General features: G+C 42.6%; 49 protein-coding genes and 1 pseudogene (1 of these 50 running past the window's edge). 18 read left to right on the top strand and 32 right to left on the bottom strand.

Annotated features, from left to right (window positions below):
• The 4 genes from V7K36_RS24630 to V7K36_RS24615 all read right to left on the bottom strand — a co-directional run.
• A protein-coding gene (locus V7K36_RS24630) for a CO2 hydration protein (protein ID WP_335120174.1) crosses the window boundary here: on the bottom strand, positions 1 to 1,267 show its 5' portion. The gene continues 29 nt to the left of window position 1, outside the view; 1,267 of the gene's 1,296 nt are visible here — the first part of the coding sequence; the start codon lies at positions 1,265 to 1,267; its stop codon lies off the left edge, out of view.
• Between the two features lie 167 nt (positions 1,268 to 1,434).
• Positions 1,435 to 2,931, bottom strand: a complete 1,497-nt coding sequence (locus tag V7K36_RS24625) for an NADH-quinone oxidoreductase subunit M (protein WP_335120172.1) — start codon at positions 2,929 to 2,931, stop codon at positions 1,435 to 1,437.
• 294 nt (positions 2,932 to 3,225) lie between these two features.
• Positions 3,226 to 3,939: a carbonic anhydrase gene (locus V7K36_RS24620; RefSeq protein WP_335120170.1), complete on the bottom strand. Its 714-nt coding sequence runs from the start codon at positions 3,937 to 3,939 to the stop codon at positions 3,226 to 3,228.
• Positions 3,940 to 3,990: 51 nt separating this feature from the next.
• Entirely contained in the window at positions 3,991 to 5,868 is a 1,878-nt protein-coding gene (locus V7K36_RS24615; protein ID WP_335120168.1) for an NAD(P)H-quinone oxidoreductase subunit F, read from the bottom strand.
• Positions 5,869 to 6,657: 789 nt separating this feature from the next.
• On the opposite strand from V7K36_RS24615, the gene V7K36_RS24610 reads away from it, so the two are divergent.
• A complete protein-coding gene (locus V7K36_RS24610; protein WP_335120166.1) occupies positions 6,658 to 8,277 on the top strand; it encodes a cyclic peptide export ABC transporter in 1,620 nt (539 codons plus the stop codon).
• A 143-nt stretch (positions 8,278 to 8,420) separates the two neighbouring features.
• On the opposite strand, the gene V7K36_RS24605 is transcribed toward V7K36_RS24610, so the two are convergent.
• Complete coding sequence (locus V7K36_RS24605; protein ID WP_335120164.1) at positions 8,421 to 8,867, bottom strand: TOBE domain-containing protein; 447 nt, start codon at positions 8,865 to 8,867, stop codon at positions 8,421 to 8,423.
• Positions 8,868 to 8,960: 93 nt separating this feature from the next.
• Here V7K36_RS24605 and modA point away from each other — a divergent pair, with 93 nt between their 5' ends.
• Positions 8,961 to 9,755 (top strand): molybdate ABC transporter substrate-binding protein, encoded by a 795-nt coding sequence (modA, locus tag V7K36_RS24600; protein ID WP_335120162.1) that lies wholly within the window; start codon positions 8,961 to 8,963, stop codon positions 9,753 to 9,755.
• Positions 9,756 to 9,890: 135 nt separating this feature from the next.
• Here modA and V7K36_RS24595 read toward each other — a convergent pair whose 3' ends face one another.
• The 4 genes from V7K36_RS24595 to V7K36_RS24580 all read right to left on the bottom strand — a co-directional run bounded on the left by V7K36_RS24595 (position 9,891) and on the right by V7K36_RS24580 (position 11,522).
• On the bottom strand, positions 9,891 to 10,448 hold the full coding sequence (locus tag V7K36_RS24595) for a peroxiredoxin (RefSeq protein ID WP_335120160.1): 558 nt from the start codon (positions 10,446 to 10,448) through the stop codon (positions 9,891 to 9,893).
• 38 nt (positions 10,449 to 10,486) lie between these two features.
• Positions 10,487 to 10,747 (bottom strand): regulatory protein SipA, encoded by a 261-nt coding sequence (gene sipA / locus V7K36_RS24590; RefSeq protein ID WP_334822935.1) that lies wholly within the window; start codon positions 10,745 to 10,747, stop codon positions 10,487 to 10,489.
• Between the two features lie 28 nt (positions 10,748 to 10,775).
• Entirely contained in the window at positions 10,776 to 10,910 is a 135-nt protein-coding gene (locus tag V7K36_RS24585) for a hypothetical protein (RefSeq protein ID WP_335120158.1), read from the bottom strand.
• 87 nt (positions 10,911 to 10,997) lie between these two features.
• A complete protein-coding gene (locus tag V7K36_RS24580; RefSeq protein WP_335120268.1) occupies positions 10,998 to 11,522 on the bottom strand; it encodes a Spy/CpxP family protein refolding chaperone in 525 nt (174 codons plus the stop codon).
• A 367-nt stretch (positions 11,523 to 11,889) separates the two neighbouring features.
• On the opposite strand from V7K36_RS24580, the gene V7K36_RS24575 reads away from it, so the two are divergent.
• Both V7K36_RS24575 and V7K36_RS24570 read left to right on the top strand, forming a co-directional pair.
• Positions 11,890 to 13,161 (top strand): sensor histidine kinase, encoded by a 1,272-nt coding sequence (locus V7K36_RS24575; protein WP_335120156.1) that lies wholly within the window; start codon positions 11,890 to 11,892, stop codon positions 13,159 to 13,161.
• Entirely contained in the window at positions 13,161 to 13,823 is a 663-nt protein-coding gene (locus tag V7K36_RS24570; RefSeq protein ID WP_335120266.1) for a response regulator transcription factor, read from the top strand. The genes V7K36_RS24575 and V7K36_RS24570 overlap by 1 nt, the downstream gene beginning before the upstream one ends.
• Before the next feature lie 255 nt (positions 13,824 to 14,078).
• Here V7K36_RS24570 and V7K36_RS24565 read toward each other — a convergent pair whose 3' ends face one another.
• On the bottom strand, positions 14,079 to 14,504 hold the full coding sequence (locus V7K36_RS24565) for a nucleoside deaminase (protein ID WP_335120154.1): 426 nt from the start codon (positions 14,502 to 14,504) through the stop codon (positions 14,079 to 14,081).
• A gap of 95 nt (positions 14,505 to 14,599) precedes the next feature.
• On the opposite strand from V7K36_RS24565, the gene V7K36_RS24560 reads away from it, so the two are divergent.
• The 6 genes from V7K36_RS24560 to V7K36_RS24535 all read left to right on the top strand — a co-directional run bounded on the left by V7K36_RS24560 (position 14,600) and on the right by V7K36_RS24535 (position 21,391).
• Complete coding sequence (locus tag V7K36_RS24560; RefSeq protein ID WP_334822928.1) at positions 14,600 to 15,388, top strand: ion transporter; 789 nt, start codon at positions 14,600 to 14,602, stop codon at positions 15,386 to 15,388.
• An 86-nt stretch (positions 15,389 to 15,474) separates the two neighbouring features.
• Positions 15,475 to 16,320: an S-formylglutathione hydrolase gene (fghA, locus tag V7K36_RS24555; protein WP_335120152.1), complete on the top strand. Its 846-nt coding sequence runs from the start codon at positions 15,475 to 15,477 to the stop codon at positions 16,318 to 16,320.
• An 815-nt stretch (positions 16,321 to 17,135) separates the two neighbouring features.
• On the top strand, positions 17,136 to 19,340 hold the full coding sequence (locus V7K36_RS24550; protein WP_335120150.1) for a glycoside hydrolase family 3 C-terminal domain-containing protein: 2,205 nt from the start codon (positions 17,136 to 17,138) through the stop codon (positions 19,338 to 19,340).
• 304 nt (positions 19,341 to 19,644) lie between these two features.
• Positions 19,645 to 20,760, top strand: coding sequence for a transposase (locus V7K36_RS24545; RefSeq protein WP_335120147.1), 1,116 nt, complete (start codon positions 19,645 to 19,647; stop codon positions 20,758 to 20,760).
• Between the two features lie 131 nt (positions 20,761 to 20,891).
• Positions 20,892 to 21,146, top strand: a complete 255-nt coding sequence (locus tag V7K36_RS24540) for a hypothetical protein (protein WP_334873726.1) — start codon at positions 20,892 to 20,894, stop codon at positions 21,144 to 21,146.
• Complete coding sequence (locus tag V7K36_RS24535; protein ID WP_335120145.1) at positions 21,143 to 21,391, top strand: type II toxin-antitoxin system RelE/ParE family toxin; 249 nt, start codon at positions 21,143 to 21,145, stop codon at positions 21,389 to 21,391. The genes V7K36_RS24540 and V7K36_RS24535 overlap by 4 nt, the downstream gene beginning before the upstream one ends.
• On the opposite strand, the gene V7K36_RS24530 is transcribed toward V7K36_RS24535, so the two are convergent.
• Together V7K36_RS24530 and V7K36_RS24525 are read right to left on the bottom strand one after the other, a co-directional pair.
• Positions 21,380 to 23,596 (bottom strand): FUSC family protein, encoded by a 2,217-nt coding sequence (locus V7K36_RS24530; RefSeq protein WP_335120143.1) that lies wholly within the window; start codon positions 23,594 to 23,596, stop codon positions 21,380 to 21,382. The two genes, V7K36_RS24535 and V7K36_RS24530, sit on opposite strands and share 12 nt — an antisense overlap.
• 93 nt (positions 23,597 to 23,689) lie before the next feature.
• Positions 23,690 to 25,417 (bottom strand): Rqc2 family fibronectin-binding protein, encoded by a 1,728-nt coding sequence (locus tag V7K36_RS24525; RefSeq protein WP_335120141.1) that lies wholly within the window; start codon positions 25,415 to 25,417, stop codon positions 23,690 to 23,692.
• 1,237 nt (positions 25,418 to 26,654) lie between these two features.
• On the opposite strand from V7K36_RS24525, the gene V7K36_RS24520 reads away from it, so the two are divergent.
• Complete coding sequence (locus V7K36_RS24520) at positions 26,655 to 26,984, top strand: hypothetical protein (protein WP_335120139.1); 330 nt, start codon at positions 26,655 to 26,657, stop codon at positions 26,982 to 26,984.
• Between the two features lie 27 nt (positions 26,985 to 27,011).
• On the opposite strand, the gene V7K36_RS24515 is transcribed toward V7K36_RS24520, so the two are convergent.
• Positions 27,012 to 27,140 (bottom strand): hypothetical protein, encoded by a 129-nt coding sequence (locus tag V7K36_RS24515; protein ID WP_335120137.1) that lies wholly within the window; start codon positions 27,138 to 27,140, stop codon positions 27,012 to 27,014.
• 90 nt (positions 27,141 to 27,230) lie between these two features.
• On the opposite strand from V7K36_RS24515, the gene V7K36_RS24510 reads away from it, so the two are divergent.
• Entirely contained in the window at positions 27,231 to 27,416 is a 186-nt protein-coding gene (locus tag V7K36_RS24510; protein WP_335120135.1) for a DUF6887 family protein, read from the top strand.
• A 172-nt stretch (positions 27,417 to 27,588) separates the two neighbouring features.
• On the opposite strand, the gene V7K36_RS24505 is transcribed toward V7K36_RS24510, so the two are convergent.
• Positions 27,589 to 29,007, bottom strand: a complete 1,419-nt coding sequence (locus V7K36_RS24505; protein ID WP_335120133.1) for a glycosyltransferase family 4 protein — start codon at positions 29,005 to 29,007, stop codon at positions 27,589 to 27,591.
• Positions 29,008 to 29,632: 625 nt separating this feature from the next.
• Between V7K36_RS24505 and psaK the strand changes: the two genes are divergently transcribed.
• Positions 29,633 to 29,893, top strand: coding sequence for a photosystem I reaction center subunit PsaK (gene psaK / locus V7K36_RS24500; RefSeq protein WP_335120132.1), 261 nt, complete (start codon positions 29,633 to 29,635; stop codon positions 29,891 to 29,893).
• 80 nt (positions 29,894 to 29,973) lie between these two features.
• Here psaK and V7K36_RS24495 read toward each other — a convergent pair whose 3' ends face one another.
• From V7K36_RS24495 to V7K36_RS24475, 5 genes are all read right to left on the bottom strand, one after another.
• Complete coding sequence (locus V7K36_RS24495; RefSeq protein WP_335120130.1) at positions 29,974 to 30,252, bottom strand: hypothetical protein; 279 nt, start codon at positions 30,250 to 30,252, stop codon at positions 29,974 to 29,976.
• A 649-nt stretch (positions 30,253 to 30,901) separates the two neighbouring features.
• Positions 30,902 to 31,594, bottom strand: a complete 693-nt coding sequence (locus tag V7K36_RS24490; RefSeq protein WP_334827947.1) for a manganese catalase family protein — start codon at positions 31,592 to 31,594, stop codon at positions 30,902 to 30,904.
• A 194-nt stretch (positions 31,595 to 31,788) separates the two neighbouring features.
• On the bottom strand, positions 31,789 to 32,019 hold the full coding sequence (locus V7K36_RS24485; RefSeq protein ID WP_442948515.1) for a GlsB/YeaQ/YmgE family stress response membrane protein: 231 nt from the start codon (positions 32,017 to 32,019) through the stop codon (positions 31,789 to 31,791).
• Positions 32,020 to 32,734: 715 nt separating this feature from the next.
• Positions 32,735 to 34,117 (bottom strand): oxygen-independent coproporphyrinogen III oxidase, encoded by a 1,383-nt coding sequence (hemN, locus tag V7K36_RS24480; protein WP_335120128.1) that lies wholly within the window; start codon positions 34,115 to 34,117, stop codon positions 32,735 to 32,737.
• Between the two features lie 111 nt (positions 34,118 to 34,228).
• Complete coding sequence (locus tag V7K36_RS24475; protein WP_335120127.1) at positions 34,229 to 34,945, bottom strand: biliverdin-producing heme oxygenase; 717 nt, start codon at positions 34,943 to 34,945, stop codon at positions 34,229 to 34,231.
• A gap of 868 nt (positions 34,946 to 35,813) precedes the next feature.
• Between V7K36_RS24475 and acsF the strand changes: the two genes are divergently transcribed.
• A complete protein-coding gene (gene acsF / locus V7K36_RS24470; protein WP_335120125.1) occupies positions 35,814 to 36,908 on the top strand; it encodes a magnesium-protoporphyrin IX monomethyl ester (oxidative) cyclase in 1,095 nt (364 codons plus the stop codon).
• 396 nt (positions 36,909 to 37,304) lie between these two features.
• Here the strand turns inward: acsF and V7K36_RS24465 are convergent, their stop codons facing one another.
• Entirely contained in the window at positions 37,305 to 37,493 is a 189-nt protein-coding gene (locus V7K36_RS24465; RefSeq protein ID WP_335120124.1) for a hypothetical protein, read from the bottom strand.
• Between the two features lie 102 nt (positions 37,494 to 37,595).
• Between V7K36_RS24465 and V7K36_RS24460 the strand changes: the two genes are divergently transcribed.
• On the top strand, positions 37,596 to 38,261 hold the full coding sequence (locus V7K36_RS24460) for an AAA-like domain-containing protein (RefSeq protein WP_335120122.1): 666 nt from the start codon (positions 37,596 to 37,598) through the stop codon (positions 38,259 to 38,261).
• On the opposite strand, the gene V7K36_RS34290 is transcribed toward V7K36_RS24460, so the two are convergent.
• From V7K36_RS34290 to V7K36_RS24420, 9 genes and pseudogenes are all read right to left on the bottom strand, one after another.
• Positions 38,250 to 38,387, bottom strand: a complete 138-nt coding sequence (locus V7K36_RS34290) for a transposase (RefSeq protein WP_442948514.1) — start codon at positions 38,385 to 38,387, stop codon at positions 38,250 to 38,252. The two genes, V7K36_RS24460 and V7K36_RS34290, sit on opposite strands and share 12 nt — an antisense overlap.
• 29 nt (positions 38,388 to 38,416) lie before the next feature.
• Positions 38,417 to 39,046 (bottom strand): annotated as a pseudogene (locus V7K36_RS24455) (transposase); the annotation flags it as partial.
• Between the two features lie 142 nt (positions 39,047 to 39,188).
• Positions 39,189 to 39,485, bottom strand: a complete 297-nt coding sequence (locus tag V7K36_RS24450) for a WGxxGxxG family protein (RefSeq protein ID WP_335120120.1) — start codon at positions 39,483 to 39,485, stop codon at positions 39,189 to 39,191.
• A gap of 163 nt (positions 39,486 to 39,648) precedes the next feature.
• Positions 39,649 to 41,685, bottom strand: a complete 2,037-nt coding sequence (locus V7K36_RS24445; protein WP_335120118.1) for a serine/threonine-protein kinase — start codon at positions 41,683 to 41,685, stop codon at positions 39,649 to 39,651.
• 447 nt (positions 41,686 to 42,132) lie between these two features.
• Positions 42,133 to 43,209, bottom strand: coding sequence for a serine/threonine-protein kinase (locus V7K36_RS24440; protein ID WP_335120116.1), 1,077 nt, complete (start codon positions 43,207 to 43,209; stop codon positions 42,133 to 42,135).
• Between the two features lie 441 nt (positions 43,210 to 43,650).
• A complete protein-coding gene (locus V7K36_RS24435) occupies positions 43,651 to 45,885 on the bottom strand; it encodes a glycoside hydrolase (protein WP_335120115.1) in 2,235 nt (744 codons plus the stop codon).
• Between the two features lie 78 nt (positions 45,886 to 45,963).
• Positions 45,964 to 46,194: a NifU family protein gene (locus V7K36_RS24430; RefSeq protein WP_012408256.1), complete on the bottom strand. Its 231-nt coding sequence runs from the start codon at positions 46,192 to 46,194 to the stop codon at positions 45,964 to 45,966.
• A 739-nt stretch (positions 46,195 to 46,933) separates the two neighbouring features.
• Positions 46,934 to 48,697, bottom strand: coding sequence for a sensor histidine kinase (locus V7K36_RS24425; protein ID WP_335120113.1), 1,764 nt, complete (start codon positions 48,695 to 48,697; stop codon positions 46,934 to 46,936).
• Between the two features lie 172 nt (positions 48,698 to 48,869).
• On the bottom strand, positions 48,870 to 49,106 hold the full coding sequence (locus V7K36_RS24420; protein WP_334831150.1) for a hypothetical protein: 237 nt from the start codon (positions 49,104 to 49,106) through the stop codon (positions 48,870 to 48,872).
• 570 nt (positions 49,107 to 49,676) lie between these two features.
• Between V7K36_RS24420 and lepA the strand changes: the two genes are divergently transcribed.
• The 3 genes from lepA (at position 49,677) to V7K36_RS24405 (ending at position 54,822) form a co-directional block, all read left to right on the top strand.
• Entirely contained in the window at positions 49,677 to 51,485 is a 1,809-nt protein-coding gene (gene lepA, locus V7K36_RS24415) for a translation elongation factor 4 (RefSeq protein WP_335120112.1), read from the top strand.
• Positions 51,486 to 52,201: 716 nt separating this feature from the next.
• Entirely contained in the window at positions 52,202 to 53,524 is a 1,323-nt protein-coding gene (locus V7K36_RS24410; protein WP_335120110.1) for a D-alanyl-D-alanine carboxypeptidase, read from the top strand.
• Between the two features lie 80 nt (positions 53,525 to 53,604).
• A complete protein-coding gene (locus V7K36_RS24405; RefSeq protein ID WP_335120264.1) occupies positions 53,605 to 54,822 on the top strand; it encodes an HhoA/HhoB/HtrA family serine endopeptidase in 1,218 nt (405 codons plus the stop codon).
• Positions 54,823 to 55,178: 356 nt separating this feature from the next.
• Here V7K36_RS24405 and V7K36_RS24400 read toward each other — a convergent pair whose 3' ends face one another.
• From V7K36_RS24400 to V7K36_RS24390, 3 genes are all read right to left on the bottom strand, one after another.
• The gene (locus tag V7K36_RS24400; protein ID WP_335120108.1) at positions 55,179 to 56,081 is read right to left on the bottom strand and encodes an MBL fold metallo-hydrolase; all 903 of its coding nucleotides are present in this window, start codon (positions 56,079 to 56,081) and stop codon (positions 55,179 to 55,181) included.
• Positions 56,082 to 56,092: 11 nt separating this feature from the next.
• Entirely contained in the window at positions 56,093 to 56,476 is a 384-nt protein-coding gene (gene panD / locus V7K36_RS24395) for an aspartate 1-decarboxylase (RefSeq protein ID WP_335120106.1), read from the bottom strand.
• 160 nt (positions 56,477 to 56,636) lie between these two features.
• The gene (locus tag V7K36_RS24390) at positions 56,637 to 57,149 is read right to left on the bottom strand and encodes an inorganic diphosphatase (RefSeq protein WP_334831161.1); all 513 of its coding nucleotides are present in this window, start codon (positions 57,147 to 57,149) and stop codon (positions 56,637 to 56,639) included.
• Positions 57,150 to 57,671 lie beyond the last annotated feature (522 nt).

Raw genomic sequence — 57,671 nt, 5'->3', positions numbered from 1 at the left:
CCAAACGAGCAGCATCACGAATGTTATATTCAGAACGAGTAAAGCGATTTAGCTGCATCTCAAAAAAATCTCGATTAGCTTGTAAATGCTGAAGATTTGGGTCATCTAAAGGATATAAAAGTGCAGTTCGCAAGGCTTGAATTACCGCAGAAGTAACACAGTACATTGACCGTTGAAAACTAACTCCCAACTGAATCAACATATCTTCTTCACCTCGGCAATGTTGGCTGTAGTAATCAACAAGATATGGTGGCAAAAAATGTAGCATATCTTGCATTAATAATGTGGGAGGAATGCCAGCAGTGCCCACTGGAAATACATCAGCGTAAAGAATGCCATAGTGAAAATCTTTTTGGTCTTCTGGTACTTGACGCGCTTGAGCATTATAAGATTTTGTGCCTCGGAAGGGTGCAGTGCGGTAGAAAACTGCTTCTACGTAGGGTAACGCGGCTTCATATAGCCACATAAAACCCTTAGATTTAGGCACAATTTCGTAGCATTCGCCACGAATATAAACGTGATGGTAAATGGGACGACCTGCGATCGCAAATATACCATTAACTAAGAAGCTCATGGCCTCTGGGACGCTGCTAATGGTCCCTTGGTCATAGCGGTCGGACATTTCAAAGAATACTGGGGCCATGACTTCCCAGAATAAGCCCAAGTTAGCGTAGTATGACATCTGGCGGCACTGTTCCAAAAACATATCGGGGAACAGCTTGTAAAGTCCCAGCATTACGGGGTTCCCTTGGAAGTAAGCTTTAATTGCCTTGTGGGCGTTGGCTTTGTATTCTTCTGAATCTAGGTAAGGGTCAAATTGCCCACCCATCCCTCTGTGCCACAACATTGCCCGCATACAAGCTTCAGCAAATTCCATATTAATGCGATCGTGGAACAAGTGGTGCAACAACTTCGGCATTTTGAAAGTTTCACCCTTCTCAATAAATGCCAAAAGTTCTGGATGTGCAGTAGCTTCGCCGCGCCAAATTCGTAAATCGGCATCATCGCCAGCATAATGATTATGCCGTTCTAAATACTCTTTCGGCAAGAAGTATTTAAAGAAAGGCAACGGGTTTAAAAATTCGCGTTCGGCAATATAAAGTAGGTCACGCCAGTAAAAATCCATCGGTACAGCATAAGCTTTGTATAAACCGATGATTTGCATCAAATTTTCTGGGGTATCGGGTAACATTGCACCGCCTGCTTCTAAGCGATGAATTACTTCCGCAAATTCGTGATTAGAAGGAGGTAATTTAATTGCTGTCATGGTAATGGTATTTGCTAAATTGCATAACTTTATCGCGAATCGAATTCCCAAACTCTGCGTTTACAGCTATTTTCAGGTAAATAGACCACGCGGTAGGGGCACAACATTGCTGTGCCCTGACAACAGATGTGATTCAAATACTTGAATTCTGCTGTAAATTCCAAGTTTCAATTATTTATCACTTCAGAGATTACGGTTTTTTCTAAGGGGGGAATTGCAGCCACCATTGTTGTAGTTGTGGATTCACTCCAACGCACTAACCAAGTGGGTTGTACTCCCAAAAAGATGATAAAAGCTGCCAAAATTAAAGCTGGTATTTTCTCAGACCATAAAACTTTGGGATAGTAGGCGAAGTTATCAAGTCTGCCAAAACAGGTACGGTTGAGGAGAATGACAAAATAAACTGCGGTTAATCCACTAGTTACTACACACAAAATTGTCGGGATGGGAAAGATAGAGAAACTACCTTGAAAGACGATAAATTCCGCAATGAATCCTGTTAAACCGGGAATACCTGCACTAGCCATACCACTTAAAACCAGTAGGGCGCTAATTAGGGGTAAACCGCGTATGGGACTCATTAAACCATTGAGTTTATCTAACTCGCGGGTGCCAACTTTAGCTTCCACAACTCCCACCAAATGAAAGAGAATCGCCAGGATAATACCGTGGCTAAACATTTGGGCGACTGCACCCACAAGTGCTAAAGAAGTACTAGCAGCAGCAGCTAGCAATACATAGCCCATGTGACCGATGGAACTGTATGCTACCATGCGCTTGATATCTTTTTGAGCGATCGCAATTACTGCCCCATAGATAGCGCTGACTGCTCCCCAAATTGCCAAAGTCGGTGCAATAATACTCCAAGCATGGGGAAACATACCCAACCCAAATCGCAGCAATCCATAGGTTCCCAGCTTTGCCAAAACGCCACCAAGAAGAATCGCAATTGGTGCTGAAGCCTCAACATAAGCATCGGGTAGCCAAGTATGGAAGGGAACTAAGGGAATTTTAATCCCAAAACCTAATACTATTCCTGCTAGTAAAAGGATTTGTTTGGCTATTGACAAGTTTTCTGTAGAGACTGCATCAAAAGCAAAATTGGTAGAACCACTCAACCAAACCATACCCAAGAATGTCGCCAGAATTAAGGCTCCTGAAACAGCAGTATAAATCAGGAATTTAATCCCAGCATAACCCCGTTTTTCCCCTCCCCAAATGGAAATTAGTAAGTAGAAGGGGATTAGTTCTAGTTCGTAGAACAGGAAGAATAGCAGCAAATTCTCCGCGAGGAAAGCACCTGCGACTCCTCCACTAACTAATAAAATCATCGAGTAGAACAGCCGAGGACGTTCAGTTTCTTTACTACTACTGTAAATAGCAATCCAGGTGAGCAGGCTATTTAACACCAACATCAAGATAGAAAGCCCATCAACACCTAATTGATAGCTCAAACCAAGGGTTTCATTCCAGGGCAAATACTCTTTAAATTGCATTCCTGGATCGCTGATATCAAATTTTAGCAGGATAAAAAGGTTCCAAAATAGAACTATCCCAGAAAAAACTAATGCTGTTAAACGAATGCGATTTTTAGGGATATTTAGAGGTAGTACCGCGATGAAAATAGCAGCGAAAATTGGGAGCCAAATCAAAACACTTAACATGATAATTTAGGGTTTTACAAAATGGGTAATTTTCCTCGTTCCCAGTCTCAGACTGGGAATGCAAATTCAGAGGCTCCGCCTCTATAAATCAATATGGTTCAGTTATCGCCAAAAACCTTAATTTGTGTAGGTTGAGTTGAGGAACGAAACCCAACATTTTCTACACTTTGTTGGGTTTCACTACGTTCAACCCAACCTACAATTATCCTTAACCCAAGCGTATTGCTCTCTAATTGGCGGCAGAGCCGCAATGAGGTGCATTCCCAGTCGGAGACTGGGAACGAAATTTAAAAGCTAACCGACTATACTGATTATGCCAGTATCTAAATCGTAATAAGCTCCGACTATTTTCAGCTTTTCTGCCTTGATTAAGTCAGATAAAACTGTGGATGAGTTCAACTTTTTAATTTGCGCCAAAATATTTGCCTTACAAGCGTTTTTTACCTTATCTCCTGACTGGTCTTTTGAGCTTTCTACACTCGGTTTAATTGCCTCAATTAAACTCCCAATTTGTCCTGGTACTTCACCACCTTTAATTGCAGCACTTACCGCGCCACATCTTTCATGTCCCACTAGCATGATCACTTTAGAACCTAATATTAAGCTACCAAATTCCAGGCTACCAATTTCTTCTCGTGTGGCAATATTGCCAGCTACACGACAGACAAATAAATCTCCAAGTCCTTGATCAAAAATAATCTCTGAAGGCACTCGTGAATCTGCACAACTGAGAATAGAAGCAAAGGGATTTTGACCTTTGGCAACTTCGACTAAACGTGAATGAGTTTGATGAGGATTTTTACGTTTACTTTTGACAAATCTTTGATTGCCATCTAATAATTCTTGCAATGCCTTATCGGGGGTAATATCATCTTCTGCCAAGGCTTTTTGTGGCGCAAGTAAGTTTGAACCTATTCCTGCTGTCAATACACCTGTACCGATCGCACCTGCACCAAACTTGAATAAACTTCTTCTAGAAAGATTGATTTGGGGATGTTGTCTGCTCATGGAATTCTTCTCAAAATATTAAACTGTTAACTTTTAGTAGGATAGTTACTGCTACCCAACTGTCGAAATTTGGAAAATCAAATTTAAAAACTGTACTCCCCAAAATGGCCAAGTTATCCACATTCCTAAAACACCTACTCCGAGAAGAACAGTTAAGGCATAAAACTGTGTTTGTCCAGAGGTGCTGTATTTGAGACCTTCGGCACCTAATAGCGAAAATAAACCAACTAAATTAACGATGCCATCGACTACAAAGCGGTCAATCATATCGGCCAGTTGGGAAATTTTGGCAACACTGAAAATTATGGTAATCCGATAGAGTTTTGGGGTGTAAAAGTCGTATGCCAGCAAGTCTTGTAAACCTTGCCAAGGGAGACGAATCGGTTTAGGAATATTGCCTAAATAAATCACGCCAGTGATGCTGCAACCGAAAATACTCGACGAAATTAAAAGTAGTGCGACATCTTTATTTAAAGTTGCCCAATCGGGTAAAAGTGATAAGCTTTGCAACACTAAAGGAAGATGTAGACTGACACCAAGTAAAATCATCATTGGCAGAATCATCGGCCAATGTGCTTCAGGCGATCGCTCACTCATTTGTCTAGCTTTACCACCAAAAATTAAACCGAATTCTCTGGTTAAACTCACGGCTGTTAAAGCATTTACCACTATCACTACTCCCACTAACCAAGGTTGCGTTTCCCACAACCCATCTGCTAATTCCATTAACGCCCAAAAGCTACCCAAGGGTGGAAAACCAATTAATCCCAAAGTTCCGACAATAAAGGCTATTGCTGAAATCGGGCGACGTGTCCACAATCCGCCTAATTGGGTGACATCTTGGGTGATGCTATTCCAGATAATTCCCCCAGTACTCATCACCAAAAGGGCTGCGGATATGGCATGGGTGAGTACTAACAACAGCGCCGTTTCGTATTGTTGCACTCCCACGGCGATGAATACTAAACCCATGTATGCGCTGACAGAATAGGATTGGCAGCGTTTCAGATCAATTTGAGCGATCGCAATTAAAGAAGCACCCAAGGCTGTCACGACCCCAATAGCCACCATTGCCGAGGAAACTATGGGCGAGAGGGTTAACACAGGTTGCAATTTAATCAGCACCCATGCACCACTAGCGACTACTACCGAGTTCCGCAAAATCGTACTGGGAACAGGGCCTTCCATTGCTTCATCCAACCACAAATGTAGGGGGAACTGGGCGCATTTGCCCATTGGCCCGGCAATTAAGGCTAAACCTACGAGTGCCATTGTTGTCGGGTTAACATTTGCAGTAGTCGCCCACTGCCCTAGTTCTGTATAATTCCAAGTTCCGGCGAGAGGCCATAATGCCAACACGCCCATCAGCAAGAATAAGTCTCCCACCCGCTTGGTTAAAAAAGCGTCTCTCGCACCTGAGACTACCAACGGCTGGCTAAACCATAAGCCCACTAATAGGTAGGTTCCCAGCGTCAGGACTTCCAAAATTACATAGCTGAAGAACAAGTTATTACACAGAACGAGGGCGCATAGTCCCGCTTCAAATAATCCTAATAAGGAATAGAAGCGTCCCCAACCCCAATCCATTTCCATGTAACCGATGGCATAAATTTGCGCCAGCAAATTCAAGCCAGTAATCACAATTAAAGCCCCCACACTCACTGAAGAAATTTCTAAAGCAATGGTTAAGTCTAAACCAGCTGTAGATAACCAAGGAATAAATACATTTTGGGGTGGCTGATTCCAAGTTGCTTGTAAGGCGATCGCACTATGTACAAATGCCAAAAATGTCATCACCAAATTTACATAACCTGCCGGTCTTGGCCCCGTTTTCCGAATGATCCCCGGCGACCAAGGCACCGCTAATAAGCCACCTATTAAGGCATAGCAAGGAACTAGCCAAACAGTCTCAACTAGAAACTGAGCCATCAACTTACCTCTAGATTTACATCAAAAGTTCAGGGTTTTTGAATCAACTGGCGTTGATCCCAGTTAACCCAGCGATGTCTACGACGGGCTATTTGGCGTCGCAGATAATCCAAATTTATCTTTGTTTAATTTTGTAAGAAACAGCTTACCGTTATATTTGTCAAAATGGAATTAATTAACTAAACAAATTTGAGATAGTTACTCTAATTAATTCTTATATCCCACATTCCGCACTTCAAAATGTCATACCTCAACACTTCAATAAATTTTACAAAAAATTTTTCATACTATTAAGTATTAACACTGATGTTTTTTAGGCTTTTGGCGATCGCTATGCAACTAGCATTAGACCAAAAATTGTAATATAACAATATTACAAAACGAAGTGCGGAATCTGGGTTATATAATCAACTATTTGATCAATCAATAATAGCTATTGTTTTTTATCTATGAATTGAGCGTGATATTAATCAATGGTGATCATTAGTTTTATCAACTGATATATAGCGGTTCTCGACAAGCGTGAGATACAATTTTGACCTTTCTCCAAACCTCTCTCCTTTTGGGAGAGAGCCTTTGAATTTTTCCCCCTTCCCGCTTCGGGAAGGGGGTTAGGTCTGTTTGCATGTACCTCACCGGATTAAAAATCACTACAAGTAGCGGCGCACAGCTAGCTGTACATTAGTGTCAACTTAACGTGAAAGCTCAGTCTGATAGTAGAATAGAGAAATTGCATAAAACTTTTTGAGCATCGTATTATAAGCATTTGAGAGAGAATAAAGGCTGAAGGTGTTGATTTTACGATGGTTAGTGCGTTCTTCGTGGGGGATGGTAGCGATCGCGATCGCGACTGGATTCTTGAGTGGCGGTAGTAGTGCTGGCTTGATTGCCTTAATCAGTCATGCTGCTAGTAACAGTGCCGCTTCCCGGCTCACATCGATAATTTGGGGTTTTGTGGGGCTAGCAATAGTTGCACTGATTACCAGTATCATTTCCCAAGTGATGCTGATTCGCCTTTCTCAGAATGCAGTTTTGAAATTACAGATGGGTTTGAGTCGCCAAATTCTCGCTTCAAACTTGAGTCATCTGGAACGCTTAGGGAATCCTCGATTATTGGCAACTCTCACAGAAGATATTCAGGCGGTTGCTAATGCTGTGTATCAGATGCCTTTCATCTTTATTAATTTAGCGATCGTTTTGGGTTGCGTAGCGTATATAACCTGGCTCTCTTGGTTAGTATTGTTGATGGTTTGTGGTATTTCAGTAGTAGCGATCGCTAGTTGTCAGTGGCTACTCAACAAAGGAGGGAAATTGCTGGCTCTAGCTCGTGAAGATGAAGATCATCTATTTAAACATTTTCGCACCATTACCGAAGGAGTCAAGGAACTCAAGCTAAATTACAGGCGGCGTCAAGACTTTTTAGAAGAAAAACTGCAATCAACTGCTAGCGAGTTCCGTCATCACAACGTTAACGGTCTAACCCTTTTTGCCATAACTACAAGCTGGGGTCAACTCGTATTCTTTTTTGCCCTCGGTTTTGTACTGTTTGTGCTACCTAATCTGCTTGCCATCAATAGCGAAACTCTCTCTGGCTACATTTTGACCTTTACTTACTTGGTGTTACCAATGGATAACATCATCAGCAAACTTCCCCTATTAAGCAAAGCTAGCATTGCCTTGCAAAAAATCGAGTCATTGGGTTTATCTCTAGCTAGTCGAACTGAAATATCGACTGTTCCACCTGCGATTAAATCTGACTGGCACAGCTTGAAATGTCAAAGTGTTACCCATACTTACGACACAGTTAAAGAAGACAATAGCTTTATTTTTGGGCCAATTGACTTGACACTTTATCCTCAAGAATTAGTCTTCATTGTTGGTGGTAATGGTAGCGGTAAATCTACATTAGCGAAACTAATTACTGGACTTTATATTCCTGATAACGGCGAAATGTGGTTTGATGATGAGTTAATTAGCGAACAGAACCGAGAATGGTATCGCCAGCATTTTTCCGTGGTATTTTCTGACTTTTATTTATTTGAAGAACTTTTAGGATTAAAAAATTATCACTTGGATGCTCAAGCCAAAAAATATTTAAAGCAACTGCAACTAGACCATAAAGTTAAAGTTGAAAATGGGCAACTTTCCACCACAGCACTTTCTCAAGGACAACGTAAACGGTTAGCTTTACTCACTGCCTACTTGGAAGATCGACCAATTTATCTATTTGATGAATGGGCAGCCGATCAAGATCCAGTATTCAAAGAAATATTCTACACTCAACTTCTACCAGAACTGCGATCGCGGGGCAAAACAGTGCTGGTAATTAGCCACGACGATCACTATTTTCATTTAGCAGACCGAATTATCAAACTTGACTATGGACAAATAGAGTATGACAAAACTTAACCCAAGCGTATTGGGTTAAAGCAAGGCTGTTTCATTTTTCATTTAATTGAACCACATATGTTGTAGGGGCACAGCAATGTTGTGCCCTTACCGCGTGGTCTATTTAAGACGAAAATTGTTGTAAGAATAGCGATCGCCACAGCCTATTCGCTGGCAATAACTATATCGTTGGACTTAATAACCGCATAAGCCTCTTTCCCTTCAAACAAACCTAACTCTTCTACCGATACTCTGGTGATAATCGAAGTTAACACAACTTTGTGAACAATCTCCAGCGTCACCTCACTATTAACGGCTCCAGTCACAACTCGTTTAATAACACCCTTGAGAATATTACGGGAGCTAACTTTGAGTGGTTTCTTTTCAATACTAATTTCTATCTCCGACTTTTGAGGGGATACGATATTTTCCTCTTCTGTGTTTATAGTTCGTAGCGAGTTGGATCGTGAAGAGTGTTGATTAAGACCACGTACCAATTCCCGAAGAATCTCGGTTTTAGTTCGCTGAGACTGGTCACAAAACTCTTCCAATATCTTTCGCTCCTCTTCTGAGGTTTGAAATGTGACCCACCCTTGTTCTTTTCTAGGCATAATTTTACCGATATAGTTGGGCAAATCTTGGTATTATTGTTACGATTCTACGTAGCATCAATTTTAGAAAAAAACCTCTCAAACACTTTTACTATGAAAAGAAGACAAATCTTTGGCTTCCTGGGTATAACGATTGCTGGCTTAATGCTAGCAATTGGTTTACCGTTGGTTACTCCTTCTCCTGTAATAGCACAGTCAAACACCAGCATACTCGTGTCCGCAGCCGCCAGTTTAAAAGAGGCGATGGAAGAAATTAAGCCTCTTTACCAACAAAGTAAATCAGATGTCAACATTAGTTATAACTTTGGGGCTTCTGGTGCTTTACAGCAACAGATTGAGCAAGGTGCGCCAGCAGATATCTTTATTTCTGCTGGCAAAAAGCAAATGGATGCCTTGGAAGAAAAAGGACTGTTGCTACCAGGTAGCCGTACTAACTTGGCAAATAACCGTCTAGTCTTGATTGTGGCTCAGGATGTTGTTGGCATCAGTAGCTTCTACGATTTAAGAGATAGTAAGATTAAAAAAATTGCGATCGGTGAACCCAGAAGTGTACCGGCCGGTCAATATGGAGAGCAAGTATTAAAGAAATTGAAACTTTATGATCAGGTCAAGTCAAAATTGGTTTTTGCTAACAATGTGCGTCAAGTTTTGGCAGCAGTAGAAAGTGGTAACGCCGAAGCGGGTTTAGTTTATGCCACTGATGCCAAAATTTCTAACAAGGTAAAAGTCGTAGTCGCTGCTGATGATAAGTTTCACTCACCAATTGTCTATCCCGTAGCAATAATTAAAAGCAGTAAAAATACTTCTGCTGCCAAAGAGTTTGTCGAGTTTCTATCTGGCAGTCAAGTTAAAACTCTACTTAAAAAAGATGGTTTTATTGTGCGTTAAACAAGAATGCAGATATAGCAGTTCCCAGGTGCATCATAGTCCCCTCCTCGCTTGCGGGGAGGGGGTTGGGTGTGGGGTTCTTACCGAGAAACGCTATAACTTGGTGCTTAAGCCCCAAATCTTGTTAATTGAGGTTTAAGAAGTTGCGGACTGTAATTTTTCTAGTCGTGCCAGCACTTGTGAACTGTGAATAGTTGGGTTGACTTTGACAAAAGTCTCGCGCAAGACGCCCTGAGGATCGATGATAAAACTGTGACGCATAGATAAAAAGCCGAGCCACGAACCGTAAGCTTTACTCACTGAACCATCAGTATCAGCCAACAGGGGAAATTTTAGTCCCTCTGAATCACAAAATTTGGCGTGAGAATCAATATCATCAGCACTTACGCCAATAATCTGGGCGTTTTTTTCGAGGTATTGGGGTAAGTCTTGCTGAAAACGACGAGCCTCTATAGTACAACCAGAGGTGAAGTCTTTAGGATAAAAGTAGAGGACTAGCCACTTACCGCGCAAGGCAGAGAGGGAAATTTTGCCATCACCTGTGTTGGTTGGCAAAGTAAACTCTGGTGCGGGTTGATTAATTGCAGGAAGTTTACCACCAAGGGCATCAGCAGCAGGGGTAAAATTCAGCCAGCTGATCACAGAAATACAGCTGGCAAATAATATGCTTAAAAAAGTGCGGCGAGAAATCATGGTGCAAACCAGAATCACAACTTTACACAAGTTTACAATTATTGGTTGCCAGAAATCTCCTCTAAGTGAGATTCAGGAGGGGTATCTGTGCTTTCGATGTATTGACTATCTAGGAGAAAGGCTCCCCTAGTAAAGCGAATACCCCAATATCCACCGGGTCTGCGGTCAATGACTATACCCTCTTCGCCAATGTGAATTACATTGGGTGGGCGTAGCATGGGCATAGGTTCAGCAGTTTTGACGTAGGCTGGTAGTGCGACGACACGGACTTTACTACCAATTGCGAATTCTTTAGACATCTTGAAAGAGCTAGGAGTTTTGATTAACTCATAACTCATAACTAGCTTGAAAGTCTACTAAATTGGGAATTGGGCATTGGGCATTGGGCATTGGGCATTGGGCATTGGGCGTGGGTATAAATAGGGAAAGGGAAAGGGGATGAAGTTTTTCCCCTTTCCGCATCTTCTGCAAGAAGTCTATTAATTTTTTAGTATGAAAAACAATGCCTGGACATCAGTCAAGGGTAAGTGCCAATTTTTTGGAAGTCCCTTATTGGGGATTGCCTTGTTGACGACGTGAAGGAGCATTTTGACGGAATTGCTCTAGTTTTTGGCGCTGTTCGGGGGTTAAGACTGCTTGAATCTGTTGTTTTTCAGACTCCCGAATTTGTCGCATTTCGGTTTTCTGGGCTTCACTCAGATTTAAGTCAGCAAAACCACCTTTTCGGCCACCACGATGCTGGCCTGGTTGCCGTTGACCTTGACCTGCTTGTCCCTGAGCCTTACGCGCTTCCCACTCAGCCCGATGCGCTTTTTTCGCCGTCTCTAATTTTGCCTTTTGTTCTGGGGTCAAAACTGCTTCCGTTTTGGTGCGGCTATCGCGGTGAATTGCCTCAATTTGGGTTTTTTGGGCATCTGTTAGACCCAATTCTTTCCAAGGGCCTCTTTCTTTGTGTGGAGTTTGTGCAAGTAGCACGGGTGAAGGAGAGGCTGTTTGGGCGTTAACAGCAAAGGAGGTTGTAGTTAAAGTTAGAGCGATAGCTCCAGCAACTAGCGATAATGCTTTGAGTTTCATTACTTGTCTCGTGGTTTTTTCTTGGTTCGATGCCACTATCATAAGAACTTATCTTCAGTAGTCACATGAGGATAAAGTCATGGTTTTACCCATGACTAAAGTCATGATTGAATTTTGACAAAGATGATTGACAATAAGTAGATAGGAGTTAGAAGTTTAGAATGATCAAGATTTTTATTATGATTAATTTATAAATCCTGTTTAGCTTATTACATAAGGTTTTTCTAGCCTACATTTACTGTTAATTACTCAGCGAAAAGTTTAAACGCCAGAAGCTACCGCTCAAATATTCGGAACTCCTAACCCCTGTACAGACGCGATTAATCGCGTCTCTCCTAACTCATTCATAACTGGAGCGAAGCAACTGATGAGTCGTCCAATTCAAATTAATAAACATCCTTTCCAATCTCTGCTTTATCTGGAGTGGACACTACTAGCGATTACTGCATTGACGGCAGTTATACCACCTCCGTTACGGCAATTTCATCCTAAGCATCCACCTCCAGAACTATCAATTTGTGGTGTATTTCCAGATTTGTCAGTTTGTAGCATATTGCCAGAACTGTCAATTTATAGTCTGATTATTTTTGCGTTAATGGGCTTAATATTACCCAGTAGTAACCAGTTAACTAAGGTAATCTACACAGCCATTGAAATTTTATTGATTTTAACAACTGGACTTTTTGGTGAGAGATTTGCTCGCCTTTTCCCCGTTCTCTACATAATTTTAGTTACTCGCAGTTGTCTAATTTTTCAGTTACCTGGGCGTTTATTCATTACAACTTTATCATTTTCCTTATTTTTAGTTACTACACAGCTAAAATACCAGCTATTTAATTTTCAAGCATCACCACAAGCACAAGAGCGATCTCGTTTTTTTAGCTTTAATTGGTCGCTGACATTTGGCTTAAGTTTAGTTTTTGTATTATTGATGATGAATGCAGTATTATCGGAACGGCACAGTCGAGAAAAGCTAGCGATCGCTAACGAAAAACTCCGTCAATATGCCATGCGAATTGAAAATCAAGCTACTTTGGAAGAACGTAACCGCATTGCTCGTGAAATTCATGATTCATTAGGACACTCTCTAACTGCTTTAAATCTGCAATTAGAAACGGCTTTAAAACTATGGCAATCTAACCCAATTAGGGCTGAAACATTTCTAGCAACAGCAAAAGAATTAGGTTCAAAAGCGCTAAAAGATGTGCGTCAATCTGTTTCTACTATGCGTTCTAATCCCTTACAAGAGCAATCTTTAGAAGGGGCGATCGCTAGTCTTTCAGAAAATTTTCATCGCTCTAATGGCATTTTACCAATTTATCAAATCAATCTGGAATATTCTCTACCACCTGAAATCAATATTGCTATTTACCGGATTACTCAAGAATCATTGACAAATATATCTAAATATGCACAAGCAACAGAGGTTAAATTAGAACTTACTGAGATGAGAGGAAATTTACGATTGATAATTCAGGATAATGGTAGAGGTTTTGATTTAAGGCAAAATACTACTGGTTTTGGACTTCATAGTATGCGCGATCGCACTTTAGCAATTGGAGGTGAGTTTAATATTAATAGTGCTCCTGGTTCTGGTTGCAAAATTACAGTTAATATTCCCTTAACGAGGTTGATATGATGATTAAAGTCTTGCTGGTAGATGACCAAAGTTTAATTCGTCAAGGGTTAAAAGCTTTATTGGAACTAGAACCAGATATAGAGATAGTGGGAGAAGCAGAAAACGGTGAACAGGCGATTAATTTAGTTGCAAAATTACAGCCAGATGTAATATTGTTGGATATCAGAATGCCGATTATGGATGGAGTTGCAGCCACGCGGGAGATTCAAAAACGTTTTGCCAAAACTAAGATTTTAGTACTGACGACTTTTGATGATGATGAATATGTGTCAGCCGCGATGCAAAATGGAGCAATGGGTTATTTATTGAAAGATACACCATCAGAAGAATTAGCTGTTGCTATTCGTGCTGTTCATAAAGGATATACTCAACTAGGTCCAGGTATAGTTAAAAAACTGTTGACTCAGTTTTCTCATCCGACAGCAACTCAGTCACTGCCTGTACCATCTAGTTTAGCTGAACTTACTCCTAGAGAAAAAGAGGTTTTGCAGTTAATTGCTACAGGCGCTAGTAACCGAGAAATTGCTCACCAACTCTACATTTCTGAGGGGACGGTAAAAAATCATGTTACAAATATTTTAAACCGGTTGAATTTGCGCGATCGCACTCAAGCTGCAATTTGGGCAAATACATATTTATCCTATTTGAATGAGCCAAGTTAATTAATTCCTAATTCCTAATTCCTAATTCGTAATTTTAACCTCTAGATTAGCTGTAGGGTGTTTTATGGCGTTTCCTAAGCAACTGAGGTACACATTAAAATTTATCTCCCCTCTCCTTACTAAGGAGAGGGGTTGGGGGTGAGGTTTTGAGATGTACTTCACTCTAATGCGGTAACACACTATTTTGGTTTTTCGATGCGTTACGGCTTCCGTAACACACCCTACATCTGGAAAACTTCAATTTTTTGTTAGAGCTTATTTAAATAACTCCAAACACTCATTTTTTAAAACGCCTTTTGTGACTTTGATGTTTCTAAATGACTTAGCGATCACTTCTTCGCAAGATATATTAATTTGTGATTGATTTACCGAGATTAAATCTTGAATTGAAGCACCATATACAATTTCTGATAAACCACTCCAAACACAAGCAGTTGCACACATCGGACAAGGTTCGCCAGTTGTATATATACTATAACCTTCTAAAGAAGGGTTTTGAAGTTTAGCTGTTAAACTACGAATGACGTTAATTTCCGCATGGGCTGATGGATCATTGTCTCTCGTAACAGTATTATGAGCTACGGCCATGATTTCCTTATCTTTAACAATCACTGCACCGTAAGGCGAATCGCCTTCTTTTGCTTCTGCTAATGCTAAATTCATAAAATATTCTGGATTCATATAAGCTTAAGCTGAGGTTAACATAAGGATCATGGTTAATAATATCCTATTTCTAATGCTATAACTGGAAATTAAGAGTTAGTTAATGGTCGAATATGTTACTGAGCAGACAAGACACAGAATTTTACTTAAAAGACCTCGAAACTCCAATAGGTAAAGCGATTAATTTAACACTTGCCTCTTTGGTGCTAATATCATCAGGAATTTTTGTGGCAGAAACATATAATATTCCTGATTATACGCGATTTCAGTTGAATGTCGCTGATACTGCGATCGTTCTCATCTTCGCGGTGGAATATTCACTCCGCCTGTGGAGTGCGGAAAACAAAATTAAGTATATTTTTAGCTTTTATTCGATTATTGACTTAATAGCGATTTTGCCATTCTTTCTAGGAATGATGGATATTAGCTTTATCCGCCTACTACGATGGTTTCGGATTTTACGATTAATCAGATTTATAGATAGGAAATTTTTATTTGCCACCATCAGCACCGAAGATGGAATGATTTTTACGCGAATATTATTTACATTATTTGCAATTGTTTTTATTTACTCTGGCTTAATTTATCAAGTCGAGCATCCGGTTAATCCTCAAAATTACGGTACATTTTTGGATGCATTTTATTTCTCTGTTGTCACAATGACAACTGTCGGATTTGGCGATGTTATTCCAATTTCGGAATTAGGGCGTTTGCTAACAGTATTGATGATTTTTACAGGAATTGCGCTGATTCCTTGGCAGGTGGGGGATTTAATTAAGCGAGTGGTAAAAACTGCTAATCAGGTAGAAACAGTTTGTTTAGGTTGTGGTTTGGCTTTCCATGATGTCGATGCTGGGTTCTGTAAAAGGTGCGGGACTAAGTTACCGGCTTTGCAGGATTGATTGAGACGCGATCGCTACCTGCATAATATTAATCTAGGTTAAAATAATCTGTCTTTGCCAGCCGCTCAGGAAAGAGAATATAAGCAATGCCTAATCTCAACCTAATTTCAGAATATAAAAGCTTTGGTGGGAAACTCGGCTTTTACAGTCATCACTCTTCCATCTGTAACGGTGAAATGCGCTTTGCTGTCTATCAACCACCACAAGCAACTCAAAAACCGGTGCCGATTCTCTATTTCCTCTCTGGATTAGCTTGCACCGAAGAGAATTTTATGGTAAAAGCGGGGGGAGTGCAGCGCTTTGCGGCTGAGTACGGTTTGATATTGGTTGTATCAGATACTAGCCCGCGTAATACTGGTATTGCAGGTGAGGATGATGATTGGGACTTTGGCACAGGTGCGGGCTTTTATGTTGATGCGACAGAGGAACCGTGGTGTCAACACTACCAAATGTATAGTTATGTCGTCCAGGAACTACCTGCTTTAATTACCGCAAACTTTCCCACCCAACCTGAGAAACAAGGCATTTTCGGTCATTCGATGGGAGGACATGGGGCGCTTGTCTGCGCGATGAGAAACCCAAAACTCTATAAATCAGTATCAGCCTTTGCACCTATTACTGCACCTATGCGTTGTCCTTGGGGTGAAAAGGCTTTCAGTAGTTATCTTGGCAACAATCAAGAAAGTTGGCGTGCTTATGATGCTAGTGAATTAGTCAAGCAAGTAGGATATCACAGTCCAATTCTTATTGACCAAGGGACTGCTGATAAATTTTTAGCTGAACAATTACTGCCAGAGGTGTTTGAGCAAGCTTGTGCAGATGTTAACCAGCCGCTAAACTTGCGTTACCAAGAAGGCTATGACCACAGTTATTATTTCATCGCCAGTTTTATTGAAGATCATATCCGCCACCATGCGATCGCTCTTGCTTAATTTTACAGGTATCTAGAATTAGCTCATATCTTGCACCTAACCGAATAAACCCGCAAAAAGTAAATAAAGAGCGCAAAATATAACAGTAGCTCAGGAATTTTACTTAAACACAGTGGAGTCAACAATAAAACTAATTAAACTTGTAATAATACATAGAAAACTTTCCAAACTATCAAGATGCCGGGATGACGCAGAATGCTTCATCTAAGAGTGCGATGGCATATTCGCCCACCGGAGGCGCTCGCAAATGTTAGATTTGCTTAGTCGGCTAAAAACATGAGAAAAAGGGCGTGTAATTCCTAAATTCAGCAAGAACAATGCTTGCCCACGCCCAAGAGTTAGTTTACACCTTGAAAGAGTTGATGCCCACTCACAATCTTTAACTGAACGCTTTCAAGTCATCATTTTAGCTGACACTGCTTTTGGTAGCAAAGAATTTCTTCACGGGATACGTCAGCTTCTACGCATAAGCGAAGAATGTCATAGTAGACTTGGTATATGTCCGTTGCCCACTCACGAGGTGTGTTCTCAAAGTTACTGAGTTAATTCATATTTCTCCATTAACTTGGATAAGCTGTATTAATCCCTTTGCCAGGATCTACAACAACATGAATCTTTTGGCTATATTTGGTATCGTCAACAAGAATGTTGGTATAAGTTATGCCATCACTAAATGTTTTTGTTTACTTAGTCCAGTTAAGCTGGTGTCAGTTACCACACAGAAAGCTGGGATTTTAAAACGTTGAAACTAGCCTGATGCCGACTTTTGTACATATGACATTTCACATTGCGTAAATCTTGTTTAAAGATTTTTCATGAAACGCTCATGCATCATACTGGCTGCCACTTTCCTGCTGCTGACGGCCTACGCCCGGCTTGAAACGCCGTCACTTTATACCCGCGCTATGGTCCCGGAAGATCGCCCTTGGATGAAGGTAGGTCTGTCCCCAAGCGCCCGCGCCCGTCTGTTGCTGGTGCAGATGACCCAACAAGAAAAGCTAACCCTGGTGACAGGATTTTTGGGATCGCCTTTGCCTGATTATACGCCGTCGGCCCTGGCGCGGCATGGGTCCGCCGGATTTGTTCCGGGCATCGAACGCTTAGGCATTCCGCCGCAATGGCAGACGGATGCCGGGATCGGCGTAGCGCAACAAGGATCTGTCCAAGAGAAGATCACGCGCACTGCGTTGCCGTCCGGCCTCGCCGTAGCGGCCACTTGGGATCCGGAGACCGCTTTTCAGGGAGGCGTGATGATTGGCGCCGAGGCACGTGCCTCCGGCTTCAATGTGCAGTTAGCGGGGGGCGTTAACCTTATGCGCGAGCCGCGCAATGGGCGCAATTTTGAGTATGGCGGCGAAGACCCGCTTCTGGCCGGCGTCATGGTAGGAGCAGCCGTCCGTGGCATTCAGTCCAATCATATCCTTTCTACGATCAAGCATTTCGCCTTCAACGACCAGGAGACGAAGCGCTCCTCTTACAACGCTGTTATTGATGAAACATCGGCGCGCATGTCAGATCTGCTGGCCTTTCAACTGGCATTGGAGCAGTCTCATGCCGGTGCTGTAATGTGCAGCTATAACCGTGTCAATGGCGACTTCTCTTGTTCTAGTGACAAACTACTGAACCAGATTCTCAAGAAAGACTGGGGATTTGCTGGATATGTGATGTCAGATTGGGGAGCTACCCATGGCCCCGAGGATGCGGTCCGCGGCCTCGACCAAAATACCGGCGTGCACAGCAACGTTCTGAACCATTTCGGCCCTCGCCTCGTTGCCGCTATGGAATCAGGGACAGTTCCGCCGGCGCGGCTGAACGGCATGACCTGGCGCATTCTCCGCTCTATGTTCGCCGTCGGACTGTTTGAACATCCCGTCACCACCGGCCACGGCGACATTGATTTTGAGAAGCATGCTCTCGTCTCTCAGCGCACTGCTGAGCAGGGAATGGTATTGTTGAAAAACGATCAGCGTCTCTTGCCGTTGGCGGCACACATCCGCAGTATCGCGGTCATTGGCGGCCATGCAAATACTGGCGTCTTATCGGGGGGCGGGTCAAGTCAGGTCTATCCCCGTGGCGGCAATGCTGTCCCTGGCCTCAAACCCGCCTCCTGGCCTGGCCCGGTGGTATACAACCCCTCTTCACCATTAGCCGCTATCTGCGTCCATGCGCCGGATGCCCAGGTGCGTTACGATGCGGGAACAGACATTAAACAGGCAGCCCATTTGGCGCGCAGGGCTCAGGTGGCGGTGGTATTCCTTACACAGTGGGCGACAGAATCAAAGGATGTCTCCCTTGATCTTTCTCCGCATCAAAATGCCCTCATCCGCGCTGTGGCAGCCGTTAATCCGCGCACTGTTGTTGTTCTGGAAACAGGGGGGCCAATCTTCCTACCTTGGGCTACCCATGTGGGCGCGATTGTCGAAGCTTGGTATCCCGGAACTAACGGCGGTCAAGCCATCGCTAATATTCTATTTGGCAATGTCAATCCTTCAGGCCGCCTGCCGGCGACCTTCCCAACGTCGCTCTCACAATTGCCGCATCCGCAGCTCCAAGGAGGAACGGTACGATATTTTGAAGGGGCTGCCGTGGGATACAAATGGTTCGATGCGCGCCAGTATCTGCCAGCGTTTCCCTTTGGCTTTGGACTTTCTTACACGACTTTCACCCATTCTGATCTCGCGGTTAGGATGAAGGACGGTAACTTGCATGTCACGTTCCGTGCGCACAATATCGGCAAACACGCTGGTATGGATGTGGCGCAAGTGTATGCCGCACCGATTAAAGGAGGTTGGGAAGCACCAAAACGGCTGGCGGGGTGGCGCAAGCTCGATCTTCAACCTGGCGCCAGTACGCAGGCTGAAATCATCATTGATCCTCGTTTGCTGGCAACGTATGACCCCGCTGCTCATGCTTGGCGTATCTCGGCCGGTGCATACCGCATCTTGCTAGGAACATCCTCGCAAGATTTGCCGCAAAGTATCACAGTTGCATTGCCGGAACGTCTAATGAACATGCCTTGAAGGGTTATACTTCGTTGCGTAATTAGGGCGTGTCATCAGTTAACTCATATTGCACCTCACCATATAAACCCGTAAAAGGCAAATAAAGAGTACAAAAATGTGGTGGAGATCAAGGAAATGTTTTCAGTAGATAAAAACTACAAAACACCGTAATATTACATAGATTAATTCTGAAAAGTATAAGATGCAGGGATGACGAAAAGCGTCATCTCGTAGTGCGATCGCCAATTTCCAAATGTGAATTTGCTTAGTCGGCTAAAAACATGAGAAAAAGGGCGTGTAATTCCTAAATTCAGCAAGAACAATGCTTGCCCACGCCCAAGAGTTAGTTTACACCTTGAAAGAGTTGATGCCCACACAGTACCAAAAAGATAACCTCGAAGTAATGTTGGGGTTATTCTTAGAAGCGCAAGGACATCCGCTACCTGAACACAGTCAAACAAAATCTCCGAGTGCATTAAGTCGATTTTTAAATATTAATCCTTGGTCAACAAGGGATATGATTCGTACCGTTCGTAACCATATACTCCAAACAGTTTTAAAGAATTTATCCCAATGTGGCACAGGGCGCAGACCATTTTTACAGGTAATTATTGACCTGACAACTCTAGAAAAACGAGGTAAATTTCAAGACTTTAAAGATTTAATAAGAGTTTATAACTCTAAGCGTGGTCTACATCTGGTAGTAGTTTATTTAGTTGTTGGAAAGTGGCGTATACCTTGGAGTTTCCGAGTATGGAAAGGTAAGGGTACTCCATCGCCAGCACAGTTGGGGTTAAAGCTAGTCAAGCGTTTGCCTAAATGCTTAACTCAAAAGTTTCAAGTGATGATTTTAGCCGATACTGCCTTTGGCAGCGTTGAATTTCTTCATGGTGTACGCAAGCTTAAATATCATGCTGTCACGGGGATACCTATTAATCGTAAATTAGTTGATGGGAGAATTTTAAGACATTTACATAAGCAGGGACAACAAGTTCGTTTAGTTGGTTTAAAGTTTCCTGTCACCGTATCTTGGTATTACTTAAAACGTGATAATGGAAAGCTAGAAAAGCGCTTTGTTCTATCTACTCGACCCATTAAAGCTTCTACTCTTAAGTGGTGGGGTAAGCGTCGTTGGCAGATAGAAGGTTGGTTTAAAACTGCCAAACATCGCTTTGGCTTACATCGTTTTGGGCAAGGTACTCTGCTTGGTATGTATCGCTGGCTTATCCTTTCTCTGACTACCTACCTCATTGCTCATTGGACTTATCTCGAAATTCAGTTCCCATCACCACCTGATTGGGGTCAGGCCGCACAAACTGCCTTAGAATCTATTTTCCCTCGAATAGTCGTGTCTCTTCTTTTACTTGAAATTGAGCGATTAATTCCTTTTACACTTAGTTGTGGTTTTGACATCAATATTTCCAGGTGCAAGATATGAATTAGGGCGATCGCGAACTATCTCCATCCCATACTTTAGCAGTCCGCTTTACCCAATCTATGAGGTGCGTAGGCGTAGCCCGTCGTAGACATCGCTATAATAAAACCAGTCTCACTGAGGTAAAAATCACAATGTCCATTACGCTTGATCTGCCACCAAAAGTTGAGGCGCTGCTGCGACAGCGTGCTGAAAGTACTGGACAAGATATTTCGCAAATGGCGCTGGCGGTTCTGACTTTAGGGCTGAGTTTGGACGATCAAGATTTTTTTGAGGCTTTAAAGGGAATCCAACGTGGGCTTGATGATTTTGAGCAAGGAAAATTTTCGAGTTTAGAGGACTTCATTGCTGAACAAAATCAGAAATATGGATTGTCTCTTGAAGCATGACGTACCGCATTGATTTCTCCAGCATTGCGAAAGCCGAAGCAGATGCCTCATTTTTAAGTTTCTCTCAGTTTACCACAGATGAACGCGCCCAACTCTGGTATCAAGGGCTGATTAAAGCAATCGTCTCTCTGCAAGAAATGCCTCGGCGCTGTCCAATCGCTCGCGAGGATGCCTTCTTTAGTCAAGAAATTCGTCAGCTTTTTTACGCGCAAGGAAAGCAAACATATCGTATTCTATTTACCTGATACTAACCGTACCATTGCTGAGTGCATAGCAATTAACCGCCGAACAATCTGGTCAATCTCCAAATCTAATATGCTGTAATCAATGACTGCTTGACGAATCGGTGTATGTCCTTGATTGACAGCTAGCTCTTGGATACGGGCTGTACGGAGTGCTTGTAGGTGCGGTTGGATTTTTTGCAGCGTTTCTTCCAAGTCAGGCAAGGGCGGTGGGGCAACTTCCTGCTGTACTGAATCAGCTAACTGCTCTAACAGGAGCAAAATTTGGCGGACAAAGGTTTCTAATTCCGGCAGTGGCACTGTTCCTCGAAAATGTTCGAGATGTACTGCCAAGACTGTCACGGCATTAGTAAAACGTCCCATATACATCAGCAGCGTCATCACTGGTTCTACTAATTCTTTGTGCATTTGGGGTTCGCGCAGCAATCCTTGAAATGAGGCTTGGGCATTGCCAATTGCCAGTCCAGTTTGTCGCCGTTGACTGATAATGGTAGAGTCACGCTCCTTTGTCCCCTGGTAAACAGCCATCACATCCCGAAAGTATTTCTGACATTCTCGCAAGGCAGTGGCGAGTTGACTGGGTAAACGATCGCGTTCCCAATTTGGCCAGATAAAGTAATGACTCGCAAAAGCTAGTCCCGCCCCAATTAATGTATTCAACACCCGAAAACCAGCAAATTGCCAACCAATCGGATGACCAATATCGATAATCAGTAACACAAATATTGATAAGAAAACCACCGAATACCCATAGTTGAAACGGATCAGGGAAATGCCAAAAAAGACTGTCAGCAGAATGATTGTGTCTAATACAGGCTGACTGGTGATGGTTGCAAGTAGGACAGCAGCTAACACAGCTCCCAAGATAGTCCCGCCAACTCGCTGGAAAAACCTCTGGAAAGTTGCACCCAAGTTCGGTTTGAGGACTAGGATGATTGTCAGTGTCACCCAATACCCCATTGGTAAATTGGTAATGCTGTATAATATTACGCCTATAGCTAGACTCACACCAATGCGGAGAGCATGGCGAAAGATTGCTGAGTCTAAGGTGAGGTTTTCTTTGAGTAAACTTAAGAGCGATCGCTGTTCCTCTTTAACTAAAAGAAGTCTATCTACATCGCGTTGACTCATTTTGCTGTGATCTGCCAGAGATTTAGCTGTCTGAGCCGTGTATTGCAATTGCTTGATCAGCTTTTCTACGATCAGCACCAAGTTACTGAGAGCAACGAGAGTTGTATAATCGGTCTCACTCCCAGCAATTGCTTTTCTTTGGAGACTTTCTTGTTCTTTCAGTGCCTCATAGATGCGGTTAAGATTTCCCAGATCGATGCTAGCAGGCTTGCGAGATATGACTTTCGCTATGGCTTGAAGAATGAGTGATATTTGTGCGAGTGCATCGTCTACTAATTGCTGGACTGCGTGATATTGCTGTTGTTTTAAATGAGTTTGTAGTAATTCTGTTAAGGCAATAACTGAGCCAAGCAAGCGATCGGCATCTTGAATTAGCACCAATAACTGCTCATTCATCCAACACCGAGCCGACTGTCCAATCCGTAATGTACCTAAAATAGTGCGTGCTGTCTCTAATGCCTGTCTAATTTCGAGAATATTTTCAGTTGTTGCTACTTTACCTACAAATGCCTGAATGTAGTTGGCGATTGCACTGAAGCAAGAAGCCAAAGCTATCCGTAGTGGATCATAAGGTCTAAAAGGCCACATTACTAAGGAAAGTAGCATCGCCCATCCACCGGCAATTAGACATAGCAGCGATCGCATGAGTGCGGATTCTAAGTCTCCTGGCTGTGCGATCGCGGAAATAAATGATGTCCCTACCACCAAACCGACATTTGCACCAGCATTACCGTACAGCGACGCCAAACCGGAAGCAAGTCCCCAGAGAAATGTCAGTACCACCGTTAGCGCTAGTACTTTAGCGACTAAAGTACCCACAAATACTGAAACAGCTATTCCCAAAGTAGCAGCAGCCATCGTCCTAGCTTTGATCCGGTAAGGGCCACCAACATTCGCTAAATTGACAAAGTAAGCCGTTAAACCAAGCAATAATCCGCTTTCCCTTTGGTTGATCAGTTGCCCAATTAGCATGGGAACGCCCAACGCTAACGCGGCTCGCAAGCCGTTAGATATTGCTGGTTTTCCTGGCTCTGACTGGATCACAAATCTGAGGAAATTACTTCGATTTAACTGCATGGTTTTTGTTAACAAAACAAAATTTTTATCAGAGAATTGGGTTTAAAACCCAATGCCCAATGCCCAATGCCCAATGCCCAATGCCCAATCCTCTTAATTTTGAATTGTTAATTGTGGTTTTCCCCAGAGGATGCTCTCCTGCTTGTAAATGGCAATTCCCGGTTTTGCTCCTTTGGGTTTGTAGACGTGTTTTAGCTGAGTGTAAACTACTGGCACTTGATCGCTCTGACGGGCGCGACTGTAGTAGGCGGTAAGATTAGCTACAAATTGCAAATCAGCTTCTTCTGCAACAGCACCTGGTTCTAGACGTAGTAGCACATGGCTCCCTGGAATTTCTTGAGCGTGGAACCATAGGTCATAATCCCCAGCTACACGAAAGGTCAATTGGTCATTTTGGCGATTATTGCGACCAATTAATACTTCAAAGCCGCCGGGGCTAAGGTAACGATGAAAGTTGGTGCTGGGGACTTCATTGGCGCTGCGGCTGCGGTATTCTGGATCTTCTAGATACTTTTGCCCAATCAACTCTTCACGGATTTCTTCTAAAGCTCGCAAATCTTCTGCTGTTTGGTAGGTATCTATCTGAGATATCGCAGCTTCTACTTGTTCTAAATACTCAATTTCTGTCTGCACTTCTAATAGTAGCGGTTCGACAGCAGAACGAGCGCGTTTAAGCTTTTGGTGCTGTTTGTAAAGACTTTGGGCATTTTGGACAGCATTTTTATCTGGTTGGAGAGCGATCGCTACTGGCAAATTTGTCTCAAAATCAGCAAGGATAATTTCTTTCATCCCCGGTTGCCAATTTTGCAGGTGAGCCATCAATAAATCAGCTTTTTGGCGATACTCATCAGCTTGATCTGATTGCTGTAAGCGCGTCTTAAAGGTTTGAGCTTTATTCCGTAATTTCGCCAGAATATTATTTAATTTCTGACTCAACTGATGGCGCAATTGGGAAAATAACTGTTGGTCAATTTGGTCACTGTAGTAGCGGTTGAGTAACTCCTGGATATCTTTGACGTTTTCAACTACACCCCAACCCATCACGGTGTAACCATCTTTTGTCCAAGCGGGTTGAAATTTACTGGAATCCAAGGCTTGCAGCCATTCTTGCCAGCGCTCAAATAGCCGTTGCCAATCGTTAGGGTTAAGGCTATCGGTGGATGTTTCTGGTGCGATATTTGCTTCTAGGAGCATTAACTCCAGTAGTGCGGCACTCAAGCCACTATAACTTTTCAGCAATTGCCGCTTGATTGCTCCCGGTACTAAACTTACCCGTTCTTGCCAACGTTCTTGGGATTCGTTCAAACTGGGGACAGTCCCAGTTAGTTTCGGTGGTGTTTCATAAGGTTGTCCGGTTTGGATGGGACGGACACTAGATTGTTGCTGACTGACTTGATGGGCGGCGGTGATAATTATATTGTTGGCGTCGGTGAGAATGACGTTGCTATACTTGCCCATGATTTCTGCATAGACATGATATAGGGCGCTTTCTCCGGGACGACGGGCAAATTGCAAATCAATAACACGCTCCCAAGGGGCGATCGCTTCAATAGCCACCAGTGCCAAACCACTCAATTGGTGTATCAGTTGTTGGCTAAAGGTGAAGGTATCTGGCGATCGCGGTGGTGGATCGCCGATACAAATATGTGCAGCTTGGGGATGCCAAGAAATCTGTAGCCAATCCCGTTGTTTCAGCGTGCGTAATGCTATGGCAATAGTATAGCGATCGCGTTGGTAAACCTGTTCTAAGCGTGATGGTAGCCAGTTAGCGCGGATTTCGCTACAAGCAGCTGTGAGAGTGGTAAAGTCAACTGGTTGCAAAGCGATTAGTTGTTAACATTCAAATGGTAGCGATCGCTATGCTTTTATTTTCGTTTAGTCAAAGCATAGCTGACCTCAACTATCATAGCGGTTACTTGGTTTGGTGATAGCTGCGAATAAAAAAAAGCACAAATCTATGATTAAGATAGACTTTTGCACTTAGGTTACAAGTTAATTTTTTATACAATAAATACGAGATGACCTAAATTATTTGATTTTTGAACAAAATTAGGTATGTAGGGTGTGTTAGAACGAAGTTCGTAACGCACCATTATCAACGGTTTGGTGGGTTACGCTGTCGCTAACACAACGCCAGTTGCTACAACGGATAGCGCAGCGTAAAGCCTTCGGCACGGCTTCGTTTAGAGCGAGTCATCGAGCTTCGGGAACCTCCGTAACACACTGGCTCCCCTACGTATCTTTTCAGAAATCAAACCGGATTCCTATAGCAGTAAACCAAAAAGTTTTTTTCCAAAAAGCGATCACTAAAACACTTATATGTTTTGGTACTTCTCGATACATTATTCTCTAACCAGCAGTCTGCCACTAATTAAGCGAGTCTGGAGCGTGTCAATTTATTAACAGCATAAGACTCCAATCCAGACCCCTTAAGACACACGAATTGTCTATGTTGTTCGTGTATCTAGTATAAGTGGCACATCGTTTCTGGTGTGACGATATAAAAAAGTTAGATAATAACCGAAAGTTGGCTAATAACCCTAAACTTGGATAACTGATATGACGAGTTACCAGAGCTTCTACAAACAACCCCAAAATGAGCGAAAGACTTATCCAACCAAATGTCGGCATTGTGGAGAAGAAGTTTTTTACCATACAAATGGTTATGGTGATTCTGTTATGTTTAATTCTTTGGGACTTCCTTGAGATAAACACAGTTGCTGGGCTAATCACTCGATAGATGGGAAGGACAGGCTACATAGAGAAGATGGAGATACAGGAATAGACACTTATGAAGAGAGGAGAAAAAATTCTAGAGAAAATAATAAACATATAAAGAAGTGGATTAAAGATAAAGCTAAAAAGTTAGGACGTAGCGCTAGACGTAACGCTAGTAGACGCAAGAGACGAGCATTAGAAAATCAATCATAAGTAATAAATATCTATAAGTCTTAGCCGTGGAGATAAGACTTATTTTTAAACATTACAAAATAGGTGAGGTTTTACTATAAATAACATTTCAACCAAATAGGGCTAAATATAGCAAGGATTAGTCATTATGTCTATGTCGTGGGAAGAGCTAAGAGATGCATTAGCAAAACAGACAGGCTGGAAGATAGCTGCTTATGAAAATGATTTCGGCGTTCCTCGTGAACTTAAAATAACTTGGGAATGTTCTATTTTTTATTACGTTGGATTTGAAGTTAATGAAGAAGCCAAAAGAATTCACACAATAATTATTACAAGACAAGATGGTAATCTATCCACTCAGACAGTTCGTAAAATTAAACTAATACCAGAAACAAACGATAATGATATAGTAATTGCAACAATAAAAAAAGAAATTCCTTTCAAAAAAGCTGATCCTATTCCAGTACTCATTACATAACTCGTAAAAGTGAGTTTTTCCCTTTAATCAAAACTTGCTAACCAACTCTGTCGCTTCAGCCCATCTCACAGCACCATTCTCAATATCATCCTCCCAGATAATCAGTCCTCGTTCATCCAACTCATCCAGAATCACAGCGTGGGGCATTGATATCATCAGTTCTGATCTGGGAAAAGCGATCGCCCTTTTGGGAAAACTTTTTGGTTTACTGATAGAGATATATCCTAACGGTGAGGTGACATTTCCATGACTAAACTTAATTATCAAGTCATGTCAGATAACGAATTAAGAGATTGGGTCAGATATCACCCACAGGACACAGAAGCATTCCATATTTTAATGGACAGGTTAGACCAGCGACCAAAGGTTATCACTCGGACTGATGAGGAATTTGAAACCGAATTACAACGGCGTATTAGCCAAGCTAGTTGAAGTAAATTAAAATTACCGAAAAACCACCAGTATAAAAGCTGGTGGTTTTTTTTAATAGAGATTTGAACTCTTAGAATTTTGCGTGTTTTTCTTTTTCTTTCTTTCTGAGAACTTTTGCCACATCCATCCTAATATAGGAATCGTAATCACGATTCTCTGTTACGCAACACAATTATTTAGTAACCAAAACTGGCTTTTTTGCTGTTGACTGGACTAATTCGGCTGTTGACTCTACTAGTTCTTTTGCTGTTGACTGGACTAATTCGGCTGTTGACTCCACTAGTTCTTTTGCTGTTGACTGGACTAATTCGGCTGTTGACTCCACTAGTTCTTTTGCTGTTGACGCTACTGGTTGTGGCTGCAACAGTTGGGTATAAAGTTCACTCAACTGAGTTGCTACGCCATCCCAACTAAACTTGCTTTCGACGCGCTTTCTACCAGCTTTACCCAATCCATCTCGCCACTCTGGATTTAAAAGAATTCGGTCAATGGCAGACGCAAAGGCATCTACATCTTGTGGTGCTGCTAATAAACCAGTTTCTTCATGAACCACAGTAAACTGAAGTCCGCCAACATCACTAACTACAACTGGTGTACCGCTTGCCATCGCTTCGATTGCCACGAGTCCAAAGGGTTCGTAGTGACTGGGAACAACGCAAACATCGGCAGCTGCGTAATAAGTTGGCAAAATATCTTGACTGAGACGACCAGCAAAAGTGGTAAAGTCGCTCATCCCCAATTCGTTGACGATTTGCTCAATGCGATCGCGTTCTATGCCGTCGCTGTTACCTGGAGTACTACCACCACCAATAATTAGCTGAAGATTGTTGGACTCGCGTAGCCCAGACTCGTTTACTGCACGCACCAAGGTTTCTATACCTTTGCGTGGGTCAAAACGTCCTACATATAATACAACTTTGGTTTCTTTCTCAATTCCCAATTCAGCCCTGGCTGCTTCTCGTGGAATGGAACCAAAGCGCTGAATATCTGTACCGCAGGGAATGATGTCGATATTGCCTTGAGTGGAAACTAGCGATCGCATATGTTGCTTTTCTTGCGGACTTGTCGCCACAATTCGCTCTGCTATTTCCAACACCTCTTTTTCCACTGCTAATCGCACACTTGCAATCAGAGGAATGTTTTCTATCGTGTTATACTTAACCGCTCCTAAGGAGTGGTAGGTGTGAACCTGTTTACTATCTTGGATTTTATTTAACTCCATCCCCACCCAACTAGAGAGCCAATAGTTAGTGTGAACTAACTGGTATTTAATGTCATTTTTTACTTGAAATTTGAGGAAATTTTCCACAAATTCTGGCAAATATTCAAAAATTTCATCTCGCGGCACAAACTCAAGGGGGCCAGCTTTTAAACGAATAGTTCGACAATTCTCGCTGTGTTGAACAATCAAGTCTTGCTCCAGACTCACTTTGCGGGTAAACATATCAACTTGCCATCCTAGCCGCGCTAGTGCTTCACCCACCTGGCGCACATAAACATTTTGTCCCCCAGCTTCTTCTTTCCCTATTTCAATCGCCGGGTCTCCGTGGACGGAAATCAAGGCAATACGTTTTTCGGTGATAGAGTTCATAGTTTGTGTGTTGCTGATTTTAACAAAGTTTTAGGCTGTTTCAAGTTCGTGTCTAGCACACTTACTTGAATTGTTTAAGAACTTTGATTAATATTTATTTTAATTTAATATGTCTAATATTTTTATATCTTCTGCCTGAAGTATGCTTTTAAGTCAAGTATTTGGATTTAATGTCTTTAGATATAAAAAATTATTCTATTTAGAATATCTCATACTTTTGATAGATGAAAATTATATTTTTATCTAATTGATACAAAGTAATTTCATAGATGTAGCAATCCTATTTGATTTGCTCTCCACCGAGAGCTTCAGATCCGCGACTTATTGAAGAAGTCGCGGATCTTTTTGTTCGTAACTCCTACACGGATTGCTGTAGATGCATTGACGTGAATTCGACGAAGTTACAGTTGGAGTTAAGGTATAATTTAAAACTAAAAAACCGCTTGGTTTGTAGATTTAAGTTCAAAGCAGTTACCACAGTCAACTCACCGCGTTGAACTCACGTTGTATTAAGTAGTAAGAATAAGTGTTAAATATTGATGCAAAATTGGGTACTTTCTGGAATTTGCTTCGGAAAGTTTCAGATTATATTTTCAATCATTAATAAATTTCAGGAGCAAATCAGGTGTTTACTTCAACCTTACTCGCTGCTGCAACTACACCTCTGCAATGGAGTCCGACAGTTGGACTGATTATCATTATTGCTAATATCGTTGCCATTGCAATTGGCAAATCTACCATCAAGTATCCTAATGCAGAACCAAAACTACCCTTAGGCAATTTCTTAGGTGATTTTGGTTTACCAGCCTTTTTAGCAAGTACCGCCTTTGGTCATATCTTAGGAGTGGGCACTGTTTTAGGCCTGCATAACCTGGGAAGATTTTAGGCTCTTACCCAAGTTAGCCTTTATTTGATGATTCTTTTGTCTCCAGCTTTGAGCCAGAAAGTTAGTTCTCTGGCTCTTTTTTATCGCCTCTCTAGAGAATCAAAATAACTTAGAGCTTCTCTAGTAGATGTGAAATGTATAGTTGAGTATGAGTCACTTTCTGTACTTCCTTGATGATTTGACCAAATTTTCAAGTAGTAATCCTTGTTATCATCAGTAGACCATAATTCATAACGGTGTTCACCTCCTACCCCCTGACTTGTTAAGTAGTCAGCTAGTGCTGTATTTGATGTAGACAGAAAGCTAAATACAGTCAAAACAGGAATTATAGCTACTTTTAGGATCTGGATTAATTTCATAAATGCACAAAAAACTGATTTTTGAGATTTTGTTAAACATCTCATTTATAGCGACAGCACTTAGAAAAAACGTCTGTAATTATACTTAAATTAAGTACGTATATAGCGGTTGGGAGAGGGCAACTATAGCGGTTCTCGCTTGGGTGCAACACAGTCGTAACCTCACCCCGTATTTGAAGACAGCAAACACGTATACATAGCTGCCTCCTGCCCTCTGCCTTTCTTGATAAACAATTAACGGAAAATCAAGGATTTTAAAAATAATTTTGACTTTTGCTCTGCCTTTTTCTTGCGGAAAACTGGCTGAATGGTGGAGAAACTTTTCCAAAACCAAAAGCCCCCATCTGGGGGCTTTAATTACTGACTATGGCGGCGACAACTTAGAGGTTGTTTGAAAAGTCTAAATTGTTACTTGCCTGGGCGATTAGAAGTCGCGGCTATACAGACAAAACCCACCGACCTGGGTTAAAAACCCTTGATTTTTAGCCGAAATTCCCGACTTATTCAATAAGTCGGGAATCTTTTTCTTCACGAAATATAGCTAAATAGCCCAATAATTGCTAAACAAAGTGAGCTATTTCCCCACCGGATGATTGGGAGTTTTCAAGAATCTGCCAAAAATCTCTTTGCTTCAAATCAACCTATGGAATTAAGAGTGACTTTCTAGCGGATTAGCAATATATTTGAATGTTGGCTCAGAATTCCAAGGGCCACGCTCATCTTTACCATCTCCGTTTGTAGATAGGTTGTAGTAGAGAGCAACAGTTTCATCTGGCTTAATATTACCAAAGAATGGATCTGTCAACTTACCCAGTGAATCTAGAGCTTTCATAAACATCTGGGTATGAGAAATTTCTCGTGTTAACAGATGCACTAAAGTCTCTTGAGTTCCTTTGTCAGTTGCCAACTTAATCAATGCTTCGTAAGTCTGACGAGCGCCAGCTTCTGCTGCAACGTTAGCTCTTAAATCACGCACTACATCTCCACCCTCATTCAAGTAAGTTGCAGTCCAAGCACTACCCTGGCTATCTAGAAAATGAGGACCAGCCCCTCGAACTGCAAAGAGAGTACTCTTATAAGCCTCTGTTTGATCCACATTTTTGGTATGAGCTTCAATCAGTTTACCAACCATTTCTAAATGGCCGAATTCCTCTATCGCAATATCTTGGAGCATATCTTTAATTCCAGCATTTTCGACATGGAATGATTGAACCCAATATTGCAAAGCTGCACTAAGTTCTCCAGTAGCTCCGCCAAACTGCTCTAGAAGTAACTGAGCAAAACGAGGATTTGCTTCATTAACGTTAACTGCATGAATCGGCTCTTTCTTGTGAAAAAACATAGATTTACACTTCCAAAAATTTTGTGTTACAGAAAGGATCGGCTTGTCTGCTAGTATTTTTCCAGATAGAGCTAATTTGATGTTTTATAGCTTCTTAAACTAGTCAACTAGAAGACTGATAAAATAGACTAATGATCTTAGTGTTGATAACTGCCAATCAACGATTAGACGTTGCTGCTTCTTCTGATTAATCCTCATAGATAAATAGCAACAATTGCGTTAAGCACAGCCACTAAAATAACAGGAAGAGTTAAACCAGCGCCAGCCGCAGCAATTTGCACAGTTCCTGTTCGTAGTAAGGTAAACAGAGTTCCACCAACGAAAGCACCAATGATACCCAAAATTATTGTGGAGAGAATTCCACCACCTTGATAGCCAGGATAAATAGCTTTAGCGTAGGCGTAAACCCGCCGTAGGCATCGCACCTGCCAAAATTCCTAAAACTATCTAAGCAATAATACTCATAACTCCCTCAATAATCTCACTTGTATCTAAGTTATCAACTCTGATTTAAAATTCTTTCTACCATATGGGATAAATGCTAAATCCAAAAGTTAGACAAAAAAGTTTATATAAATATTTGGATGAGAATTGGCATTTCTAGTATAAAAATGGTAAATGAAAGTTTTGCCAGATAAATCAGGAATTATTGATACATAAGTTGAGAATAACTAGATATTAATAAATTCATCAATCTATCAGGGCAAATGCATCTTGTCAAGAAGAATCTCTTAATCTCAATAAAGCCCAAAATAATCGCATTAACGCTTGCTTATTGACAAGATTTTAGGCGTTGGCGTAGCCCAACCCAGGCATCGCTTTGACCCTTGAAAAATAAATTAAATGATAAATCTGATTCTTTGGTTGATACATTAGCAAAGGTTTTTGTCAAGACTAATTTAGATGCGTTTGCCCTGATCAATGTATGGGATGTTTTTTTATATCTATATTAAGATGGAAAATATTATCTAACTTTTTGGAGACGCGTTAAAGTAATTTGTAATTCGGCTGCACGTAGTTTGCTTCTTTGCAGGAGTACGAATACTCGCTAACGTAATTCGTAATTATTTAAATCCCCTCAACCGTATTTTCAAGGTAGATTGAGGGGATAATATCTAGTAACTATTTGCAAAAGTGGTATCAAATGGTTCGGGAGAATTTTGTCTCTCGCGTTCTTGTGTGAGTATCAAATATGACGGCAATATTTCTGACTAGTAATCTACCGATGTCTGTAATCTCGATCTGATTTTTTGATAAACTAACCAAACCATCAGCTTCTAGCGGTTTTAACGCCTCTAGTTCCTCAGAGAAATATTCATCAAAACTTAGATGATATTTGTTTTCAATGTCTTGCTTATGAAGCTGAAAGTGAGACATAATGCCCATAATCACATCCCGTCTGATGGCATCATTCTGAGTCAGCTTAATACCTTTACTAACAGGTAAAGCACCTGCTGCAAGGGTCTGATAATAATCTTTTAATTCCTTGTGGTTTTGAGCATAAGCATCTTCTAGCATACTGATAGATGTAGCACCAAAACCAAATAGTTCTGTCTGGGCGTGGGTAGTGTAGCCCTGGAAATTGCGTTTGAGAGTGCCATTGCGTTGAGCGATCGCTAATTCATCATTAGTTTTAGCAAAATGATCCATCCCAATAAATAGATATTGGTTATTCGTCAATTCTTCAATGGTCATTTTCAGAATCTCTAACTTTTCCTCTGCTGGGGGTAGTGCCTCTTGAGGAATATTTTTTTGCGTCGGTTTGAGCCACGGCACATAGGCAAAGTTAAAGACAACAATTCGTTCAGGATCTAATTCAATCGTCTTTTTCACCGTTTCCTGAAATGTCTCGCGGGTTTGATAGGGTAAACCATAAATTAGGTCTACATTCACACTTTCAAACTTAGCTTCTCTGATCCAACTCATGACATCAAATAGCATTTCTTCAGGCTGCACACGATTTACAGCTACTTGAACTTGGCGATTAAAATCCTGAATACCAAAACTAATGCGGTTAAACCCAATCTGTCTCAGAAAGAAAATGTAGTTTTTATCGATATAGCGGGGATTAATCTCAATTGAGATTTCTGCTTCTGGAGCGATGTTGAAATAGCGATTGATGTTTTTCCATAAAAATTCTACTTGGTCAAGATCCAAGTAATTAGGAGTACCACCTCCCCAGTGGATTTGCAGCACTTTTCTATCTGGATCGATTAAGGCTGCGGTGTTTTTGATGTCTTGAACCAAAGACTCCAGGTAAGGTTTAGCAATATTCTTATTGTTAGAAATTACGGTGTTACAACCGCAGAAGTAGCAAGCACTTTGGCAAAAAGGGATGTGAAAATATAAAGAAAGAGGAGTTTGGCGTTGATTCGATGCTGCGATCGCGGCCTTAAAATCAGTTTCAGTGAATGTTTCGCTTAACTCTGTAGCGGGTGGATAACTGGTGTATCTGGGTGCGCGAGTGTCGTACTTTTGGATCAGATCCAGATCAAACTTGACAGCAGGTAATAGAAAAACCATTGAGTTGCTTTCCAATAAATGTATGAGGGGATGAGGGGAGAGCAAGGGAGTAAGAGGGAAATAACCAATGCTTAACACCTAATGTTCAATGCTCAATCACTAATGACTAAATTAATTAGCCGCAGCTACTTCAGTACTACCTGAATTCTGGGAACGAGTCAGGCTATTAAACAGAACTTGACCGAGTGCTTTTATTAAACTTCCCTCTAACTCCTGAGCCATCTGTAAATTGAACCCAAAGGCATTATTAGCTTCGGCAACAATCCGTTCTGCTGTTATATCATCAATGGATAATGCATTTAATGCCTGACGATACTTATCCTTAAATGCCTTTTTATCAGGAATTTGCTCAAAATTGTAAAAGGATGTGCCTTCATAGCCAGAAAGCTTTAGGGCTGACTGAGCAACTTTTTGTAGCATTTGACCCCCTGAAAGATCGCCCATGTAGCGAGTGTAGGCATGACCTAGCAATAAGGCTGGTTCACTAGCAGAAATTTCCCGAATCCGGTCAATGTACTTTTGGGTAGCGAATGAAGGTGTAACTTGCTCTCGCCAATTATCCCCATAATAGAACACCATGTCTTTTTCGAGCGAGGATTGACGATTAAGTTCGGGGAAGTAAACCGCACTAATCATAGGATGGTCTACATAGTTCTTTAATGCTGCTTCTAGTTCGCTGTAGACGTAATACAAGTTGCTTAAGAACTTGGCGAAGCAGTCTCTATCCACAACCCCTTTCAGAAAACATTTCATGAATCCCACATTTTCTGCTGATGTGTGGGCTTGTTGAGTTCCAGAGCGTAGTTTGATGGCTAGATTGCTACTCATTGTTGCTTCCTTCATGTTCAAGCGCAAGGTTTCTGGGCAGTCACCGACTCAGGATGCCTGCCAGTGCCAGCTAAAAAATTATTATTCTAGGTTTAGAGGGGATCTGCATCACTCTATCCAGCAAGTACCACTGCCGATGCAAATCCCAGCTATTTTTATTTCTCCTAAAGTTATTTAACTATTAATTTATATATAACTATAAAGATACTAATATTTATTTAACAGAGTATGACTCCCTCAGCGCATGGCTTACAACTTCGTTGTCACCCTGTGAGAGCGGGGGTAGAAAGTTGAGATTTTCCCCGCTCGAAGTCCTACACCAATGAGTAACCCGACATCGACTTCCAAAGACTTCTTCCTCCATGCAAGTTCTTTGCAAACCTAAAGCCTGATGTTGATGATCCTGAATTGCATAGTATAGGTGCTCACTTTGATACAGTTGCTTCTTACGGAACTCTTGTTGTCGGTAGTGGTCAACTTGCATTTTCTTTCTTCTCAATAGCTCCTTCTCCATCTTGGTTTCAAAGTAAGAAGTTTACTAAGCACATAGTTATCGGTTTGATGGATTACGAAAAGTGGATGACTATGCCGCATTTTTGTATACGAGATTACAACTTTATTTTAAAGGGCATTTAGTATTAGCACGAAATAGATAAAATGGTGCATTAGAGAAAAGATTAAAAGCCTTATATTCGCTTAGTTTAACCTGCTCGCAATTAACACCATTTTAGTCTTGGCACTCCACTACTCTAAACAGCAAACAGTAAGCTTATTTCTCACAATTAACTTTCAATAATTTAACTGATGTCCTTATACACCTATTTATGGTTATATAACTTTTGAAGCATAAAATAATCAAAGGATTCTCATGGTTAAGTCTCTGGAAACTCCCGAATCTGAGTTGCTAAAAGCAGGTGTAAAAGCGCCTGTTCAGGAAACATTATTAACACCCCGGTTTTACACCACTGACTTTGAAGCTGCGGCGCAGTTGGATATTTCGGCGCAGGAAGCAGAGTTACTGGCAATTGTAGAAGAGTTACGAACTGACTATAACCGTCATCATTTTGTCCGTGATGACGAATTTAAGCAGTGTTGGGATCACATTGATGGGGAAACACGCGTCGCTTTTATTGACTTTTTGGAACGTTCTTGTACGTCAGAGTTTTCGGGATTTCTGCTGTTCAAAGAATTATCGCGTCGTCTGAAAAACCGCAGTCCGATTTTGGCAGAAGCCTTTAATTTTATGGCACGGGATGAAGCACGCCATGCGGGATTTTTGAATAAGTCAATGGCAGATTTTAATCTTTCCCTCGACTTAAGTTATTTAACCAAAAATCGCACTTATACCTTCTTTCCGCCAGAGTGGATTATTTACACAGTTTACCTGTCTGAGAAAATTGGCTACTGGCGCTACATCTTGGTGCATCGCCACATGGAAAAACATCCAGAACACCAAATTTATCCACTATTTCGCAAGTTTGAGAGTTGGTGTCAGGATGAAAATCGACATGGAGATTTTTTCAAAGCGCTGCTGCGATCGCAACCTCAATTATGGAACAATTGGAGAGCTAGATTGTGGGTGCGTTTCTTTTTGCTGAGTGTTTTTGCTACTCACACCTTGACAGTATTTGAACGCGCAACGTTTTATCAATCCATTGGGATAGACCCGCGCGAATATAATACCAGAGTGATTGAAGAGACGAATAACACTGCTGCACGGGCATTTCCGTTGATTTTGAATACAAATCACCCAGAGTTTTTCCGACGGTTAGAGCAGTGTTCTGACCTTAATCTGAAACTAGCAGAGATTAACAACAGCGATGCCTACGGCGGCAAGCTACGCTCACCAATTGTAAAATTCTGCCAAAAATTACCCTTGATAGCCTCCATTGTTGGGCATCTTTTGCAGACTTACCTAATCAAACCCGTTGATGCTGAATCATTGAGAGGGACAGTTCATTAACTGGTAACTGCATACATCAACTGCATCTACAAGTCTAGTTTGGGAATCTCTTCACTCGAATTCTATTAGAACTTACGCACTGTACAAATTAAGCATAATGTGTATTATGAGATTTGGTCGTTTCAGGCGCTTCTCATAAGCCTGATGCAAATTGATAATTAGATAGTGTGTTAACGAAGTGTAAAGTACCCTACAAGAGCGGCGATCGCACTTGAGAATTCAGCGATCGCCACTTTAGATAGTGATTTCGATATCTACCGACGTTATCGCCAAGAACAGTTTGAGCGTATATTTATTCCGCAATCAGGATGATGACAAAAAGATAGTGTAACGGCAGGAGAAGAATCGGGTGGCGTTCTCCGACGCAGAGCCGTGCCTCTTGTAGCAAGGCTTCGTTTATGTTGAGCGCGGTAGAGGATTGAGTTGATAGATAGTTTTGACAGCTTCAATCGCATCACTTGCCTGAGTTTTAAAGTTCAGTGCCGTTAGTCGCAGTACCGCCCTCCTCTCTGGACTGCAACTGCTTAGAGCGATACTCACTATCAAGAAAAGCAGGAAACTTTTTAATTGAACTGGATTTTTCATCGAGTAGCCTTAGAGAGTATTATTACCAAAATCTCCATCCAGGTTTAACGGGTTACATTTGCATCCATTTAACACATTTTTATACTTTATTTATAGGTAAAAATGCAATTGCAATCAAAAAATCATCTACGGCGGCGGGGTGCGACTCTGACGGATCAAGGTTCAAGAAAACTCAATCATGCAAAAGCTGAGATAGAAATTGAGCAAAAGTTTAAGCGATACACTCTCGAAGACCTCAGTGAGCAAACAGGTTTAACCCCCAATACCCTTAGCAAGGTCTTTAATGGCTCAGTAGGAGTCGATAAGCGAACTTTGAAGTGCTGCTTCGATGCCTTTAATCTGACCTTGTTAAAGGATGATTATCTCTACCTGGAGCCTGATGAAGACAATTTTGCTGAGATTGGCTCAATCTCCCCGGCTGAAACCTGCTGTCCTATCGAACCAACCTACGATTCTCGTAGCAATGTAGGGCAAACCCACAAAATGGATCGATCGCAAGACAATCTCTACCCTCTTCCCGCAACCCCACCAGGAGGACAGATGCCCCTGGATTCAGCCTTTTACATTGACCGTCCCATGCTCGAATCGTTCTGTTACGAAGCCATCCAGCAACCCGGTGCGTCGATCAACATCCGCGCCCCCAAGCAAATGGGCAAAACCTCCCTAATGACCCGCATCCTGCCTTACTCTGAAACTCTTGGCGATCGCACTGATCGCACTGTTTCCGTGAACTTGCAACTTGCCAACGACGAGATTTTACATCACTAAAAAAGTAATAGCAATTGCAGTTTGAGAAGTATGAGATAGTTTAGCCATGACTCTACCCAGGCTAAATCTTCTTTTACCTTGCCCAAATTTTCCCTCAATACAATTACGAATCCGAGAGGATTCCAAATCTTGTTTCTTTTTTTCTTTACTAACATTGTTCTTGGTTTTTTATCTACTTGAAGCTTCACCTGTTCATAAAGTAAGTCGATGATTTTTTCTGTCTGCTTTCTCGCGTGATTTAACAACTCTAAATCTGTCGGATAGCTGATATCACCTGGCGCACAGGTCGCATCTAATATCAATTTTCCCCGATTTTTGAGCGTACTATCTTCTTTTCCTGGTTCTTCTGTTTTTTTTTCGGTGCTAATCGAAGATGCTGTTTCTAGCATCTTCTTTACCGTTCCTTGATTCACTTTGTTGACTAGAACGACACTGATTCTTTCACGAAAATGGACTAACATTGATGCATCAAATGGAGCTTCATTGCTATAAGATGACATCCCTATAAACTACTGTAGATAAGGATTTTCCTTTATTTGTTCTACAGTTTATCTATCACTTATCCGTAGTTTCTCTTTAATTATTAATGCGCCTAACGCCATTCTAAATGTCTTTGCGGGCGCTCCCATTTTTGTAGAGAATCCAGAAGAATATTCCTCTTCAAATTCTGCCCAGGGTATTAAAGAAGCTAGAACTACCCAACGATTATCTGATCATAACTTCAGAGAAAACGCAAGTTCAAAGTTTTCTGGTGAGATTGCCGCCTGACCCTTTTTTCGGTACATGGTTACTAATGACATACTCCTGAGTGTTAGTCACTTAAATGCAAGGATTGTGAGCTATTTTACTTTCTTGTCTTGCACCTGAATATACTTCTTTGGTCTGATAATCGCAGTATGTCAGCTTTTCTTTCTTTTTCAGCAAACCCTAGTTAGAACGGGAGCCAGAGGAGCCTGCCACATTAGAATCACCATAAGCTACAGTATCATTGGCTCTGCGACTCTTGCGACCAAACAGACCAAATAAACCCAGCAAGCCGAGTAAACCCCAATCACCATCGCGATAATTTCTGTCGGTAGCAGTGCGGTCTGTAGTCGTATCCCTAACAGTAGCATCCGGAGTGGTTGTTGTCTGAGCAGAAGCAGGTAGAAGAGTGGGCAAGGTAGCTAAACTTAGAGCTAGAACACTACTTCCCAAAATTTTGGAGAGATTAAAGCGTTTCACGATCACATTCCTCAATTCAATTGCTGTCAGTAATTGTTAAAGCTTATTAAATTCTGACCGCGCCAGCATCAATCTTTAGCTGCAAATAGAAATCTGCTTAAAGTTGCATTTGTAATCGAATGAATAAGCTTTTTTTTCAGGTAAATGTTTCTAACCGCCGATTTCACTGAGACAACCGCCAAATCTTAATAGTATTGTCCTCACTACCACTGAGAAGGGTCTTGCCATCAGGACTGAAGGTGACGGATGTCACGGTGTTGGTGTGCCCCGTTAATGTCAGAATTTCTTCTCCTGTGGCTGGATTCCAGAGTTTGATTGTGCGATCGCGGCTACCACTAGCAATAATTTTACCATCGGCACTGAAGGCTACGGATGTGACAGTGTTGCCATGTCCTGCTAGTGTGCGAATTTCTTTTCCGGTAACTAGATTCCAAAGTTTGATGGTGCGATCGCGGCTAGCACTGGCTAAAGTTTTACCATCTGGGCTAATAGCTACGGCTGTTACTGTTTGAGAATTTCCCTCCAGCGTACGGATTGAGTATCCCTTTGTCAGATTCCAGATTTTGATCGTCTTGTCAAAACTGCCACTGGCAAGAATCACGCCATCGGGGCTGATAGCTACAGATCGCACCCAGAATGTATGCCCTAGCAGTGTCCGAATTTGCTCTCCTGTTGCTAAATCCCAGATTTTGATGGTGTTGTCATCACTTCCAGTAACCAGAGTCTCGCTATCAGCACTGATGGCTAGGGCATGAACTGAGTCAGAATGCCCCTGCAAGGTGCGAATTTGCTTTCGCGTTGCCAGATTCCAGATTTTGATGGTGTTGTCATCACTAGCACTAACCAGAGTTTTCCCATCTGGGCTGATTGCCACAACATTCACCTGCTGAGAATGCCCGTTGAGTGAAGAGATTTGTTTTCCGGTTGCGAGATTCCAAAGTTTGATTGTGCGGTCGCCGCCACTGCTGGCAATGGTTTTCCCATCAGGGCTGATGGCGACAGATAAAACTGAGCTTTCGTGTCCTTGGAGGGTGTTAACTAAGGAAACCTCGCCCAAAGTAATCTTTGGCGGTTCACCTAAAAGCGCCTCATCTTTGCCAAGCTTATTATGCTGACTCAGCCTAGAGAACAAACTCGTCTGAATCTGGCGAAAATGTTTATACCAAGATTCTCCAAAGCCGAACAACAGAATGAAAGCACTTATTAAGATTAAAATTCTCAGTAAAGGATAACTTTTTGGTAAATCTGGAGCTTTAGTTGGTGGTATTTTCCCAGATGACTTACCAGCTGGTGGCAGTGCCAGAAGTTGTTTTGGAGTCAAGTCTCTGAGAACTTCATCGGCTGACTGGTAACGTTGTTGGATGTCTTTTTTCAAAAGCTTGTCGATCACAAAATCCAACTCAGGATTTAATGGACTCCGCAAATATTCCCGCCAATTACTCACCCAGGCGTACCCAGATTCCATCCACAACTGAAAGGGGGAATTTCCCGTTAGCAGATGAAAGCAGGTAGCCCCCAAACCAAATAAGTCACTGGCGGGGAAAGCTTTACCATCTCTAATTTGTTCTAAGGGGGAATAACCATGTGAACCAATGGATGTGCCAGATTTCTGCTGAACTTTGGCGGTGAATTGCTTTGAGGAGCCAAAATCAATCAGGCTTAATCGCCCATCACTTTTATGACGGATAATATTTTCTGGCTTGATATCCCGATGAATGACTTTGCGATCGTGGATAAATTTCAGGATGGGTAGTAAATCTAGCAAAATAGATTGAATTTCTCTAGCGTTATACGCCTTGCGCTGTTGCAACTCCTTTAACAAATTTTCTCCATTGATAAACTGCTGCACTAAATACAAGCAGCCCTCTTGCTCAAAGTAAGCTAGCAAAGTCGGAATTTGGGGATGTTCCCCAAGGTCTTGTAGTCGCTGCGCTTCTTCAGCAAACAACTCCATCGCCTTTTTTTGCGACCAAGTTCCTTGGAATTTTGGAGCCAATTGCTTGATAACACAGCGTTCATTGAGTTTATCTACATCTTCTGATAGATAGGTTCTGCCAAATCCCCCCTCATCTGAAAGGACTCGGATGACACGGAAGCGATTTCTTAAAAGTGACACCAATGGGGTGTTACAACTTTGGCAAAACTTCTTTCCATTAGGATTCAGGGGATTTGAGCAATCGGGATTTAAGCAGCAGATCATGATCTGACAGGCGCGACTGCATGACAACTTTGGCTAAGTTTGCCCCGAACTTTCCCTGAAAAAAATTAGCTCTCGCTTACTTGTGGTAGAAAACCCTGTTCTGGGGATTGGGGAATTACTTAATATAGTTAGCGTTTGTAAATAGTAGTCAGTCTTCCTCATCTGTGGAAAACTACGAGAGCCATAGGATTAATTATTCTATCGATTATATAATAATCTGAATAGAAATTTTTTTTGATCTGCCAGCCCTAGTAATTTTGCTTGTATATTGGCCAGCGACAAGTAACTAAGTATTAAAGAAAAACCCTTTTAAATCAACCATTACTGACTAGAAAATGTAGTCAAAATGCTTACTAAATTTATTTTTTATATTTTAAATCGCCCATGATTAATTGTTAATTTGATACTTTAGATCAATCAGGCTTCAACTTAACTTTACGACCTCGTTTATTTTAGCCTTCCTCTCCATTTCCGAATAGCACTAGCAGTTCTGGCGGCAGGTGACACGTATACGTCAGGATTTTCGTGAGAATTTTCCTGAGAATTTTCGTGTTGTGTAATACTTTTATTATTTAATTTTTGGGTAGATTTTTGGGTAGTTAGACAGTCAGCCAAAGTAGGCAGATAGCTTAGATTACCTAATGCTTTCATCACTTCATCGGCAGTCTTAAACCGATCATTTAACGCAACTTTCACCATTTTTCCTAAAATCTGGGCGAAACTGTAGCTAATATTTACCTCTTTTTGCCAGCAGATCTCACCAGTATTCGCGTCATACTCAAATTCTAAAGGACTTTTCGCAGTCAACATATAAATACAAGTTACACCCAGTGCATAAATATCAGTGGCATAAACTGGACGTAGAGAAAACTGTTCTGGTGGTGCAAATCCCCTAGTTCCAATAAAATTGGTGTTTGCAGCTTGATTGATTGAGTTTTCACAAACATCAATTAATTGCTCTTTCACCGCCCCAAAATCAATCAGCACTACCCGCCCGTCATACTGACACCGCAATAAATTCTGGGGCTTAATATCCCGATGAATTACTTGATGTTTATGAATATACTGTAATACAGGTAATAATTCTTGTAAAAATTGTTTAACTGAGGCTTCACTTTTGATCCCAGTTTGCCTCACTTCTCGTGCCAAAGTCAAACCCGGCACGTATTCTTGAATTAAAAAAAACTCCCCATTCGATTGAAAGTAGTCTAATAGCATGGGGATTTGCGAATGACTACCGAGTTTACCCAAGGTTCTTGCTTCTTTTTCAAAGCGCATACACGCCCTTTGCCAACTTTGAGGATTAGTCACTTTCGGGCAAAGCTGTTTAATCACACACAGGGGATTCCCAGGTAATATGGCATTTTTCGCTAAAAACGTGATCCCAAAACCACCCCGACCCAAAATTTGTAATATTTCATAGCGATCGCGAAACAGTTGCTTGGAACCAGACATCTGGCCAAGTTGAGTTTGCTGTGAAATGCTCTCTTGAGAATTTGTAATTTTTTGAGAAAAGCGATGCATTAGTATCGGATATATGCTCTGCAATGCCTCTAAATTCTACGACAAATATTCATTGGCAATAGTAAGATTACTGAATCTTTGCCAAATCATTAAGGTCTTTCAAAAAGTAAAAATAAATTTATGTAGAATTTACGCATTGACAAGAAATATTAAATATGATATCAAAAATCTTTACAACAGATGAATCTGCTATAGGGGCGTACAAATTTTATTGGCATCAACTTAAGCCCAAACCCCTTTAAAACCTCGTTTTCAGCCAGAGGCTGGAAATGCACCTCAATTGCGGCTCTGCCGCCAGTAAGGGAGGCGGAGCCTCAACGACGCGCATTCCCAGTCTGAGACTGGGAACGAGATCAGAGATAATCTCTAAAACCTTGTTCTAGCAGGCTTTTTTTTGAAGTTGACACCAATGGACAGATGTACGCCCCTACTAGCTATTTTCTAAGGCACCTCAATAGGAATCAAAGCATTTTCTGGCAAGTAGTTGCAAAAATGCCCTTCATCTGCAAGCACCAAAATCAAACGCAGGGGATAATCTGGCGGAACTTGCAAGTCTGCCCACGGTACTGCTAACTCTAAACAATTATTTAAAGCTACTTGAGCGCGACTGAAACGGGGATGCCATTGATGATTGTCTCCAGCTTCCCGAAACTGAATCGATTGCGTCAGTAAGTTAACTTCTAGAAGATGGTGGAAAAGGTAATTAAGTGGGGCTGCATCTGGTACATCTGCCAAGGGAACTGGACTGTTGACCATTGTTTTTTCTGGATAGAACCACAGCAAATTCAACTCTGCTGGCAAATCCTGCCCTGGTGTAGCGCCACTTTTAAAATCTAGCCGCAAATAGAAATTCAGGTGATCCACCCCATACCAAAGTCGCTGGATGACACTGCTATTGTGCATCGTCCCCCGCGCCCCGCCGATTTCTATGCGTCCAGCTTTGTTCCAATCTTGTTCATCACCCTTACCATCAATGACGGGATGAATAAACCCTTGTGGGGCGTGGTTTGTCTGTGCTTGGTGGATTTCCACTGGTTGCTTGAGATATGGCGGTACAGGTTCATTTAATGCCTTGTAAATGCCAAACAAGTGTTCTCGAAACAACCGATCAAAGATGGCATCCTGATTTGAAGAGTGTCCTGCACCAAACCACCAGAACCAGTCCGAACCCTCTGCGGCATACAATGCTTCCCAGGCTTCTGGGTTGTTTTCTTCCGTCGCTTCGGGATGACTTGCGAGCATTTCCCTGGCTGCTGTCAAGTAATCCCAAGCACGATTTTTGGCGCGATCGCCGATCCAAGTGGTGAAGTTGCCATCCACCCAAGAACCACTATGTAGTTGCTCTCCGGGAATGGTGGCTGTGGCGGGAAATTCTTCCAGAAATTCGGAGACAGTGACCAGTTTGAGGCGGGGTTCGTCGCTCAAACTTTGATACAAAGCTTCTAGGAAGGGTTTGCCGTCTTCGGGATAAAATTCCCAGCAATTCTCTCCATCCAAAGCGATAGTAACTAGCCAAGGTTGTTCACTTTGACTGTCTCTTTGCATTTTAGCGATCGCTTGCAAATGTCCCACTAAATCTGCTGCTGCCTGTTTTGCTGGCATGGCGCTGTAGGTAAAGCCAATCAAATCTGATAATCTGTGGTCACGAAACACAATTGACAAATCACCCTCTGCGGTTTGCAGGCGATACGGTTGGTACAACAGTTCTGGTTGCTGCACATTCCCCGCTCCATCCCGATGAAAAAAGTGTTTCAGTGTCCATCCCAAGACGGCTTCATCTGAGCATATCCACTTAAATCCTTGGTTAATAATATATGGTAGTACCTCTGGACTTACTGACTGTTCGGAAGGCCACAAACCACGAGGTATCTGTCCAAAGCGGTCTTTATAAAAGTTCCAAGCTTTCCGCAAGTGGCGGGGGATATCTTCTGCCCACTGAAATCGCTGCTGAGGTAGTGTCATATTGGGCACAGCTACCCGACCTGAGTTAGTATCAGCTAGCAAGGGCAAAATCGGGTGAGTGTAAGGAGTGGTAGTAACTTCCAGCTGCCCCGCCTCCTGCATTTTCCGATGTTGGGGGATAATGCGGCTGAGGATTTCTCGCTGTTTGGAATAAATGCGCTGGCGATCGCTTAAAGTAAAATTCCGACCCTGTTTTAACCAAGCAGCAATTTGTGGGTCATCCCAAAACAGAGGATCGATCCAAGCCAGATTATGCCAAGCTAGCAAATCACCATAATCTGGCAATTCCCAATTTGCCAAACACCAAGCTTGCCCTTTTTCCTGCCTTTGCTGGTACAACTCGGCATAGCGGGGATGAGGGTCAATCAGAGTGTGGTGATTGGCATCGAAAAAGTGTTGGATAATGAATTCGCGCTGTTGCTGGGTGAGTTGTTCATCTGGTGTCAAGCTGGCTGTCAGATAAGGGTCCAAAGCAGTCCCAGCAATATAATCTTCGAGTTGCAATATCAGCGATGGGACTAAATTTACAGTTTGGTGTAACTTAGGATACCGCTCTAAGAGCAATACCAAATCCAAATAATCTTTAGTCCCATGCAAACGTACCCAAGGCAGACGGTAGTGCTGACTAGGAGATAGCGAAACGTCGCTACCAGGAGATTTGTACAGTGGCTGATGTTGATGCCAGATAAAAGCAATGTAGAGAGGATGGGACATAGGAATAGTTAGGAGTTAAGAATGAGGAGTTAGGAGTTGAGTGAGAACTTCTAACTCCTAACTTCTAACTCCTCACTTTTACACCACTTGCTCAATTTCCGCAATTTCAGGAATCATTTCCTTTAGGCGGCGTTCAATACCCATTCTCAGGGTCATTGCAGAACTGGGGCATGAACCACAAGCACCTTGCAACCGCAGTTTCACAACAGGACCATCGAGTTCTACGAGTTCCACATTGCCGCCATCAGACATGAGATAAGGGCGCATTTCATCTAAGACTGTTTCAACGTTGTCAATTGTGAGTTCCATAGTTTAGACCAGGTAAGTTAATGATGGGCATTGGGCAAAACAGTTCCGAGCTCTTCTTTTCCGTTAGCGGTAGCGGGGCGTTTAGCCCGTTCCGAGTAAAGAAGTGAGATTCCCCACTCAGCACTTAGCACTCAAAACTCAGCACTAATGAGGGGCATTGGGAATGGGGCATGGGGCATGGGGCATAGGGCATTGGGCATTGAATAATAATGATCCCTGTGCCAGATGCGCCGTTACTCATTAACCATTATCCAAAATTTTATTTTCTAGCTTTGTTAAATCGATCCTAGACGCAATTGCAGCTAGTTTGTCAGTTGTTTAATTAACATTTGGCATTTGTGTTCACACGCGCAGCGCTTTTACTACACACTTATCTAGAAGCTAGATATTAGAGTAACTGAACTCAGTAGTGCTGCGATCGCCATCTTGATAGTCATGCACAACCTGTTTGGTGATTAAATAAGACGCTTGCTGTTGTTTGATCTCTCATCGTAATTACTTTGACTTCACTGATATTTATTTAGTTTAGTCCAATTTTCCTTAAGGGCATACCTCACAGCTTGGTTGGGAACAAGCTATGTTTTGGGTATTACTGGTTTATTTGCGATCGCATAGCAACTTTTACGGCAACTTTATCATTATTTAATAATAAAAAGCTATAAACACAGGCATAACTAATTAACCTGTCTGATTTCATTATCTGTAAAAGGATTTACGAAACCTGGTTATTAAAGAGCCTTTAACCGATAGAATCTGAGTCGCTATCAATAGATGAAACCATAACAGGTTGTTGATATAGTGGCACTGTAAATGTGACTGTTGAGCCGAGTCCTTCGCCCAGACTATAAAAATGTACCTCACCGCCCATTGCCTCCACTAGCTTCTGGGATATTGCCAGTCCTAAACCTGTACCGCCATAGTGGCGAGTGCGGGAGCCATCCACCTGAGAGAATAATTGAAACAGTTTATCTTGTTTGTCCAAAGAAACACCGATGCCAGTGTCTGCCACCCGGACTCTCACCATGCCAGGAAATTGCTGACATTGAAAGTTCGGCTTCGCTTTTTTGAGTACTAAATCAGCGCTGACGGTGATACCACCTTCATGGGTAAATTTGATGGCATTACCTACCAAATTGAGCATAACTTGTAGCAACCGTTGGTAGTTGCTTTGGACAATAATTTCATCGGAGATAGCAGGCATTTGCATTCGGAAGCTGAGGTTTCTCATTTCTGCTTGGGGACGCATGAAATTTTCTACAGCACTGAATAGCTCATCTAGCTTGACTGGAGCGTAAACTAGCTCCATTTTACCAGCTTCGATTTTGGCAATGTCCAAAATATCGTTGATGATATTCAGCAGATGTATCGATAAGTGGTGAGCTTCTGCCAAAAATTGGTTTTGTTCTTCTGGGTCATCTGCCATCCCTTCTAAAATCAGCTTCAAGAAGCCAATCATGCCGTTGAGGGGGGTACGAATTTCATGGGATACATTAGCCAGAAACTCGCTTTTGAGGCGGGAAGCTTCTTCGGCTTTTTGACGCGCTGCTTCTAATTCTTTATATAAAGTAGCATGTGCGATCGCAGTTCCCAATTGATCTGCTGCTTCTTTTGCCAGTTCTAATTCCGATTCTGTTAATATATAGCATTCATCCTGCCAATTCAAGGCAACCAATCCATTGGCCTGGTCTTGATAGCAAGTCGCAACCACCAAAGTTTTCTGCCGCCCAGACTCCGTGTATCCAGGCACTTCCATCACAACTGGTTCTAGGGTTGCCAAGACTTGAGCAAAGGCAGGATCAGAAGCTATGTCTATTTCTAAGCCAAGCATTGATTTGAGTTCTGGCTGGCGATATTCAGCCTTCACCTCCACTTTTGAGCTTGAAGGCTGATAAGGACAAATAACGCAGCGCTCTAGTCGCAGTGCTTTACCCAAACTGTCAACTGTTTGCTGCCAAATAATATCTAAATCCAATGTCCGCCGAATATTTCTGGTAATCCGATTTATCAGTTTTTGGTGTTGCTGTGAACGTAAAGCCAACTCTATTTGTGTGGGCGTTTTTGATGCCACACGCACTTGTTTTTTGTTGAGTGTCGCTTGCACTAACCGTCCCATCACTAAAACTGTAGTGGCAGACATTCCCAAACTCGGCATAATCGGAGTAATCACTAAGTCCAACTCAAATAATTCCTGGTGGTAGCTAAACCAACACTGAAACCTTTCAGGCACCAAACTGATCAAAATTCGGTGCAATCGTTCCAAATAAGTAACCTTATCCACTGGGGCAAAGGTTTGGATTTGGTTCAGATCGTCAACTATTTTTTCGGTATTTAACCCCAGGAGTTCGCTGTGCTGCCAACAAAAGGTCAGATAGCGCCCTGCCCCATCTTGCGTATACACCAATTCGGCTCCTAGAGTTGGTAATGAGCCATCAGTTTTACTGGTAATAGATTCCAGATTTTGGGAAAATACATTCGGCAATTGGGAATTGGCAGTAATAATCATTAATTGAGTTGGATAAACAAAGGGTATCCGACCGTAATTTTACTAAAGCTGCTAAAATTTTCGCATAAATTTTTACAGCTTTTTTGTTTTTTATTGTGTATTTCTTGGTGTTTTGAAATCTGAATTGGCAAACTTCACTTTTTTAAGTTGTATTGACAAATGACTGATGGCGTTAATCGTTCCATTCACCGCGAGGAGGAACAGGGGTACGCACAGGGGTGCGCGTCAATTCATCATCCCTGAGGATTTCACCTCGCAACCACTGGCGAATCGCCACCTCAATCACTTTACTTGGGTCATTAGTGAGATGCTGAATTTGCTCTAGTAACTTGGAGTCTAGGCGGACAGCAATTTCTACCTTTTCGGCTCCTGTGTTTTCCGCTTCGGTAGTTTTCTCTTGCATATTCATAGGTTTATATACTCTGAATTGGTTTTGTCTAAAGCTTTGTGAAGTAGTTGTATTGATCATTTGGGCTAATTCACTGAAAAACCTTCAAGGGCACAATTACATGGTTCCCCAAAATAGCACTAAAGTAACAGCCTTAAGTTTCAAATCACATTTTTCATATAACTGACTAAACAATGGCTCTAGAACTTTTGTCGGTAAATCGGCGATTATGGGTAATTACGAGTTGCAATTGCCCATTATCCCTACATGATCCCGACATGTACTTATTTACATTCATTGTACGCTCCTAGCTGTTGAATACTAGCAGCGACAAATAGACTTTTATAATATTCTTAAAAGTCCACCTATTTAGATCGAAAGTTAAAGGTGGGGTAAAGAGGGGCAGGGGGCAGGGGGAGAAGAATAATTGCTAACTTATAACTCCAAACTCCTAACTCCCCACTCGGAACTCGGAACTCGGAACTCGGAACTAGGAACTAAAAGCCAGGAGCGTCTTGGCTAAGAAAGCATTAAAATACATTAAGTAAATTGCTCTTTTAACTTTGGTTGCTGCTAAGGCAAAGATAGTATATGACTGACGTTCCCGCAGTTCGCATTCGCAATTTTTGTATTATTGCTCACATCGACCACGGGAAATCAACCCTCGCCGATCGCTTGTTGCAAGCCACTGGTACTGTTGAAGACCGACAGATGAAGGAACAGTTTCTCGACAATATGGATCTGGAACGGGAGCGCGGCATTACAATTAAGCTGCAAGCTGCCCGGATGAACTACACAGCTAAGGATGGTCAGCAGTATGTGCTGAATTTAATTGATACCCCTGGACATGTGGATTTCTCTTATGAAGTCTCCCGCTCTCTTGTTGCTTGTGAAGGAGCGCTATTGGTAGTAGATGCGTCCCAAGGTGTGGAGGCGCAAACTTTGGCAAATGTATATTTAGCGTTAGAGAGTAACCTGGAAATTATCCCGGTTTTGAATAAAATCGATTTGCCAGGGGCAGAACCAGAACGGGTAATTGGCGAGATTGAAGAAATTATCGGTCTAGATTGCAGTGGGGCGATTCTGGCCTCTGCTAAAGAAGGAATTGGTATTGCTGAGATTTTAGAAGCAGTTGTCGAGCGGATACCGCCACCACCCAATACGATAAACGAACGCTTACGAGCGTTAATATTTGATAGCTATTACGACAGCTACCGGGGAGTAATTGTGTATTTCCGGGTGATGGATGGCACCGTGAGAAAAGGCGATCGCATCCATTTAATGGCATCCGGTAAAGAATTTGAAATTGATGAGTTAGGTGTCCTTTCTCCGACGCAAAAGCAAGTTGAAGAACTGCACGCTGGGGAAGTAGGCTATTTGGGAGCGGCAATTAGAGCTGTAGCTGATGCCAGGGTAGGAGACACAATTACCCTAAGTAAGGCGAAAGCAGAGTCAGCCTTACCAGGTTATGCAGAAGCAAACCCGATGGTTTATTGTGGGATGTTCCCCATTGATGCTGACCAATTTGAAGACTTGCGGGAAGCCCTGGAAAAGCTTGAACTCAACGATGCGGCGCTGCACTATGAACCAGAAACTTCGAGCGCGATGGGGTTTGGTTTCCGTTGCGGGTTCTTAGGCTTGCTGCACATGGAAATTGTCCAGGAACGTCTAGAGCGAGAGTATAACCTAGATTTAATCATTACAGCCCCCTCGGTGGTTTATAAGGTAATTACCCTGAAAGGTGAGGAACTGTACATCGATAATCCCAGCCGCTTACCTTCTCCCAACGATCGCGAGAAAATTGAAGAACCCTACGTCCAAGTAGAGATGATTACGCCGGAAACCTATGTGGGCAGCTTGATGGAGTTGTCACAAAATCGCCGTGGCATCTTTAAAGATATGAAATATCTCACCCAAGGACGAACCACGCTTACCTATGAGCTACCCTTGGCGGAAGTTGTGACTGACTTTTTTGATCAGATGAAGTCGCGATCGCGCGGTTATGCCAGCATGGAATATCACCTCATTGGCTACCGTGAAAATCCTCTGGTGAAGCTGGATATCATGATTAACGGCGATCCGGTGGATTCTTTGGCGATGATTGTGCATCGAGATAAAGCTTATAACGTCGGGCGGTCAATGGCAGAAAAACTCAAGGAACTAATTCCCCGCCATCAATTTAAAGTGCCAATTCAAGCGTCTATTGGCAGTAAAGTTATTGCCAGCGAACACATTCCCGCCTTGCGGAAAGATGTGCTAGCCAAGTGCTACGGTGGTGACATCAGCCGGAAGAAGAAACTATTACAGAAGCAAGCAAAAGGTAAAAAGCGGATGAAATCTGTGGGTACTGTGGACGTACCCCAGGAAGCGTTTATGGCAGTACTGCGCTTGGATCAATAATTAAACCAATATTTAGACGCTCCAGGATGAGCTAACGCTGCGCTATCACCCACTCTACAGAATTCATCCTGAATTCTGATGCCTCGGCGGAGTGTCTCCGGCTCCGCTCCTGAATTCTTCTGATAAAAACCTATAATCTCTCAGGCTAGTCTGGGGGGTTAGGTTTTTGATTACAAGCGACGAAAACAATATAATTCACCCTACTTACAGATGAGAAAAACAGCAGTTATTATGATGGCTCAATACTGATTATTGTGAACTACCTACACCGACCTTGCCGTACGGTGTAGGCTTCCCAATTCATCGGCAATAGCCTCTAGCTCTCCGTAGTTCTATTGGTCTTACATTCCCTCCAAGGGCAGGAGTCCTGGTTCCCAAGACCCAAATTTTTTTCTTGCAACATATACCTGAAAGCTCGTGGTTTTCGCTTATGGTATCGATGGCCAAGACGTTTCTATCATATCGAACAAATGTTTCGTTTCGTCGTCGTAGTCTTAGAAAGTTTTCGCTGCGCTCAAATGTGGTCAGACTACACTCTTCAACTCACTCGCAATTCATGAGGCAGCGTGGGAACAGAGGGTTTCCCCCATGAGCGACTGCCATCTCAACACTGACCCTATCGGCTTGCTGTGTGAGCCTTCTTGCTGTTTTAGGTAAAAAAGCTTGTATATTGGCACAGGAAACAACGTATTAGAATCCTAACAGAGGAATAAAACATGCTGGAATTATTGGGTTCAGGTTTGGTGTCGCTCTGGCTGCAAATGGCCGGAGTACAAATCAAGCCACTAGATGCCTTAGATGCATTGACTTGGCAAAGTAGCCCTGGCTTAGTTCTTGCCCCTGATCCCAATCCAGCTGGGGCGACTACGGTGCAGGAATATCTGAAAAAGCTGATCACATCAAAAGTGGTGGCCCCAAATCTGGCTGAAAGTCAGGGAATTTGGATGCAATCGGGGCCGATGCTGATGGCAAATCACCAAGGTACAACACCTCTGCCTGCTGCCTCCTTAACCAAAATTGCCACGACATTAGTTGCTTTGAAAACTTGGGGGCCAGATTACCAATTTGATACTTTGGTCAGCGTCACTGGGCCAGTGGTAAATGGGGTTGTGCAGGGCGATTTGGTGATTACAGGCCGTGGCGATCCTTTGTTTGTTTGGGAAGAAGCGATCGCTCTTGGTAATACTCTCAATAAAATGGGCATCAAGCAGGTAAAGGGAAATTTGATCATTACTGGCAGTTTTGCCATGAATTTCCAACGTCAGCCGATGCTAGCGGGTCTGATGCTCAAGCAAACACTAAATCGTGCCACTTGGGGCCGCCCAGCTATTTACACGTACTCAATTATGCCCAAGGGAACGCCCAAACCTCAAGTTGTGATTGCAGGTGGGGTGAAGGTTGAAGCCCAACCAAACGCTCAACAAACTTTGTTACTGCGTCATCGCTCCTTGCCCTTGAAGCAACTAATCAAGGAAATGAACGTTTACAGTAACAATGATATGGCAGAGATGCTGGCAGACTCAGTAGGGGGAGCAAATGTGGTGCAATCAACCGCCGCCAGCCTTGCGAGGGTGCCACAAATGGAAATTCAGTTAATTAATGGTTCTGGACTGAGCCCCCAAAATCGCATTTCCCCCAGGGCTATCTGTGCCATGCTCATGGCTATTCAAGTTGAGGCATCTACCCATCAACTAAATCTAGCTGACTTGTTCCTGATGTCTGGATTTGATCACCGAGGGACACTGCACTCCAGACACATTCCCCTTGCTACTGTGATCAAAACTGGTACCCTCCGGGATGTGAGCGCTTTAGCGGGAGTGATGCCCACACGCGATCGCGGTTTAGTTTGGTTTGCGATTATCAACCGGGGGACAAATCTCTCGGGTTTGCGGACTGGACAAGACCAACTATTGCAAAGTGTTGTCAAACAATTACAAGTATCTCCAACCGTTCCTGCTGCCCTCACTCCCCACTCAGTTATCAACTCTTTACCCCCGCTAGGCGCAACCAGTCGGAATGAAATCTTGTTCAAAAGTTAGTTTATCTTGGTAAAAATAACTATATATAGATTTGTCACGACTAAGCAACAATTAGGCTTATAAGAATGTTGGCTGTGATTATGCGATTTCCCAAAATATCCCGATCTCTACGTCAACTTAGTACTCATGTTTTAGCGATCGCGCTCGGAGTTGTACTAATGGTTAGTACATTGCAGGTGTTGCCCTCCCAAGCCGAACCAGCACCCAGAGTCACTGCTGGAGATACTTCAAAACTAGCTCTCCAACGGCAATCACCAGCTACTGCTGCCATCGGTAGCAGTAGCTTTGTCACAGCAGCAGTGAATCGTGTGGGCACAGCAGTTGTCCGAATTGATACTGAGCGGACAATTACTCGTCGCGTTGATCAATTTTCGGAAGACCCCTTTTTCCGTCGGTTTTTTGGTGACGGTTTCTCCCAACAGATGCCTTCTGAGCAGCAGTTGCGCGGTCTAGGCTCAGGTTTCATTATTGACAAGAGCGGGTTAGTTCTGACTAATGCTCATGTGGTCGATAAGGCTGATAAAGTAACAGTCCGGCTCAAAGATGGCCGCACCTTTGAAGGGAAAGTTCAAGGTATTGATGAAGTCACAGATTTGGCAGTAGTCAAGATTAATGCTGGTAACGATTTGCCAGTTGCGCCCTTGGGTTCTTCCAGTAATGTCCAAGTAGGAGACTGGGCGATCGCAGTTGGTAATCCTTTAGGATTTGATAACACCGTTACCTTGGGAATTATCAGTACCCTCAAACGCTCCAGCGCCCAAGTCGGTATTAATGATAAACGCTTAGACTTTATTCAGACAGACGCCGCCATTAACCCTGGTAACTCTGGCGGGCCACTATTAAATGGTCAAGGTGAAGTGATTGGAATTAACACAGCCATTCGTCCTGACGCGATGGGTATTGGGTTTGCCATTCCCATTGATAAAGCCAAAGCGATCGCCGCGCAACTGCAACGTGATGGTAAAGTTGCTCACCCGTATTTAGGCGTGCAAATGCTAACTTTGACACCCGATCTTGCCAAGGAAAATAACATCGATCCCAACTCTCCTATTCAGATACCAGAAATTAATGGTGTTTTTGTGATGCGAGTTGTCCCCAATTCTCCCGCCGCATCTGCGGGTATCCGGCGCGGGGATGTAATTCTTCAAATTGATGGTAAAGCTATTACCAGTGCTGAACAATTGCAGAACTTTGTGGAAGACAGTCGTCTTGGTCAAGTATTACAGGTGAAAGTCCAACGGGGTAATCAGACACAGCAGCTTTCAATCCGCACAGCCGAATTGCAAAATGCTTCGTAGAGCCGCACATCTGTTACTGGTGTCAACTTAAGCTGAAAGCCAGTCTAGAAAAGCTTTCTCTCGTTCCCAGCCTCTGGCTGGGAATGCCCACTGTGAGGCTCCGCCTCGTTTACTAGCGGCAGCAGTTGCCGTAATCATTAAAGCATCTGTCTTAGCTAACCCCGCGTAATGCTGAAATAATATTATGTCCGTTTGATTGCTTATTAAACCCGAAGAACCCTACCCCGCCAAAGCTGTGCTTTGTCTCCCCTCCCGAAGAGCTCTTAGGGGTTGGGGGTGGGGTTCATTTTATTATGGGTAATTTGGCGGACATGAAATAACATCTTGGGCTGAGTGATACCGAAATTTACCTTAAATCACTTACCAACAGTTAAAACTAGACCTTCATGGGCTAACATTGCTTGAGGAAAAGCAGATTTAATATCGACTTGAACCCGGTCAAGAAAATCATCATGGTCATCTGGGTGATGATGAGAAATGACTAGCCGTTGGATGCCAGCATTCAGAGCTGCATTCACCGCAGCTTGCCAGAGTAAATCAGCAGAGTCATGATTGTGAGAGGTAGGAGGAGTGTAAGTGGCATTGGCAATCAACAAATCAACGCCTTTAATAAATTGTAAAATCCGCTCTCGCTCCACTTGATCTGCATTCTGGTGCAAATCCGTGACATAAGCAACACTATACTCTTGCCAACTAACTCGGTAGCCAACTGAGCGCTGAGTTTGATTGATTAATGCGGTTGTAATGGTGACATCATCTAGCTTTACTTCAGTGTCTGGAGTCAGATTGTAAAACTGCAATTCCGACTGCATTACCTGTAAAGGGTAAGGAAAGTGTGGCTGGAGCATCTGGTCATACAGACATTGTTTGATTGAGGCTCCATTTGAGGCAGCTGTGCCGTAAATGTGAAAACAATTTTCCCCAATAAATGCGGGAGCGAAAAAGGGAAACCCTTGAATCCGATTTGCTTGGCAGTTGGTAAAAAATAAATGGGCTTCTAATGGCTGTTGCAGTTGTTGCCAAGTTTTACCCAGTATGCGTAAGCCCGTACCGCCATCAAAAATCAGGCGTTTCCCAGCTATATGTATTTCTACACAAGCGGTATTACCACCATAACGGTTGGTGTTGCTACTTGGGGTGGGAATCAAACCTCTTACACCCCAGAATTGCAGGAGAAATTCACTTGCTGGACTACTTGGCATGGTAGCTGACTTTTGAGGTATGTAGCTTTGGGAACCCGACAACTCAAAATTTGGCATTTTCCTTGAAATTAGACCTTACCGAGCAGGTCATCGTAGCGCCGCACTTCCAACAGCCTGTTTTTTTCGTCCACAATGACTACCGTAGGAGAGTAACTTTTTAACTCTTCTGGAGTGAACTGCCCGTAAGTCATTATAATCAAGCGATCGCCAATAATGCCCAGACGTGCCGCACCCCCATTTAATTCAATGACTCCTGAATGGGCTGGAGCCGGGATCGCATAGGTAATAAAGCGCTGACCGTTGGCACTATTAACTACTTGCACCTGCTCATAGGGTAAGATACCAGCTTTTTCCAAAAGGATTTCATCAATGCTGATACTACCCACGTAGTTGATATTTGCCCCTGTGAGGGTGCAGTTATGAATTTTTGCCAAAAGGAGAGTACGCTGCATTCTGGTTTGGGATTAGTGGCAGTTTTTGCGATCCGTAACAAGCGAAAGTTATTAGAGTGAGGAGTTAGGATTGAGTGAGGAGTTAGGAATAAAAATTCATAACTCTTAACTCCTGTACAGACGCAATTAATCGTGTCTCTTCTAACTCCTAACTCTTCTATTATCCTCTATAAGCTTTGACGGATTTTTCTACTAAAGCTGCAACCTTGTCCACATCTTGCCAACCGAGAATTTCAGTCACCTTTTTTTCCAAATTTTTATAACTACGGAAAAATTCGGCAATTTCATCTAAGCGGTGTGGCGCTAGGTCTTTCAGTGATTTTACTTGAGTGTAGCGCGGATCTTTGTCAGGAACACAAAGGATTTTCTCATCGCGATCGCCACCGTCAATCATCTCCAAAAAGCCAATCGGTCGTGCGGCAATAACACAGCCTGGAAAGGTTGGCTCGTCAATGATCACCATACCATCTAGGGGATCGCCATCTTCAGCCAAAGTATTGGGTACAAAGCCGTAGTCATAGGGATATTGTACCGAAGAATAAAGTACTCGGTCTAGAGCAAAAGCTTCTAGTTCCTTGTCGTATTCGTATTTATTTTTACTTCCGCCAGTAATTTCAATCAGAACGTTGATTAGACCCGGTTTCGGTTGGGCAGGAATACGAGATAAATCCACAAAAAACTCCTCCGGTAACAATGAATCATGGGGACACTCAGCTTCGCTCCCCGTGTAGAATTTTAGGGCAATATGGATCTCTTCCCAAAGTATTCATTAGACCTCTTGCATAAATCAAAAATAAGAACCCCACCCCGCCAAAGCTACGCTTTGTCTCCCCTCCCCGATTGCGGCTACGGTGTACACACAAGTCATCGAATTACCCAAAACAAAATAAAAACCTCACCCTGTCCTATCTTTAATCCCTCTCCTTAGTAAGGAGAGGGACAGGTTTTGCACAAGCAAAACCAGGGTGAGGTTTCTTTGGAGTATTCGATATAAGCGTAAATTGCTTCAAGAAAGACTTGTGTGTACACGGTAGCCGCTTGCGGGGAGGGGTGTTAAGGACTTTTGCAAGAGGTATATTCTATGGGATGGGGCATTGGGCATGGGGCATTGGGCATTGGGAAGTGCGATTCGTTCAGTCTAAACCTGAGAAGGAGGACGGCTGGCTTCGGTTGAGTAACCCATTCCAGGGTAGAG

The sequence above is a fragment of the Nostoc sp. genome, from assembly GCF_036919555.1.
Lineage (GTDB): Bacteria > Cyanobacteriota > Cyanobacteriia > Cyanobacteriales > Nostocaceae > Nostoc.
The sequence above is the reverse complement of the archived record's forward strand: the minus strand, read 5'-3'. Positions and strand labels throughout refer to the sequence as shown.

Excerpts from the sequence above, each read along its gene's own strand:
- V7K36_RS24585 (WP_335120158.1), bottom strand. The coding sequence starts at position 10,910 with ATGCGGAAAGGGGAAAAACTTCATCCCCTTTCCCTTTCCCTATTTATA.
- V7K36_RS24580 (WP_335120268.1), bottom strand. The coding sequence starts at position 11,522 with ATGAAACTCAAAGCATTATCGCTAGTTGCTGGAGCTATCGCTCTAACT.
- V7K36_RS24595 (WP_335120160.1), bottom strand. The coding sequence starts at position 10,448 with ATGATTTCTCGCCGCACTTTTTTAAGCATATTATTTGCCAGCTGTATT.
- V7K36_RS24560 (WP_334822928.1), top strand. The coding sequence starts at position 14,600 with ATGTTACTGAGCAGACAAGACACAGAATTTTACTTAAAAGACCTCGAA.
- modA (WP_335120162.1), top strand. The coding sequence starts at position 8,961 with ATGAAAAGAAGACAAATCTTTGGCTTCCTGGGTATAACGATTGCTGGC.
- V7K36_RS24510 (WP_335120135.1), top strand. The coding sequence starts at position 27,231 with ATGACTAAACTTAATTATCAAGTCATGTCAGATAACGAATTAAGAGAT.
- V7K36_RS24575 (WP_335120156.1), top strand. The coding sequence starts at position 11,890 with ATGAGTCGTCCAATTCAAATTAATAAACATCCTTTCCAATCTCTGCTT.
- V7K36_RS24405 (WP_335120264.1), top strand. The coding sequence starts at position 53,605 with ATGCGATTTCCCAAAATATCCCGATCTCTACGTCAACTTAGTACTCAT.
- sipA (WP_334822935.1), bottom strand. The coding sequence starts at position 10,747 with ATGTCTAAAGAATTCGCAATTGGTAGTAAAGTCCGTGTCGTCGCACTA.
- fghA (WP_335120152.1), top strand. The coding sequence starts at position 15,475 with ATGCCTAATCTCAACCTAATTTCAGAATATAAAAGCTTTGGTGGGAAA.
- V7K36_RS24570 (WP_335120266.1), top strand. The coding sequence starts at position 13,161 with ATGATTAAAGTCTTGCTGGTAGATGACCAAAGTTTAATTCGTCAAGGG.
- V7K36_RS24615 (WP_335120168.1), bottom strand. The coding sequence starts at position 5,868 with ATGGCTCAGTTTCTAGTTGAGACTGTTTGGCTAGTTCCTTGCTATGCC.
- V7K36_RS24420 (WP_334831150.1), bottom strand. The coding sequence starts at position 49,106 with ATGAATATGCAAGAGAAAACTACCGAAGCGGAAAACACAGGAGCCGAA.
- V7K36_RS24565 (WP_335120154.1), bottom strand. The coding sequence starts at position 14,504 with ATGAATCCAGAATATTTTATGAATTTAGCATTAGCAGAAGCAAAAGAA.
- V7K36_RS24400 (WP_335120108.1), bottom strand. The coding sequence starts at position 56,081 with ATGCCAAATTTTGAGTTGTCGGGTTCCCAAAGCTACATACCTCAAAAG.
- V7K36_RS24495 (WP_335120130.1), bottom strand. The coding sequence starts at position 30,252 with ATGAAATTAATCCAGATCCTAAAAGTAGCTATAATTCCTGTTTTGACT.
- V7K36_RS24430 (WP_012408256.1), bottom strand. The coding sequence starts at position 46,194 with ATGGAACTCACAATTGACAACGTTGAAACAGTCTTAGATGAAATGCGC.
- V7K36_RS24625 (WP_335120172.1), bottom strand. The coding sequence starts at position 2,931 with ATGTTAAGTGTTTTGATTTGGCTCCCAATTTTCGCTGCTATTTTCATC.
- V7K36_RS24515 (WP_335120137.1), bottom strand. The coding sequence starts at position 27,140 with ATGATATCAATGCCCCACGCTGTGATTCTGGATGAGTTGGATGAACGA.
- hemN (WP_335120128.1), bottom strand. The coding sequence starts at position 34,117 with ATGGTTTTTCTATTACCTGCTGTCAAGTTTGATCTGGATCTGATCCAA.
- V7K36_RS24460 (WP_335120122.1), top strand. The coding sequence starts at position 37,596 with ATGCAATTGCAATCAAAAAATCATCTACGGCGGCGGGGTGCGACTCTG.
- V7K36_RS24505 (WP_335120133.1), bottom strand. The coding sequence starts at position 29,007 with ATGAACTCTATCACCGAAAAACGTATTGCCTTGATTTCCGTCCACGGA.
- V7K36_RS24410 (WP_335120110.1), top strand. The coding sequence starts at position 52,202 with ATGCTGGAATTATTGGGTTCAGGTTTGGTGTCGCTCTGGCTGCAAATG.
- V7K36_RS24490 (WP_334827947.1), bottom strand. The coding sequence starts at position 31,594 with ATGTTTTTTCACAAGAAAGAGCCGATTCATGCAGTTAACGTTAATGAA.
- V7K36_RS24620 (WP_335120170.1), bottom strand. The coding sequence starts at position 3,939 with ATGAGCAGACAACATCCCCAAATCAATCTTTCTAGAAGAAGTTTATTC.
- V7K36_RS24520 (WP_335120139.1), top strand. The coding sequence starts at position 26,655 with ATGTCTATGTCGTGGGAAGAGCTAAGAGATGCATTAGCAAAACAGACA.
- V7K36_RS24435 (WP_335120115.1), bottom strand. The coding sequence starts at position 45,885 with ATGTCCCATCCTCTCTACATTGCTTTTATCTGGCATCAACATCAGCCA.
- V7K36_RS24475 (WP_335120127.1), bottom strand. The coding sequence starts at position 34,945 with ATGAGTAGCAATCTAGCCATCAAACTACGCTCTGGAACTCAACAAGCC.
- V7K36_RS24545 (WP_335120147.1), top strand. The coding sequence starts at position 19,645 with ATGCTTGCCCACGCCCAAGAGTTAGTTTACACCTTGAAAGAGTTGATG.
- V7K36_RS24540 (WP_334873726.1), top strand. The coding sequence starts at position 20,892 with ATGTCCATTACGCTTGATCTGCCACCAAAAGTTGAGGCGCTGCTGCGA.
- lepA (WP_335120112.1), top strand. The coding sequence starts at position 49,677 with ATGACTGACGTTCCCGCAGTTCGCATTCGCAATTTTTGTATTATTGCT.
- V7K36_RS24535 (WP_335120145.1), top strand. The coding sequence starts at position 21,143 with ATGACGTACCGCATTGATTTCTCCAGCATTGCGAAAGCCGAAGCAGAT.
- V7K36_RS24425 (WP_335120113.1), bottom strand. The coding sequence starts at position 48,697 with ATGATTATTACTGCCAATTCCCAATTGCCGAATGTATTTTCCCAAAAT.
- V7K36_RS24445 (WP_335120118.1), bottom strand. The coding sequence starts at position 41,685 with ATGATCTGCTGCTTAAATCCCGATTGCTCAAATCCCCTGAATCCTAAT.
- V7K36_RS24440 (WP_335120116.1), bottom strand. The coding sequence starts at position 43,209 with ATGCATCGCTTTTCTCAAAAAATTACAAATTCTCAAGAGAGCATTTCA.
- V7K36_RS24465 (WP_335120124.1), bottom strand. The coding sequence starts at position 37,493 with ATGAAAAATCCAGTTCAATTAAAAAGTTTCCTGCTTTTCTTGATAGTG.
- panD (WP_335120106.1), bottom strand. The coding sequence starts at position 56,476 with ATGCAGCGTACTCTCCTTTTGGCAAAAATTCATAACTGCACCCTCACA.
- V7K36_RS24605 (WP_335120164.1), bottom strand. The coding sequence starts at position 8,867 with ATGCCTAGAAAAGAACAAGGGTGGGTCACATTTCAAACCTCAGAAGAG.
- V7K36_RS24550 (WP_335120150.1), top strand. The coding sequence starts at position 17,136 with ATGAAACGCTCATGCATCATACTGGCTGCCACTTTCCTGCTGCTGACG.
- V7K36_RS24530 (WP_335120143.1), bottom strand. The coding sequence starts at position 23,596 with ATGCAGTTAAATCGAAGTAATTTCCTCAGATTTGTGATCCAGTCAGAG.
- acsF (WP_335120125.1), top strand. The coding sequence starts at position 35,814 with ATGGTTAAGTCTCTGGAAACTCCCGAATCTGAGTTGCTAAAAGCAGGT.